A 55,895-nucleotide genomic window follows, 5' to 3' on the forward strand; every position below is an offset into this window, starting at 1 on the left:
AAGCGGCACACTCGCGGTTGTCGATGTCGCCGAACTGAATCCGCGGCTCGACATCGACAACCGCACCGCCCGCACCGCCGCCCGGCTGCTCCACCGGATCGTCACCCGGCACGTCGGGTGCGAATCGTCGCGGACTCAGAAGTAGCGGATCCAGACATAGATCCAGGCGATGAAGCTGCTGAGCATCGTGACCAGCATGCCGTACTTGGTGAACTGCCAGAAGGTGATCCGCTGCCCCGCGCGGGCGGCGATCCCGAGGGCGACCACATTGGCGCTGGCCGCCACCGCCGTACCGTTGCCACCGAAGTCGGCGCCCAGGGCGAATGCCCACCACAGTGATTGCCCGGTAGCCGGATCGGGGGCGCCCGCGACGATGTCCTCGACCACCGGCGCCATGGTCGCGGTGTAGGGGATGTTGTCGACGAACGCGCCGAGGATCGCCGAACCGAACACCAGCGCGGTCGCGGCCAGGAAGTAGTTGTCGCCCACCCAGCCGATCGCCGCGTCGCCGATCGCGGCGATCACCCCGGTGTGCACCAGGCCCGCGACCATCACGAACAGGCCCATGAAGAACACCAGTGTCGGCCACTCCACCTCCTGCAGAACGTCGCCGATGTCGAGGCCGGAGACCAGCACCATGACGCCCGCGCCGACCAGCGCGATCACCGACGGCGCGACATGCAGCACGCTGTGCAGGCAGAAGCCGGCGACCACCCCGGTCAGCACCACCATCGAGCGCACGAGCAGTCGCGGATCGCGGATCGCGCGCCGTTCCTGCAGCGCCATCACCGCGTCGACCGAGGTGGGATCGGTGCGCAGCGCCGAGCGGAACAGCACCCGGGTCAGCGCGACGAACAGCACGAAGGTGATCACCACGATCGGCGCCATGTGCACGAGGAAGTCGTTGAAGCTCAACCCCGCCCGGCTGGCGATGATGATGTTGGGCGGATCACCGATCAGTGTCGCCGCACCACCGATATTGGACGCCAGCACCTCGGCGATCAGGAACGGTTGCGCGGCGATGCCGAGGCGCCGGCACACCACCAGTGTCACCGGGGCGACCAGCATGATGATCGTGACGTTGTCGAGAAACGGTGACGCGACCGCGGTGATCAACATCAGCATCACCATCAGGCGATACGGATTGCCCCGCGAGCGCTTGGCCGACCAGATCGCCAGATAGTCGAACAGGCCGGTCTGCTTGATGACACCGACGATGATCATCATCCCGAGCAGCAGGAAGATGACGTTCCAGTCGATGCCCTCGTGGGCGGAATAGAACACTTCGTCGCCGGGAATCAAGCCGAGCACGGCCATCGCCCCCGCGGCGATCAGGACGGTTTTGACCTTGTCGGCTTTCTCCGTGGCGATGAAGAAGAAGGCGACAACGAAGATGATGACGGCAAGCGCTGCGGCCATGCGCGGCGTGCGGTTCAGTCGCCGGGGCCGACGACAGCGAGGCTCGTCAGCAACCGTTCCAGGGTGATCGCGCCGCGCAACGTGCGCGAGCGGTCGACCACGGCGATGAGCGGACTGTGCTTGCGCGCCATCAGGATCGCGATTTCGAGCAGGGTCGCGTCGGGGGCGACGGTGACCGGCTTGCTCGCGCCGTCGGGCAGACAGTCGCCGACGGTCAGACTGCCGGGTTCCTGCCAGAACAGGTCGGCGTGCACCTCGTCGATCGTGCGGACCAGCGTCGGGTCGTCGTGGTAGGAGGCGGGAATCGCCAGGCGCAGCACCTGGGTGCCCGGCAGGACCGCCACCGGCCGGTCCAGCTCGTCGACGACGATCAGACCGGGCAACCGGTTCACGACCATCAGCCGGACCGCGCGGGCGACAGGGTCGCTGGTGCGGACGGTCGGCAGGTTCATCGCGATATCGCGTGCACGCATGGCTTGGCTCCGGGGGGATTCGACGGTGCTCATGGATGTGCCTTCCGTCCGGTCAGCAGGTCCAGGCGTTGTTCGAGGCGGGCGAGCCGGTCGCCGAACGGCCGCGAATGCATCAGCTCGGCGACCTGGTCGGCTTCGTCGGGCTCCAGTTCGATGTCGACCGTGGGTTCGTCGCTGCCCCCCGCGTAGGCGAGCAGGCGTCGCTCGCCCGTCGATGCCGTCAGCAGGGCGAATCGGATGCCGTGGTTGGTGTGGAAGCTGTGCAGCACACCGGCTCCCGGGATCGTCGTCCGGTCGATATCCATGGCCGGCGGTCCTTCCTGGATCGTCGAAAGCGTCTGATCCGAGTCTGGTTCGCGCAGGTGGCGGGCACTATCGGCCGTGACACCCATTTCGGTCGCCGGTTCGCTGCGGTCAGCGGGTGCGGGATGGGTGCGCGACCCCATGGACAGAACGCGCGGCCGTCAGCATGCTGGTGTCATGAACCGTCTCGCAGCGCTGCGAGCAGGACGTGCGCAGCGAATCCGGACGCCGGTGACGGCGTTGTTCTGGCGGATCTGCTTGCTCAATGGCGTGATCTTCACCCTCGGCACGCTGATCCTGGCCCTCTCGCCGGCCACGGTGTCGGCGCGGTTGCGCCTGACCGAGGTGCCGGTGCTGGTGATCGGGCTCGCGGTGATCCTGACGGCGAACGCGGTGGCGCTGCGTACCTCGCTGGCTCCGCTCGACGAGCTGGTCGCCTCCATGCGCCGCGTCGACCCGCCCCGGCGCGCGGTCCGGCTCGAGCGCGGTGCGAGCGGGGACTTCCATCACCTGATCGAGACCTTCAACGCGATGCTCGACCGCCTGGAGGCCGAGCGTTCGGTCGCCGGTGGGACCGCGCTGGCCGCCCAGGAGGGTGAGCGGCGGCGCATCGCCCGTGAACTGCACGACGAGATCGGGCAGAGTCTGACCGTGGCGCTGTTGCGGCTCAAACGGGTCGTCGACCGGGCGCCCACCGACCTGCGCGAAGAAGTCGAAGCGGCGCAGGAGACCGTGCGCGGCTGCCTCGACGAGGTCCGCGGGATTGCCGCGCGGCTGCGGCCCGATGTCCTCGAGGAGCTCGGCCTGCACAGTGCGATCAACGCGCTGTGCCACGAGTTCGCCCGTACCGCAGGCATTTCCGTGCGCCGAGAGGTCGATCCCGCGATCAGCCGGCTCGACCCCGACATCGAACTCGTCTGTTATCGAGTCGCCCAGGAGAGCCTGACCAACGTCTTACGGCACGCGCGCGCCGACGAGGTGACCCTGCAGATCACCCCCCGCGCGGACACCGTCATCCTGCGCGTCACCGACAACGGGTGCGGCGGCGTGGTCGAAGACGGCGCAGGCATTCGCGGGATGCGCGAGCGAGCCACCCTGATCGACGCCGCGCTGACGATCACCTCACCGCGGTCGGGCGGCACCGCGGTCGAGCTGATCATCCCGGTACGTACGCGCGCGGAGGTACCGGCATGAGCGAGCGCCCGATCACATCCACCCTCCGACCGTGCCGAACGGACATCGCATGAGCGCCCCGACCCGGATCCTGCTGGCCGACGACCACGCCCTGGTACGCAGCGGGTTGCGGATGATCCTGGACAACGAACCTGACCTGCTCGTGGTCGCCGAAGCGGCCAACGGACTCGACGCGGTCACCGCCCTCGCCGACGACAGCATCGACCTGGTGATCCTCGACATCGCCATGCCCCGGATGACCGGCATCCAGGCCGCCCGCGAGATCACCAGGAACAACCATCCGGTCCGCATCCTGATGCTGTCGATGTACGACAACGAGCAGTACTTCTTCGAGTCGCTGAAGGCGGGCGCTTCGGGCTACGTGCTGAAGTCGGTGGCTGATCGCGACCTCATCGAGGCGTGCCGGGCCACGATGCGCGGTGAATCCTTCCTCTACCCGGGCGCGGTCACCGCGCTCGTACGCGACTACCTGCAGCTCGCCCGGCAGGGCTCCGCACTGCCGGAAACGATCCTCACCCCGCGCGAGGAGGAGGTGCTCAAACTGATCGCGGAGGGGTATTCGGCGCGCGAGATCGCCGCCGAGCTGGTGATCAGCGCGAAGACCGTCGACCGGCATCGCGCCAATATCCTGCAGAAACTCGGTCTGCGCGATCGGCTCGACCTGACCAGATACGCCATTCGCGCCGGATTGATCGAGCCGTGAGAACCCCCGAATGCCCCCGCTTCGAGCAGGGGCATTCGGCGCGGGGTGTCATTCAGCGTGCGGATCGACCTGCACACGCTGCTTGCGACCGACCACCAGGCGCATGACCGGTTCCACGATGCGGGCGCCGATCGGGCCGATGATCGCCATCAGGAGCACGTACGTGGTGGCGAGGGCGGCGAATTCGTCGGGCACCGCACCCGCGGCCACCGCGAGGCCCGCGATGACGATCGAGAACTCACCGCGCGCGATCAGGGCCGTACCGGCGCGGGCCCGGCCCAGTTGGGACGCGCCCGCGCGTTTGGCCGCCCACCAGCCCGTGGCGATCTTGGTGAGGGTGGTGACCACGGCCAGCAGGACCGCCCAGCCGAGGACCGGCGGGATGGTCGTCGGATCGGTACTCAACCCGAACAGCACGAAGAACATCGCCGCGAACAGATCGCGCAGCGGTTCGAGGATCTTGGTGGCGTCGTGGGCGGTGGAGTCGGAGATCGCGATGCCGAGCAGGAACGCCCCGACCGCCGCCGACACCTGCACCGCCGAGGCGATACCGGCCACCAGCAGGGCCGACCCGAGCAGTTTGAGCAGAAAGATCTCGCGATCCTCGCTCGCCACGATCGCCGAGACGTATTTGCCGTAGCGCAGGGCGACGACGAGCACCAGGGTCACCGCGACCAGCGCGATCCCGACCGTGGTCATCCCCGCCACGAAACCGACACCGGCCAGCACCGCGGTGAGCACCGGCAGATACACCGCCATCGCCAGGTCCTCGAACACCAGGATCGACAGGATCGTCGGCGTCTCCCGGTTACCGAGCCGGCCCAGGTCGTTGAGCACCTTGGCGACGATGCCGGAGGACGAGATGTAGGTGACGCCCGCCATCGCGATCGCGCCCGTCGGCCCGAGTCCGAGCATGAGCGCCACGATGACGCCGGGCGTCGCGTTGAGCACCAGGTCGAGCAGACCCGCGGGCCACGATTTGCGCATACCGGTGACCAATTCACCGGCGGTGTACTCCAAACCGAGCAGCAACAGCAGCAGCACGACGCCGATCTCGCTGGCGATGTGGATGAAGTCCTCGACCTCGTGCAGCTCGATCAGCCCGCCCGTGCCGAAGACCAACCCCCCGAGCAGGTAGAGCGGGATGGGCGAGAGGCCGATGCGGGCCGCGATCCGCCCGAGCACACCCAACCCGAAGAACACAGCCCCCAGCTGGATCAATGCCAGCGCGGTTCCACTGATCTGCACCGGCTCAGCCGTCGGTGAGGATCGAAGCGGCGGCGTCGAGTCCGGCATTCGTGCCGACCACGACGACCATGTCGCCGCCGGCGAACACGAACTCCGGTCCCGGTGAGGCCAGGACTTGACCCGCACGCAGCACCGCCACGATCGAGGCGCGGGTCTTGGTCCGCAGCTCGGTGTCACCCAGGCGGCGTGACGCGTACGGCGAGTTCGGCGGTACCAGCATCGACCGCGTGCTCACCCCATCGAGTTCGCGGTGTTCCTCGCGCAGTTGCGCGACCAACTGCGGTGCGCCGAGCAGGCTCGCCAGCGTGCGGGCCTCGACCGCGGACAGGGGAATCTGGACGGTCGAATCCGGGTCGCCGACCTTGGTGAAGATCAGGTCGGTCTCGCCGTCGCGGTGGTCGACGATGCCGATCCGGCGGTCCACCTTCGACAGTGAAAACTCTTTGCGGACACCGATTCCCGGCAGGGATGTCACTTCTACATTCATGGGATCACCTAACCTCAGCTAGGGATACCTTACCTGCCCTTTACCAACCGCATGGATTTGTCAGCCCGCGTCGAGCAGCCGTCCGGCCGCGTCCAGCCCCTCGTCGGTGCCGACCACGACAACCAGGTCACCGGGAATGAAGGTGAAATCCGTTCCCGGCGAAGGCGTTACCTCACCCGCGCGGACCACCGCGACGACCGAGGCCTTGGTGCGCGTGCGCATCTCGGTGTCGCGCAACGGGCGGCCGTCGAAGGGGCTGCCGCGGTCGATCGCGAACTGCCTGGTCGACAGCTCGCCCGCACTGTGGGTCTCGCGCGTCTTCTGCACCACCTGCGGCGCCCCGAGTAATCCGGCCAGCACACCGATCTCGGTGTCGGACAAGGGAATCGAGGTGGTCGAGTCGTAGTCGCCCGCTCGCGAGACGACCAGCTCGACGGAGCCGTCGCGGTGTTCGATCACGCCGATCCGGCGGCGCGCCTCCGCCAGCGGAAAGTCCTTGCACACGCCGATTCCCGGTAAAGGCGTCACATCGATGTTCACGCCCTCACAGTACGACCAGATCGGAATAACACCAGCCCCTACCCTGCGCACCCGGCCATACCAGCCGAAACACCGACCTCACATGATCACCTCGGTTCGACTACGTCGACGATCCGGCGAACATCGTGATCGACCTGTCCGACAGCCACATCTGGGACGCCTCCACCGTCGCCGCGCTCGACGCCATCACCACCGAGTACGCGAGCAAGGGCAAGACGGTGGAGATCATCGGGCTCAACGCCGCCTCCGAAGCACGCCACGGTCGCCTGTCCGGCCTCGGCGGCGAGCAGATCTAGGACCTTCGCCACCGACGCCTACCATGGCGATCCGGTGGCGAGCACCGCTGTGGCTTGCGTATTCGGGCAAAGTTGTGTGTTGTTGAACAGTGACCAACTCTTCCGGAGACGCGTATCCACTCACGGACACGATGACCACCACGACGGCGGTGCACGACGGCGTCACGGTGCTGACGGTGACCGGCGAGGTCGACCTGGCGACCGCACCCGCGCTCGATGCCACCATCGAGACGATCCTGGCCGAGAAACCGGCGGCGCTGGTGATCGACCTGACCGCGGTCGGGTTCCTGGCGTCGGCGGGCATGGCGACGCTCGTCGCCGCGCATCAGCGGGCAGGCGAGACCACCTCGATCGCGGTCGTCGCCGACGGACCCGCCACCAGTCGTCAGCTGAAGATGACGAGCCTGGACCAGGTGTTCGCCATGCACACCACCCTCGACGCCGCGTTGGCGTCGTTCGCGTCCTGACATAGCAGAACGCGCCGCCGACCGGGAAACTCCGGCAGGCGGCGCGTTTGTCGTCGGTGGGTGTCAGCAGAGCGAGCGCAGCTGCTCGATCAGCTTCACGCGACCGGCGGCGTTCTCCGCGATCGGCGTGACGTTGAGCGTGGTGACACCCGCCTCGGCCATCGCGACGAGCCGCTCCTTGACGAAGCTCTCCGGGCCGATCAGCGAGACGTCGCGCACCAGCTCGTCGGGCACGGCCTTGGCCGCGGCCTGCTTCTCACCGGCCAGGTAGAGCTCCTGGATCCGGTCGGCGGCCTCGCCGTAGCCGTACTTGGTGGCGAGGGTGTGATAGAAGTTCTTGCCCTTGGCACCCATGCCGCCGATGTAGAGCGCCAGGTGCGGCTTCACGAACTCGAGCAGCCCGGTGACGTTCTCGCCGATCGCGAGCGCCGGACCGGCGAAGATGTCGAGCTCGCCCAGCGCCGGGTCGCGCTTGGCCTTGCCCGCGGCGAGCGCGTCGCCCCACACATCGTTGGCCTTCTCGGGCAGGAAGAAGATCGGCTGCCAGCCGTTGGCGACCTCGGCGGCCAGCTCGACGTTCTTCGGGCCGAGGGCGGCCAGGAGCACCGGAATGTGTTCGCGGACAGGATGATTGATCAGCTTGAGTTCTTTGCCGAGACCCGTGCCGCGCTCGGCGGGCAGCGGGATCTGGTAGTACTTGCCCTGGTAGTTGAGCTTCTCGCGGCGCCACACCTTGCGGCAGATCTCGAGGAGTTCGCGGGTGCGACCGATCGGGGCGTCGTAGGGGACGCCGTGGAAGCCCTCGATCACCTGCGGGCCCGAGGCGCCGATGCCGAGGATGAAGCGGCCGTCGGAGACGTAGTCCAGGCCGGCGGCGGTCATCGCGGTGAGGCTGGGGGTCCGGGTGTAGAGCTGCAGGATGCCCGAGGCCAGCTGCACCCGCTCGGTGCGGGCGGCCAGGAAGCCCAGCGCGCTCACCGCGTCGAACGAGTACGCCTCCGGCACGAAGACGATGTCGAGGCCGGCGCGTTCCAGGTCGGCGACCTCGGCCGCCGTCTCCTTGAAACCGTCCGTGTAGTTGATGCTCAATCCGATCCGCATGCTCTCAACATAGCCTCGGGCACAGCGCACACCCCGACCGGTCGGTCCGTCGGCACAGGTGCTGGTCGCGCGGGGTGCGCGGCCGGGCACGCGGTAGCGTTGAGGGGAAGATTCCACGCACTTCTCGCCACATCGAAAGGCCTCCCCGTCGTGTCGCAGCCCACCGTTTCGCCGCAGCAGATCGCCCCCTCCTTCGGTTCGGTGACCTTGGAGCACTATCTGTCGGAGCTGGCCGCGAAGGTGCCCGCACCCGGTGGTGGCGCCGTCGCCGCGCTGCACGCCGCGCAGGCCGCCGCGCTGGTGGCGATGGTGGCGCGCTACACCACGCGCGCCAAGGACGCGCAGAACCGCCCGGTGATCGATCAGATCATCGTGGCCGCCGACGCCGCGCTGGCCAGGGCACTCGACCTCGCCGACGCCGACGCGGCCGCGTTCACCGCCGTGGGTGCGGCCTACAAGCTGCCGAAGGACACCGACGCCGAGATCGCCGCCCGCACCGCGGCGATCAACGCGGCACTGGTCGAGGCCGCCCGCGTGCCCGCCGCCGTGGTCGACGAGGCCGACGAAATCCTCTCGCTGGCCGCCGAACTGCTGCCGATCGGCAATCCGAACGTGGTCACCGACATCGGCGCCGCCGCCGATGCCGCCAGGGCCGCGGCGATGAGCTCGCAGCTCAATATCGAGATCAACGTGGGCTCGCTGCCCGCCGAACTGGGCGACCCGTTCGCGGCCGCGCTGCTCCGCGTTGACACCATCGCGGCCCGCGCCGACGCCCTGCACGGCGACGTGCTGCACGCCGTTCGCAGCTGAGTCAGCGGTCCGCGGTGAGCACGATCTCCCCGCTGCCGCAGCCGGGTCGCGCGGTGGCGCCGGTCTCGAACTGAGAACGTTTCATCCGGGCCTCACCTGCGCGAACGCAAGCCGACACACCGTCTGACCCGTCGGCCGTTACCACTTCGATAGGTCGAGTTGATCATGGCGGCCTAGACTTGGTTTCCGCCTACGAGTGAGTGAAGGGGTGGCGTTTATGAGAAGCGCATTTCGTTTCCTGTTCGTCGCGATCATGGCGGCATTACTGGCCGCGTCCTGGTCGGGAGCCGCGTCCGCCGACCTGATCGGCGACCAGCGCACCCAGTACGGCGGCGGCACCTACGCCGACGCGGACCTGTCGAACCACACGTTCACGGTGACCGCGAACGGACAGACGCGCGTGATGCCCGCCTCGATGGGCAAGCCCGGTTTCGAAACGCCCACCGGCACCTTCAGCGTCCTGGAGAAGGATCGCTCGGTGGTGTTCGATTCGCGGACCATCGGCATCCCGCTCGAGGATCCGGAGGGCTACATCATCGACGGTGAATACGCCGTGCGCCTGACCTGGGGTGGCGTGATGGTGCACTCGGCACCGTGGTCGGTGGACTCGCAGGGCAACGCCAATGTCAGCCACGGCTGCATCAACCTCGCACCCGACGACGCCGCCTGGTACTACGAGAATGTCGGCATCGGCGATCAGGTCTACGTCCACTGGTAAACATTTTCCCTCGTGGCATTCGGCGAACGCGCCGTCAGGGCAGTATCGTGCCCGTAACGAAATCGTTGCGGGACATACCCTGACGGCGACGAGCCTGATGAAGGTGGGGCGATGGATCGACCGGAAGCGCACAGACCGATCGGGGCTCGACAGCACGACCCGGGATCGGCCGGTGCTCCGCTCGCGGCTGTCACCCCGATTCGGCGGTCCCGCGACCTCGCCGCGCCACGGCCACGACGGCTGAACGAGCAGCCGGACAGCGGCGCCCGGCATCGCATCGAAGGCGGACCGACGACGCCCGCCGGTATTCCGGTCGTTTCGGCAGCCGTAATTCGTGCGGCCGAGCGGGCGGAGGCGGCCGATCCCTACGCCACCGATCGACTGCCCGTGGTCGGCGGGAAATTCGATCCCGGTGCGCGCCACCGCGTTCCGGACACCGCGTTCTCGATCGAGGACAACGGGCCCGACACCGATCAACTGCCGATCATCACCTCCCCACCCCCCACCTGGGCGACTCTCGAGCACCCCCGGCCCAGCTTCGACACCCAGCGTTCGCGGCCCGCACCCGAGGACCGTGGTGCGGACACCTCGTCATCGCGCCCCACGCCGGACTTCCGCGGCGCAGACACCTTCCCGCCGCGCCCCGCGCCCGATCATCGTTCCGCGGACGCCTTTTCGGCACACTCCACACCTGACGCGCGCGATGCGGAGAGCGAACCTTCGCGCCCCGCACCCGACTACAACGGTGACGACGAAGTCTTCGCGCGGATGATCGACCGTTCGAAGCGACGGCGTGTGCCCCGGTGGGTCGCACCGCTGGTCGCCTCGGTGGCCGGTGCCGTCCTGCTCGGCGGCACCTATGTCCAATTGCGCGGGCCCGACCCGGCATCCACGTCCGCGAGCACTCCGCTCGTGCCGAGTTCGGCGAGTCCGGTGACGGCCGCGTGCCCGACCGAACAGATCGGCACCATGGCGCGGGGCAACGGGGCAGGCGGCACCGAGTCCGGCATCGCGGCGATCCTGGCCTTCCAGCACGCGTATTACGTTGCGCGATCCGGTGATCAGGCACGGACCCTCGTGGCGTCCGACGCCGCCGCGCCCTCCGCGGCCGCCATCCAGGCCGGGATCGACTCCACGCCGGTGGGAACCACACACTGCGTGGAGATCACGCCGGGCGCCTTCGCCGGTCAGTACCTGGTCAAAATCACCGCGTTCCGGCCGGATTCGGCGCCGAGCACCTACACACCGCAGCTGGTGGGGACGGCGCAGATCGGCAACAAGACGCTGATCACCTCGTTCGGGGCGGCGCCGCGCTAGACCCGAACGAGGGTGTCAGATCGCGAAACGCGCTCAGGCGCGGGCTTTTTCGGCCGCGACGACCACGTGGCGCATGAGCAACGCGGTAGTCACCGGGCCGACACCGCCGGGGACGGGGCTCAGCGCCGCCGCCTTGCCGATGACCGATGCCGCGTCCACATCGCCCACGATCCCACCGTCCGCGGCCTCATTGGTACCGACGTCGATCACCACGGCGCCGTCACCGATGTGCTTGCCGGTGACCAGACCGATCCGGCCCGCCGCGGCGACCACGATATCGGCCGGGGTCGTGACCGCGGCCAGGTCCGCGGTGCGCGAGTGCGCCACGGTGACGGTCGCGTTCTCGGCGAGCAGCAGCTGGGCGAGTGGCTTGCCGACGACATTGGAGCGCCCGACCACCGTGACGAGGCGGCCCTGCAGCGCGATGCCGTGATGCTTGAGCAACTCGACGACGGCTTCGGAAGTGGCGGGAACGAAACCGTCAAGGCCGGAGGCGAGCAAACCGAGCGAGAGCGGGCTGACGCCGTCGACGTCCTTGGTCGCGGCGATCGCGGAACTCACGTCGTCGAGGTTCACGCCCGCGGGCAGCGGAGTCTGCAGCATGATCGCGTCGGTGGCCGCGTCGGCGCTGCGCGCGCTCAGTTCGGCGCGGATCGTCTCGGCGCTCGCGTCGGCACCGAGATCGATGCGCTCGCAGGCGATTCCGAGTCGTTCGGCGGCCTTGCGCAGCGAGTTCACGTACCAGGCGCTGGCCGGGTCGTCGTTGGCGACGATCAGCGCCAGCGTCGGCGCGGTGCCCGCGGCGGTGAGCGCGGCCGCGCGCTGTTTCGAGTCGGCGTTGATGGCGGCGGCGAGTTCCTTGCCGGTCAGCGAAGCGGTATCCACGGTGAGTCACCTTATCCGCCGCGGGCCCGACGGCCTGTCGCCGGGCCGCGACGCGCGCAAGGTGGTCGAGGTCCACCGCGGCCCGAATACGCGGTCGTAGGGTGTCGGCAGCTCTGCTCTGCCAGCACGTACCGAACCGTTCGCGGGAAGGGTTGCGACTGTCGTGAAGATCTCGAGGCACTGGAAACACCTGGCCGCCGCCGTCCTGGCGACCGCCGCGCTGACCGGCACCACCGTCGGCCCAGCCGCCGCCGAAGCGGATGTGGCGGCGCTCTACAACTCGGCGCAGCGGCATTTCACCGACGGTGACGACGCCGCGGGACGGGCCGACCTGCGGGCCCTCATCGCCGCCGACCCGCACGACGCCGATGCGCTCGCGCTGCAGGCGATCTGGTCGCACTACGCGGGCGACCCGGCTGCGGTCGGCGACGCCCTGACCCGGCTCGGCGGGATCGACCCCGGCAAAGCGGCCGGCACCAACCACGTGCTGCACGCGGTGACCGCGGCCGCCGCCACCCTGCCCAACCCACTGCCCGCGCTGGTCGGTCCGCAGACCGGCATCGTGGTCCTCGGCTACGGCCTGTTGCCCGACGGCGCGCTGCGCCCCGAGCTGGAGAATCGTCTCACCGCGGCGTGGTTGCAGGCGATCGCCGCACCCTTCTCCCCGGTGATCGTGACCGGCGGCAATCCGCAGAACGGGATCTCCGAGGCCGAGGCGATGCGGCGCTGGCTGGTCGCGCGAGGGCTGCCGGGCGATCGGATCCATGTCGAGGATCGGGCAGGCTCGACGGTGCAGAACGCGCTGTTCAGCACGCGACTGCTCCGCGATCTCGGTGCGACCAGCGCGGTGGTGGTGACCTCGCCGAACCACATCCGGCGCGCGGTCGCCGACTTCATCGTGGCGGGCACCGCAGTGGTCGGGGCGATGACCTCGCTCGAACAGCTGGTTTCGCAGTTGCCCCCACCCGCGCGCAGTGCCCAGCGCGGGATCTACCTCGACGCGACCCGGACGTTCGAGCTCGATACTTCGCGCTGACGTGGTCGCAGGTGACCCCGCCAGGGTGGACGCGGCGAGATAATTCGGTTGCCCGGCCGGGCACAATCGGCCCATGAGCGTTACCGAAACCGCTGCGGTGGTCACCACGTTGCGACGCGCGGGCTGCGTGTTCGCCGAGGACGAGGCAGCGCTGCTGCTCGAGGCCGCTGCTGAGGACGCCGACCGCCTCAGCGAGCTGGTCGCGCAGCGGGTTTCGGGGACGCCGCTGGAATACCTGCTCGGCTGGGTCGAGTTCCGCGGTGTCCGGGTGGGGGTGCGGCCCGGGGTGTTCGTCCCGCGACAACGGACCGCGTTTCTGGTGGAACAGGCGGTGGCCGGCGTCGCTCCCGGGACGGTACGGGCGTGCGTGGTCGACCTGTGTTGCGGCAGTGGGGCGCTCGGGCTCACGGCGACGACCGAACTGCGCGTCCTCGGGTGCGATGTCGAACTGGTCGCCGCCGATATCGACCCTATCGCGGTCGAGTGCGCGCGGGAGAACCTAGCCGCGCTGAACGCACCGGTCTTCAGCGGCGATCTGTTCGGCGCGCTCCCCCTCGACCTACGCGGGCGCATCGACGTGCTGCTCGCGAACACCCCCTATGTGCCGAGCGCCCGAGTCGCGGATCTACCGCGCGAAGCACGCGAACACGAACCCCTCGTCGCCGTCGACGGTGGCGCGGACGGTCTCGACGTGTTCCGCCGGGTGGCCGAGGGCGCGGCCGAATGGCTGTCGCCGGGCGGCACGGTCCTGGTGGAGACCGGGACCGGCCAGGTCGGCACCGCGTGCGCGGTGCTCGCCGAGTTCGGGCTCACTGCGCGGGTGGAGCATTCCGAGGAGCGCTATGCCACCGTCGTCCTCGGAACCAGGGCAATCGAGTCACCCTGAATGCGCGGCGGAGCCGCCGAATGTCGTGCACCCGCGACGACGTCGTCCTCGCGGGTGCAGGCCGGGCCTACTTGCGTCCGGTGAACTGATCCATCGAGTGGTACACGCCCACCGCGTTCAGGTACAGGTCGCGAACCTTGATCGGCAGCAGGCCGGTCAGTGCGCGGTTCATCCGCGAGGTCCACGGCATCACCACCAGCGCGCCGCCCTGCTTCATCTCCGACCACGAGGTGTCGACGACATCGTGCTGCTCGAGCATCGGGGTGAACAGAATGCCCTTCGCGCCGTCGAACATGCCGGTGTTGATGTAGGTCGGGCAGACCGTGGTGACCTTCACGTGGTCGTGGCCCGCCTGCTCGAGCTCGAGGCGCACCGAGTCCGACCAGCCGAGCGCCGCCCACTTCGACCCCGCGTACACGGCCATGCGCGGGTTGGCGACCAGACCGGCCGAGGACGCGATGTTGAGCACACGCGCCTGGCCGGCACCGGCGACCATGCCGGGCAGGAACTCCAGGGTGACGTACATCGGCGCCAGCGAGTTGATCGCCATCGTCTTGTCGATGTCGGCGCGGTTCTCGGTTTCCCAGAAGTAGGTGTTGCCGCGCACGATGCCCGCGTTGTTGACGAGGATGTCGATGCCGCCGACCTCCTTGCGCACCGCCTCGCCCGCCTCGCGGATCGAATCCTGCGACGACACGTCCACCACGTAGTGATGCACCTTGCCGCCCGCGGCGGTCAGCTGCGCGGCGGTCTCGCGCAGCGCCAGCTCGTTGATGTCCCACAGCACCACCGCGTCGGCGCCCTCGGCGACAGCCTTCTCCGCGAACAGCTTGCCCAGACCCATAGCGGCGCCAGTGATCAGCACCCGCTTGCCAGCGACCGTTTCCAACTTCATGTGCGCTACCTACCCCTGCTCGTGTTCCGCTACTTCTGGCGCGTCTATTTCTGGCGCGTCTATTTCTGGCGCAGCGTCTTCATGACACCGAAAACCAGCGTCATCGTCTTGGCCCACATCTGCTCGGACATGCCGGGCAGCGGCGCGATCGGCAGCAACCGCTGGACCGCGATGGTCTGGGTGTCGATGTACTTCAGCAGCCCTTCGGGACCGTGGCGACGGCCCTGCCCGGAGATGCCGAGACCACCCGACGGCGCGTCGACGCTGCCCCAGGCAGCACTGAAGCCCTCGTTCACGTTGACTGAACCGGCGTTGATCCGGGCGGCGATCTCCTTGCCGCGGTTCACATCCCGGCTCCACACGCTGGCGTTGAGGCCGTAGGCGGTGTCGTTTGCGGCCTCGACGGCGGCGTCGTCGGAGTCGACCTTGTACACCGAGACGACCGGGCCGAAGGTCTCCTCGCGGTAGACCGTCATGCCGGGCGCCACATCCGCGAGCACGGTGGGCTCGTAGAAGTACGGGCCGAGATCGGGACGGGCGCGGCCACCGGCGAGCACCTTGGCCCCCTTGGCGACGGCATCGTCGACGTGCGCGGAGACGGTCTCGAGCTGGCGCGGGAAGGTCAGCGAACCCATGTCGCGGCTGTAGTCGAGCTCGCCGCCGAGCGACATGTTCTTGACATTGCCGACGAACTCCGCGACGAACTGGTCGTAGACCGAGGCGTCGACGTAGATTCGTTCCATCGACTCGCACAGCTGACCGGCCGACGAGAAGCACGCGCGCACAGCCAGTTTGGCGGCCTTGGAGACATCGGCGTCGGCCAGTACGAGCAGCGGGTTCTTGCCGCCGAGCTCGAGCGAGTACCCGATCAGGCGCTCACCGGCCTGCTGGGCGATGGTCCGGCCGGTCGCGCTGGAACCGGTGTAGTCGACGTAGTCGGCGCGCGCGATCACGTCACCACCGATTTCGCGACCGCGGCCGAGCACCGCCTGCCACAGACCGCGCGGCAGCCCGGCCCGCTCGGCGGCGTCGATGGCCCACAGTGCGGTGAGCGCGGTCTGGTTGTCCGGGCGCGCGATGACCGCGTTGCCCGCGATCAGGGCGGGCAGCGCGTCGGAGGCGGCCAGCGCGAGGGGGTAGTTCCACGGCGAGATGACCGCGACGACGCCCTTGGGCCGGTGGTGCACCTCGACCGAGGTGAGCACCGGCAGCACGCCGCGCGGCTTCCGGTCGGCGAGCAGTTTGGGCGCGACGGTGGCGTAGTAGCGCGCGTTCAGCGCGACGTCGGCGATCTCGTCGAAGGCGTGCGGCCGGGACTTGCCGGTCTCGGTCTGCACGATGTCGAGGATGGTGTCCTGCTCGGCGAGCACGATGTCGTGGAAGCGGCGCACGATCTCGGCGCGCTGCTTCACCGGCACCTTGGCCCAGTCGCGCTGCGCGTGCCGGGCCACGGCGAACGCGCGCTCGATGTCGTCGACCGAGGACTGCGGCAGGTCGCCGATCTTGTGCCCGGTGGCCGGGGCGAAGACCTCGACCGACGGCGCGCCACCGGCGACACCGCGTTCGAACAGGGGCTTGACCAGCGCGGTGGGCAGCGCGGTGGGTTCGGCGGTCAGCTCGGGGGCTGTCGTCATTGTCGGCCCTTCTCCTCAACAGATGGGTCACGCGGATCTGGTCGCGCACGTTCAGGTTATTTACTGAACACTAGTGTTAGATTAATGCCAGCGCCCTGGTTCGTGTCAAGCTTTCAGTGCGCGAACAGTGACGGTGAGGGAGGTGCGATGACCGAGGATTCCGCCGCGGTGCGTCGTGGGCGCCCGCCGCAGACCCAGGAGCAGGCCGAGGAGGTCCGCGCCCGGATCGTCTTGGCGACCGCCGCGGTATTCGCGCGCAACGGATCGCGCGGGATGAGCGTGGCCCAGATCATCGAAGAGGCCGGGCTGGCCAGACCCACTTTCTACCGCTATTTCGGCAATGCGTCCGAGCCGCTGCACGCGGTGCTCGACGCGTCGAACGACGGCCTGGTCGGCGGGATCCGCGACGCGCTCATGGGCACCGAGGAACCGGTCCAGCTGGGCATCCGGCTGATCGACGCGTATGTCGACTGGGCGCGCGGGCACGGTCCGATGCTGCGGCCGCTGTTCGCCGAACTGCACGATCCCCGCTCGGTTGTCTCGGCCTACCGCGAACGCGCGCTCGACGACATCCGCGATCTGGTGCGCAAGACGTTCGGCGAACTCGGGCGCCCGGTGCCCGCGCCCCTCGATCTGGACGCGGCGCTGCACGTGTGCGAGTACGTCGTCTACCGGCTCACCGCCGACAGCGAGCCGGGCAGCGATCCCGATCCGGCGCTGGCGTCGGAGGCCAGGGTGACCATGATTCGCGTCCTGCTCGTCACCCTCGGCACTCGCGACGATCTCGCCTACGCGATGGAACTACCCGGCCTGTTCCCCGACCCGTAGCTCCTCGGGTTCGGCGGCGGTCCGACCTGCCGTGAGCAGCGCGATCGAGAGCAGCACCGCACCGGCCGAGCCCGCGACGCCGAGTCGCTCGTCCAGGAACAGCACTGCCAGCAGGGTGCCGGTGAGCGGTTCGAGCAGGGCCAGCAGTGCTCCGGTGCCCGCGCCCGCCTCGGTGAGACCACGGAAATAGAGCGTGTAGGCGATCGCCGTGGGGAACAGCCCGAGGGCGAGAACGCCCAGCACACCGTTCGCGGTGGTGTGGATCGCGGTGGTGGTGAGGGCTGCCGGGACGGCGAGCAGAATCGCGCCCGCGGTGAAACCGAGACCGGTGCTGGTGACGGGATCGAGACCGGGGACCGGGACCGCGACGATCACCGTGAGCACGGCGAAGGCGGTCGCCGCGCCCAGTGCCATGGCTGCGCCGAGCAGAACCGCCGACCCGCTCGCGCCCGGTGTACCGACGAGCAGCGCGAGCCCGGTCAGCGCGAAGGCGATGCCGCGGGCGCGGGTGCGATCGAGTGTTCGCCGGCCGGTGAGGTGTTCGATCACCGCGACGACGACCGGGGACATGCCGATGGTGATCAGCGTCGCCAGGCTCACCGAGGACAGGGCGACCGCGCCGAAATAGCAGCCTTGGAACACCGGCGCCAGCACGGCGACCACGCCGATGCGGTGCCACGCGGGTGCGCCCCGCGGGATCGCCCTTCGGGTGAGAACACACAGTCCCACCAGCAGCAACCCGCCGACGGCCAGGCGTACGGCGGCGACTGCCACCGGGGACAGGTGGGTCGATCGTTGGACGAGGGTGCCGAGTATGCCGCCGGTCCCCCAGAGGATTCCGGCGATGACGAGATCAGCTGTGCCCGCGCGGGCCGACAGCGAAACAGACATGGGTGTGCGCTCCTGCGACAGAAGGTGAGGGGGTCGCGAGAAGCGAGGTGCTGGAGTGGACACAAGTCGACGAGCGGCCTGTTCGGCCGGTACGCGCGCGGTTCAAGCGCGGCGGGGCACCTCGCTCAGGAGGCGGGGGGCGGCGTGGAACGGAAGCACTTGTGCACGGCGCGAGTGTACTCCACACAGAATCTCCACATTTGGCGACGCAACCCTCCACACCCGCTCGCTAGGGTCGCACCATGGAAAACAGTGGGGGCGGGACAGGACCGGCGGCACGCCGGATCCTGGTGGTCGATGACGAGGTGACGATCGCGGAGTCCGTGGCCGCCAGGTTGCGGGCCGAGGGGTTCACCGTCGACCTGGCACACGACGGCCCCGCGGCGGTGGCGGCGGCTCTGGCGGGAGAACCCGATCTGGTGGTTCTCGACGTGATGTTGCCGGGGTTCGACGGCCTGGAGGTGTGCCGCCGGATTCAAGCCGAGCGTCCGGTGCCCGTCCTCATGCTCACCGCGCGCACCGACGAGACCGACCAGCTCGTCGGTCTCGGGGTCGGCGCCGACGACTATCTCACCAAACCGTTCTCGATGCGGGTGCTGGCCGCCAGGGTGCACGCCCTGTTGCGGCGGGTGGATCGGGCCACCGAGCGCGGCGACAACAGCATCGTCGTCGGCGATCTGCGGATAGATCTCGCCGAGCGGCGGGTGTGGCGCGGTGACACCGAAGCACGCCTGACCCCGCTGGAATTCGACTTGCTGACCCGGTTCGCGCAGCGTCCGCGAGCGGTGCTGGCCAGGGAGCGGCTCCTGGAGGACATCTGGGACTGGTCCGATGCGGCCGGGACGCGCGCGGTGGATTCGCATGTGAAAGCGTTGCGGCGCAAGCTCGGTGCCGATCTCATCCGCACCGTACACGGTGTCGGGTATGCCTTGGACGCGCGATGACGGCGCCTGAGCGCGCCGCCGCGTTGATGGACCGGATCGCGGAGGTGCTGCCGCGGCCGCTGGATCGGCTGCGCTCGATCAAGCTCAAGCTGGCCGTGTTGATGTTGTGTTCGGGCGGAGTCGCGTTCGGGTACTTCCGGCTGAAAATCGGCTGGCTGCCGCCGCGCACCACCGTGGCCGCGATCGGGATCGCGCTGCTCACCTCGCAGTTCCTCGCACACGGCATCACCCGGCCACTACGCGAGATGACCTCGGCCGCCCGGCGAATGGCTCAGGGCGACTACCGCTTTCGGGTACGGGCCTCCTCGCGTGACGAAGTGGGTCAGCTGGCGACCGCGTTCAACCAGATGGCCGCCGACCTGGCCGCCGCCGATCGGCAACGTCGCGACCTCATCGCCAATGTCTCCCATGAGCTGCGCACGCCGGTGACCGCGCTGCACGCCGTCCTGGAGAACCTGGTCGACGGCGTGAGCGAACCCGACCCGGCGACGCTGCGCACCGCGCTGGCCCAGACCGAGCGCCTCGGCCTGCTCGTCTCCGAACTCCTTGATCTGTCCAGCATCGAAGCGGGCGCGTTCACCCTGGATCGCGAAAGCCTGCCGCTGGCACCGCTTTTGGCGGCGGTGATCGCCGAAGCCGAGGTGATGACCGCCGCGCTCGGCCGTGGCGTCCGGTTCACGACCGCCATCGAACCCGCCGACGCGATCGTGTTCGCCGACCGGGCCCGCCTGCATCAGGTGCTGTTCAACCTCCTCGACAATGCCGCCAGGCACGGTCCGTCCGGCGGCGAGGTCCGGGTCTCGGCCTCGACCCGCCCCGAGGGCACCGTGCTCGAGATCCAGGACGACGGCCCCGGCATCCCGGAAGCCGAGCGCGCCACCGTCTTCGACCGCTTCACCCGCGGCGGTCGCACCGACGGCGGCGGCACCGGCCTCGGCCTGGCCATCGCCCGCTGGGTGATCGACCTGCACGGCGGCACCATCGCCGTCGCCGACCCCGGCTCCCGCATCCGCGTCGTCCTCCCCACGGACTGACACCTACATCCCGTTCACCCGCCCGGCGCTTCGGTGCCGGGACGCATTCGCACATCTCCAGGAGGGGAAACCCCATGTCCGACAAGCCGATACCCGAGGCACCAGCGGCTGATCACGGCGCTGATCAGACTGAGAAAACCGCCGCCGGGCCCAGTGGCGACACAACCGCGACCGCTTCGCCCAGTGCCGACACGACCGCGACCGCTTCGCCGGGTGCCGCCACGGGCGATCCTGTCACGAGTGGCGAGACCGCGGCTTCCGGCCCGGCGAGCGAGGCGGCCGCGAACATCGCGCCCGACTCCGGCGCCGCGAGTGACCCCAAGGTGGGCGGCGGTGCCTCGACGGCAGTACTCACGAAGACCTCGGAGTCAGCCGAGGGCCCGGAAACCCCACCCGCCGCACCGAACTCCGATGGCTCGGTGCCGTTCGCGACATTGCTCGCCGCGAGTCGTGAGAGCAGCGCTGTTCGGCCGGGGACGGCGGGCTGGCAGGCGGCGGCATGGCCGACGGCGCCGTCGGCGGGTTCCCCGCTGTCCGGGCGTTCCATGCCATTACCTGTGATGCCACCTCCCCTGCCGCCGGTACCCAAGCGCTGGCAGCACGTAGCTCGCCCACCCGGCGTGCTCCCCGCCGCCGCCCTGGCCGGCATCGTCGGCGCCACGGTGATCCCGATCGACCGTCCCGGTATCGGCTGGCTCCTCGCGGGCACCGCCATCACCGGCGCCCTCTGCGTGGTCGACTACCGCGCCCGGTCCCTCAGCACGCGTGAGCAGGGCGCACCAGAATCCGCGCCGACGACCGGAACCGCACCCGCGACCGCTCGGCCCACAACAGCGCCGACCTCCTCCGACGCGAAATCCGCTGAACCACTGTCACATTCGGTGCCTGACAAGCTCGCAGCGCCGAACGCCGACGAGGCCGTCACCGGCAGTTCCGAGGCGGGCCGCACGGCTGACACCGAACCAGCCCGCGAGAACGCGTCTTCGAACGCAGCGACAGCGACCGAGGCCGGCTCCGCCGATGCCCGTTCGGGAGCGGCGGGACAACCACTCGATGTCGAAGCGGCTGATGATTCGGTGTCCGGTGAGCGTACGTCCGAACGCTCCGCGATATCCGGTGCTACCACCCCACCCGCCCGCGCATCGGCCGACATCCTCGCAACGCCGCCGAAGGAGGTTGCCTCCCCCGCTGTTTCGATCCGTGACCGGGTCTGGTGGGCGGCAGCGGCGATGTTGCTGCTCGGGGTCGGGACGGTTCGAGCGGCGGGCTGGCTGTTCGTACTGTGTGTGATCGCGGCGTGTGTCGCGGGTTCGTTGGCGGTGCTGGGGCGGCGGAGCGTGCGTGGCATCGCGCACGACATGTTCGCGGTACCGTTCGCGTCGTTCGGGGCGGTGCCGTGGGCGTTCTCGGGGTTGCGGGAGTCGCGGTCGGCGGGGACTTCCAGTGTGCGGCGCTACGGGGTTTCGGTCGCGGCGACGGCGGCGTTGCTGGTGGTGTTCGTGCCGCTGCTCGGCGGGGCGGACGCGACCTTCGCGGGGCTGTTGAACGGGCTTGTTCCGACCGTCGACGGCCCGGCGGCGTGGCAGTGGACCTTCTTGTTCGTGATCGTCACGGCGGGTGTGCTGGGGGCGCTGTATCTGCTCGCGGGGCCGCCTTCCCGTGCGGCGGATTCGGTTCGGCCGGTGCGGCTGTGGTCGCGCAGTGAGTGGATGTTGCCGGTCGCGGCGTTGACCGTGCTGTTCGCGGTGTTCGTCGGCGCGCAGTTCGTCGCACTGTTCGGTGGCGACGATTACGTGCAGCGCACCGCGGGTCTGACCTATGCCGAGTACGCGCGCAGCGGGTTCTGGCAGTTGTCCGCGGTGAGCATTCTGACACTGGCCGTGATCCTGGCGGTACTGCACTGGTCAGTGCAAGAAACCGCGGCCGATCGCCAGTCGCTGCGCATCCTGCTCAGCGCGGTGAGCGTGCTGGCGCTGGTGATCGTGTGTTCGGCGCTCGGCCGGATGTGGACCTACCAGCAGGCTTACGGGTTCACGGTGCTGCGACTGCTGGTGACGATGTGTGAGCTCTGGGTCGGCCTCGTCTACGTCCTCGTGCTGATCGCCATCGCACGACTACGGTGGACCTGGGTGCCGCGTGCCGCGATCGGAACGGCTCTAGCCACCCTCATCGCCCTCGCCGTGATCAACCCGGAACACCTTGTCGCCGAACGCAATATCGACCGTTGGCACGCCAGCAAGCGCCTCGACGCCGGCTACCTGAGCAGCCTCTCCCCCGACATCCTGCCCGCCCTCGACGGCCTGGGTGATTCGTACCTCCGCGCTGAGATCGAAGACGCCGTCCGCACCGACTTGGACGAGGACCACTGGTGGTCCTGGAACTGGTCACGCAGCTCAGCTCGCTGACCTCGCGAACGCGGTCGCTCACCACGGGCGACCGCGTCAGCGCGGCTCGCTCGACCGCCGAAGATCCGGTGATCGCTCTTCTCGATGATCCCGAACAACTGCGGCACACCTCACTACTCCTGTGGCGCAACGGTTCTGGACAATCCGCTGGCCCGCAGGACGCGGCGTCCGATGGCGGCGCGGATGGAGTCCTCCGTGCCGATGATGCGAACGTGAGTGCGAGCTCGGGTGATGGCGGTGTAGAGGAGTTCCCTGGTGAGCAGGGTGGATTCGGGTTCGGGGAGCACGACCGAGACGGTGTCGTACTGGCTGCCCTGACTACGGTGGATGGTCATGGCGAAAACCGTGACCACAGCGGGGAATTGGGTGGGGTGGACCAGGTAGGGCTCGCTGCCGCGCTGGAGTGCGGCGCGCAGTGAGCCGTCGGGGCGGCGGATGATGACACCGGTGTCACCGTTGTAGATACGGGCTTCGTGGTCGTTGGCGGTGACCAGCAGCGGCTGGCCGGGGTACCAGACCGATTGCGGCCCTTCGGGTCCCGCGCCACCGGCCGCGGCCCACTCGGCTGCCATCCGGTCCCAGCGCTCGACACCGAAGGGACCCTGGCGGTGGGCGCACAGCAGGCGGTGTGATTCCAAGGCGGTCAGTGCGCCGATGGCGTCACCGCCCTCAGCGGCGGCGGTGACGGCGAGAGCGGCGGTGGTCACGTCCGCCCGCACAGCACGGATGTCGTCGGGTCCGCACAACGACACGTCGTCGCCGCCCGCGCGCAGAATCGCCAGCGCCGCATCGGCATCGCCCGCGCGAACGGCGACCGCCAGGTCGGCGATGTGTCCGCCGAATCGCCGCCCCCTGGTCAAACGGACGATCCCGCCCTGCAACCGCCGCTGCTCGAGAGCCGTGAGTGCCTGCGCCGCTCCCGGATTCACCGGCGATCCTTCCGACGTCCCTGGAATCGCAGCTACGCCGGGTACCGAGCCCAGCGAGTCGCCGCCGGGAATGTCCCGGGGGCCACCGCCCGATTCGCCGGCGCCACCGTTGTCGCCCGGTATCTCAGCGCCCGGAGCGTGCGACAGGCTCGCCCGCAACCCATCGAGATCGAGCACCTCGCGAAGTGCGGGATTGGGCGCGCCGCTCACCGGGCCTGCGACGAGGTCGGCGAGCACCGCACCGGCGTCGACCGAGGCGAGCTGGTCGGGGTCGCCGACGAGGACCAGGCGGGTGTCGGGGCGCAGGGCGGAGAAGAGGTGGCTCATCATCGTCAGCGACACCATCGAGGTCTCGTCGACCACGACGACGTCGTAGGGCAGCCGGTTGTGTTCGTGGTGCCGGAATCGGGTGGTGCGGCCACGTTGCCAGCCGAGAAGGCGGTGCAGGGTCGAGGCAGCGAGTTCGGGGAGGCCCAGCACGGCGGCTTGTTCGCGCACAGCTTCCTGCAGGCGCGCGGCCGCTTTGCCGGTGGGCGCGGCGAGGGCGATCCGCAGGGCGGGCAGCTTCGGCGAGGCGCTGCGGTGGGCGGTGAGCAGGGCCAGGATGCGGGCAATGGTGTGGGTTTTGCCCGTGCCGGGTCCACCCGCGACAACGGTCGTCCAGTGCGTCGCGGCGAGCGCGGCGGCCAGGCGTTGCCGGTCGGGGCCGTCACCGAGCGGGTCGGCGAAGAGCCGATCCAGCTGCACGCGAACAAGGTCGGTATCGATGACGGGATGGTCGGTACTGCGTTCGGTGAGTACCCGCCGCAGGATCTGTTCCTGCTGGTAGTACCGGTCGAGGTAGAGCAGCGCGCCGCCCTCGGCATCGGCTTCGACGATCCGCAACGGGCGCAGCGGACCGGACTGCCCACCACAGATCAGCGGGCTTCGACGCAGTCCGATCAGCACCCGATCGGTGTCCGGCCACGGCAGCGTCGCCGGGTCGATTCCCAGTGCGCTGTCACGAGTTTCGTCGGCATCGATGCCGATCTCGCGCATTCGGGCCAGCTCGAGACACACCGATCCCGAGCGCACCGCGCGCACCGCCAGTGCCGCCGCGAACAGCACCTCCTCGCTGTCCTCGCGCCCCATCCGACCCAGCCGCACCGCGACATGCACATCCGCCGCCGACAGCACGCCCGCCTCGTTGAACACCCGCAGCAGCCCGGTCCCCCGCTGCGCCACCTGAATGGACGTCATGATCGGTGCCTCTCGACGGTCGACACCGGTCGCCGGGGCGCCGCCCGGCGATCACCTGCTCCGGCCTTCATCGCTGCCCCGCGAGCAGGTCGGACAGCGCGACAACGAGTTCCGCGGACGGGTGCCAATCGAACACGCCGTGGCCCGGTGGTGTCGACGCCCCGATCATGCCTCGGACGAACAGGTACCGGGCACCACCGAGATGGCGAGCCGGGTCGTAGCCGGGCAGCCGCCAGCGCAGATAACGGTGCAGCGCAACGGCATACAGCAGCGCTTGCAACGGATAGTGCGAGCGGATCATCTCCGCGACCATGTGTTCGCGACGGTAGTGCTCGACGGTGAGGTCGCCGGTGCCGAGCCGGTTGGTCTTGTAGTCGACGATCAGATAGCGGAGCTCGCCCGTCTCGTCGGCTACCCGCAGGACCGCGTCGATGCTGCCGGTGAGATACCCGCGCAGCACCGTATCGGGCAGTGCGGCAACATGATCGGCGTATCCGGCCAGATCGTCGTCGGCGGGCAGGTAGGTGCGCAGCAGCGCGGCGACGGCGTGCATCCCGGCCGCGCGCGGACCGGGGGTGTCACCACCGCCGAGCGGCAGCTCGAATTCCAGTTCGTTGAGCCGGTCACGCGTCGCGACAGCAGCCAGGGAGCCGAAATCGGCGGGGGTGCGCAGCACTTCGAGCAGGGCGGTGGCGAGCACGTCGACATCGAGCTCGGCCATCGTGTGCTCGACCGCTTCGACACACCGTTGATGGACCTCGGCTGCCAGGTCGGGCACCGAGGTGTCGACCGTTTCGAGCACGCCGTGGACCAGCGTGCCGAACTCGGCGCCATAGGGTAGGTCATTCATCAATGACGGCGCGGCAGTGCTGCCGGTCAGCGCGTCGAGCGGCGCCTCGGTCGGCTCGTCGTCCGGGCCCGGGCCGTCCTCGGGTTCGGAGTCACTCACTCCGGGGGCGTCGTGCGCGCCCGCGGTGAGCGCCGAGTAGGACGTGCGCCGCCACAGCTGGTCGAGCGCGCGGCTGAACCCCGCGGCCGCCAGCTCGCCGGTCGGCAACTCGGTGCGCACCCGCCGGGGCGCCACGTCCTCGGGACGGTCGACCATCGTCACCGAGATCACCTCCGCAGCGGCGGCCGCCCATTCGGCGATCCGTTGTGCCGCAGCGGTATCAGCGGGAATCTCCGCGCGGCGCGGTACCTGCGCCGAACCCGGCCGCCTGCCCAGCATCATCCGGTGCAGCGGCGCGGCACCGGTCGTCACCGCGGGCGCCCACCACACGACGGCCTGGCACATCGCCCGGGTCAGCGCCACGTAGAGCAGACGCAGCTCCTCCCCCGATTCCTCGGCCTCACACCGCAATTGGCGCTCACCGTAACCGGGGGCCTCCTTGCCGCCGATATCGAGGACCCTGGTGCCGTTGTCGTCGTGGAACAGCAGCGTCGCGGGATACGGATTCTTGGCGCTGTCCCAGGTGAAAGGCAGGTAGACGATCGGGAATTCGAGGCCCTTGCTGGCGTGCACGGTGGCGATCTGCACCGCCGCCGCGTCCCGGTCGAGCCTGCGGCTTCGTCCGCTGACGCTGCCCGCCTCTGGCTCGCGCACACGGTCGGCGAGCCAGCGGGTGAGCGCGGTCAGACCCAAACCCTCGGCGAGCGCGACTTCGTCGAGCAGCTGCGCGATGTGGCGCAGGTCGGTGAGTTCGCGTTCGCCGTTGTCCACCGCGAGCAGGCGCGGTGCGAGGTCGGTCTCGGTGGCGAGCTTGTCGAACACGGCGGCGAATCCGGCGCGCGCGAACAACCGCGCGGCGTCGCGCAACTGGGTGGAGACCCGGCCGACGAGATCCGCGCCACCGGAGTCGATCTCGGCAGCGCTCACGCCCAGGATCGGTGTGCACGCGGCCAGCCGCACCCGGTCTCCACGATGCGGTTGTTCCAGTGCCCGCAACACCCACAGCCAGTCGGTGGCGGCGACGGTCGCGAAGACGCTGGTACCACCGGCCAGCACGGAGGCGACCCCGACGCGGTCCAAAGCCGTTCGCACCACATCGATCTGGGAGCGAGTGCGCACCAGCACCGCGATGTCGCCGGGTCCGATCGGCCTGCGCGCCCGGCCGTCGCCGACCTCGCGCAGCGAATGATCCCCGCCACGTAGGGGTTTGGCGTCGATGCTGGTGCCGGATTCGAGCAGGGTGACGATATCGGCGGCCAGGTCGTCGGCCACCTTGGCCCGCTGTCTGCCCACCGACGGGAACCCCGACCGATTGCGCGGACCGGCCCCCGTCCGCGGCAGCACCCGCAGGCGCAGCGGACTGATCACGTCCGGGTCGCCGTGCAGACTGGTCGCGGGCCGCGTCGGCGTGACCGGGTAGACGCTGATCTCGGGGTGACCCAATTCCGCACCGCCACAGAGGTGGTCGACGGCGCGCAGCAACCCGGCGTCGCTGCGCCAGTTGCGGGTAAGCTCGCTGCGTCGATCCGCCAGAGCCACGGCATCGAGATAACTGAGCACTTCGGCACCGCGGAAGGCGTAGATGGCCTGTTTCGGGTCACCGACCAGCACGAGGGTGGCGTGCTGATGGAACGCCCGGCGCAGGATGTCCCACTGCAGCGGATCGGTGTCCTGGAACTCGTCGACCAGCGCGACCCGGTATCGCTGCCGGATCCGGGCGCAGGCCCTCGGTCCGTGTTCCGGGTCGGCCAGCACGTCGTGCAGCAGAACCAGCAGATCGTCGAAATCACGCAGTCCCGCACGGCGCTTACGACGTTCGGTCTCCGCGCGCACGGCGCTCGCGAAAGCGACTCGCTCGCCCGCGGCGCCCTCGGTGCGCGGCGCGAGCTCGGCGTGCCGGTCGTGGACCGCCGCCAGCGCCAGGGTGTGCGCATCGCGCACGGTGAACGGGGCGCGATCGCGGGCGTAGCGGGCCAGATACAGATCGTCGGCGACGGTGGCGACGAGCTCGTCCACCGATTCGACCAGCCGGGCGCCCGGATCGTGTTCGCCGGCCAACCCGAGTTCGTCGAGCATCCGCTGACAGAACGAGTGGGTGGTGGCGATGGTCCCCGCGTCGAAATCAGCCAGGGCGGTGAGCAATCGGCCCCTGCGCAGGCGCACGGTCGCGGGATCGGTGTCGGCCATCGCCCGGACGAGTTCGTCCTGATGGTGGCGCGCGGCATCGGGCTCGGCGAGCGCGGTCGCCACCGTGACGAAACGGTCCCTGGTGCGCTCGCGCAGTTCCTGGGTGGCGGCGCGGCTGAAGGTGACCAGCAGCAATTCGGTGATCGCGATGCCCGCCTCGGCGACGTAGCGCACCGCGAGCCCGACGATCGCGTGCGTTTTGCCGGTGCCCGCGCTGGCCTCGAGCACCGTGGTGCCCTGCGGCAGCGGGCCGGTGGCATCGAAGGCGGTCGGCGCCGAGACGGTCCCGGTCACGGCTGTCCCTGGCTTTCGGCGGCGAGTAGCGGCGCCCACCAGCGGCGGGCGAGGGCACCGAAGTGGGTGGTCTCCGGCTCGCCCGGTCGGTTCGATTCGCCTGCGAGGCAGTCGAATCGGGGGGCGCGACCCCACACATAGCGCAGGTAGCGGTCGGTGTGGTCGCCGAACTTGTCGGGGCCGTTGGGGCCGCCGTCGAAGGCGTGTTCGGCGGCGAGCAGCGCGTCGGCGACGCTGTCACCGCGGAAGCGCCGCTCGGCGTAGGCGGCGGTGGCGGCGGGCGCGCAGGGCAGTGGTTCGCACAGCCCTTCGTCGCGCAGCCGGACCAGGTCACGCAGGATCGCCAGTGCGGCGGGCGCTTCGGGTGCCGTGATCACCGATCTGGCCACCGGCCGGCTGCGGAACTGACCGCGTCCGGTACTGATCGCCTGCCACGAGCGGTCTTCGGTGGCGGCGAGGGCGAGCAGCGAGACCCAGGACGCGAGACGGTGTTTGGGCGCGAGCCGGGAATATGTCGTGCGCACCAGCGTCTCACCACGAACCTCGGGCACGGTGCCCGCGAGGGTGCGGCCGTTGCCGAGGTCGACGGCGATGTCGACGGCGCGCGGGGGCGCCTCGTAGTCGGGTAGCGCGGTGCGGACCAGGGTGTCGACCGTGCCTTCCACCTCGTCGAGCACCTTGGTCCCGAAACCGAAGGGGGGCAACGTGCCTCGACGCCACTCGGCGGCGCGCAAGCCCGCGGGGTCGGCGCCGGTGAGACGGGCGCTCAGCATTCGCTCGCCGAGATCCCACTTCGCCAGACCGTCGAGTTCGATCGGGAGCTGATCGGCGATGTCCTCGGATTCCTCCGGTACCCGCAGGCCGAGTCGCTGCCACAGGAACGCGCGCACCGGGTGTTCGGCGAACGAGATCAGTTCGGCCAGTGCGATATCCGCGACAGGAACGGGCGGCAGCGGCGCGCAGAGCAGCGGGGGGCGCGGCCGGGACGGGCGGGCGGCGGCGCGCGCACCGGCCAGGGCGACCGTGTCGAAGCTGCGTGGGTTCTCGGGGGCGAAGTTGCGGCGGTCGAAGGCCTGCAGCGGGTGACGCAGATGGACGGCGGCCATGGCGGCGGGTCCGACATGGGTGGCGAGCACGTCGAGCAGCTCGGCGACCGGGACGGCGGGCGGGCGGGCGGCGCCGGTGACCGGGTCGGCGCCGGTGTGCAGGACCAGCAGCCGGTCACCGGCCGCCATGACGGCATCGAGCAGGAGTTGACGATCCTCGCTGCGCGCATCGCGTTCGCCGACCAGCGGGTGGCGAGCCAGCAGATCGTCGCCGTCGACGCTGCCGGGACGGGGGAAGACGTCGTCGTCGAGGCCTAGCAGCACCACCACACGGTGGGGCACCGAACGCATCGGCACGAGGGTGCACACGGTGAGCTCGCCGGTGCGGAAGTTCGCGCGGCCGGGGCCGCCCGCCAGCCGACTGGTCAGCAGGACCGACACGTCGGCCAGCCGCAACGGGGTCGCACCCGCGTGCTCGGTGGCGGCGACGATCTCGCGGCGCGCTTCGGTGCGGATCCACGACTGCGCGGCGGGCACGTCGGTGAGCAGGTCGACGGCCCGCAGCAGCACGGTGGTCCAGTCGGCGGCGGGTCGCGGGCCACGCAGGTCGCGCAGGCAGACCGCGAGCCGGTCGATGAACTCGGCGAAGCGGCCCGCGAGGTCGACGTCGTTGGAGTCGACATCGTCGAGGGGTAACGCCAGATCGAGCCAGTCGTCGCCCGATTCGTCGGCGGTGACGCCGAGCAGGATGCGGTCCACCGCGGCGTTGAGGGTGTTCTGCGCGAAATCGGCGAGCCCGAACGCCTCACGTTGCCGCTGCCCGATCCCCCATCGCGCGCCGGACTCGGCCGCCCACTCGCGCAGTCGTTCGATGTCGTCGTCGTCGAAACCGCAACGGCGGCGCACTGTTTCGCTCGCCGCCAGGTCGAGCACCTGCGTCACCGTGACGCGACCGTCGGCCAGTTCGAGTAGCTCGATCACCACCGCGAGCATCGGGTTGGTCACCGCCCGCCCGCGATCGGCGAGCCGCACCCGCAACTGATGCGCCGGGTGTTCGCCCTCGGTCGGCAGATCCACCCCCGACCCGCGCTGGCCGAACGCCGCCCGCACCAGCGGCGCGAACGCCTCCACGTCCGGGCACATGATCAGCACGTCGCGCGGCTCGAGCGTGGGATCCGCCGCGAACGTGGTCAACAGCAGATCCCGCAGTACCTCCACCTGCCGCGCCGGGCCGTGACACGCGTGCACTTCGACAGTTCCGTCCGGCGCCGCACCGATCTCGGGGACACGGTCCGCACGGACGGCGGCCTGTAGTGCGCCGAGCAGGGTGTTCGCGGCGGGCTCGCCGGCGAGGTGAATGTCGCTGTCCAACACCGGGTTCAGGCGCAGTTCCAACTCCCGCACATCGCGGGCGAGCCCCGAGAGCAGCGGGTGCGAAACCTGATCCGCGGTGTGATCGTCCGCGCGTGGACGAACGGCCGCTTCGTTCGCCTGGCCATCGGCACTGACGGCGTCGCTCCGCTTCGTGCCGGCGAGTGCCGACGCGTCGCTGGTCGCCTCGACGTCGGCGGCCACCAGAGCATCACCGAGCACGGCCCACATCGCCGGGCTCGGGTGCGCCAACCAGAGGTGGACGTCGCGGTGCGCGGCGAGAGCGGTGATGACGGCCAACTGGTCGGCGGGCAGGCGGGTGAGGCCGAACAGGGAGAGCCGGTCGGGCAGGTCTATCGAGGCGGGTTCGGCGCGGAGGTGGGCGCAGGCGTCGGCGAGTCGTTCGGCGGGACTCGGGGCATCCACGGCGGTGCGCAGCGCGCGCCACAACCGCGGTTGCCACGCGAGGTCGTCGGGCACCGGTCCACCGGCACCGTCGGTGTCCGCACCCGCTGCCCAATCGAGCAGTACTCGCGGACGTTGCGCGGCGTAGGAGTCGAAGAGCGCGGCGAGGTGGGCGGCCGTGGAGTAGCGCCTGCCGAGGCGGTGGTCCGTGCCGGGGAGACCGAGATGCCGCGCCAGGACGGCTGCCCACGGCTGGTCGGCGATCTCGTCGATCACCCGCAGCAGCGTCCACACCAGTCGTTGACCGGTCCACGGATCGTCAGCGGGCGCGACCCCGCTCGCACCGGCCAACACGTCGGCCACCAGCGCGGCGGGCGCCGGGAACGCGATATTCGCGGCTACCCCGTCGCCGACCGGCCCACGACCGATCCCCGCCACGCCGGAACGAGAAGGTGCGGCACTGTCGTCGCCTAGATCCTCGGCCACCCCGGCCCCGGCGCCCACGACCCCCAGCACGCCGGACAACCGCTGCGCCAACCAGCGCTCCACCCCTTTGGCCGGAACCGCGACCACTTCCGTGACGAACGGATCGGCGGGTATGTGCCCCAGCAAACGCCCGAGTCCGTCGGCCAGCGCGTCGGCGCGTTCGGCGCGATGGAGGTGCAACGGCATCCGTTGTTTATACGCTCAGCGACCGACCCGCAATCGCGCGGCCCCGCCGTCACCACTGGACCGGGCTAGTGAAATACGCCACACCGCAACGCGTCCCGGCCACGCCTGCGGCACCCTCGACGCCGGGCGTGGGATCGTTGCGATTCGGGTGGGACAGTACGGCCGCGGGCGAAAGGCTGGTTTCGTTTCATGATCGCGCAGGTGTTTCCCCTGGTTCCCGGTGGCGGCTTCGTCGTCCGCCGAGCAGGCGCGCGCTGGGAGCTGATCAATTCCCGGCGCTACGGGCCTGATCAGGTGCTGCATTCGTGGCCGCTGGACCGGCACGGCGAAGCGTTCGAGCACTGCCATCGTCTCAACGGCTGCACCATCGCCACCCCGCACGCCGCGCATCACTGAGCGCAATTCGGCTGCGCCGCAACAACCCTGCGCGAGAACAATCCGGCGTCACACAGCGCTGTCGCGCGGTGCCGGATTTACGGCGAATTAGTGCATTGCGGCGTTCGGTGTGCGAATGTGGTCCATCGTGCGTGACCGTTCCCCCTCCACCCGTGTCGTTTCCCGAGTCGCAGCTACTGCCTGCCTGCTCGCCGCCGCGGCCGCCCTCACTCCGGGCGTCCCTGTTCTCAACGGTCCGGCCCATGCCGCGCCGCCCGCGTTGACCCAGGTCTCGGTGCCCGGTTTCGACGCCGACATGAGCTCCCGGATCGCCAAGGTCGACGCCTATCTCGCCGGCCGCCCCGGTGTCCTCGGCTACGTGGTGCGTGATCGCAAGACCGGCGGCATCTATGCCAACGAGCACGCCGAGAACCAGGTCTGGACCGCGTCCACGATCAAGCTGGCCATCGCCGCCGACCTGCTCAACCGGGCCCGCGTCGGCGCCATCGCGCTGTCCCCCGACGACCGCTTCAATATCGAAGCGATGCTGGCCACCTCCAATGATCACGCCACCGACGTGCTGTGGCACAAGTACATCGGCTTCGACCGGATGGCCTACAACAACGCGTTCCGCGCCTACGGCATGGTCAGTCTGATCCCGCAGCCCACCACGAGCGCGCTGTTCCCGGACTGGTCGTTCCAGAAATGCACCGCCGCCGATCTGGACCGGCTGATGAACACCATCCTCGACACCATGCACCCCGACGATCTCGGCTACCTGCTCGACCGGATGCGCTCGGTCGACTCCAACCAGCACTGGGGTGTGTGGGGCGCGGGTTCGTCGATGCGGCCGGGTCTGAAAAACGGCTGGTCGGCCGAAGCAGACGGCTGGGTGGTGAACTCGGTCGGCGTCGCGGGGGCCGACGAGCGGTACACGCTGTCGATCATGAACGCGCTCGGCGGCGCGGGCGGCTACACCGAAGGTGCCGAAACCGACACCCGGGTCGCCCAGCTACTTCTCGCAGGTCGCTGAGCCTGCGCTGCGGCGTATTGTCGATCTTGTCGTTCGATGAGACACCGCATCACACGCCGCGATCGGGTTCTTGTTGCGACGTCACCACCGGAGCCGACTACGGTTAACCCTGTCACCACCACCACCGCGGGGCCCACCCCAGTCTGTCGAGGAGCGCGACGATGAGCACTGAGTCTGTCGGGAAGCGGCACCACGTAGTGGTGATCGGTTCCGGGTTCGGCGGTTTGTTCGGTACCCGGCATCTGCGCAGAGCCGATGTCGACGTCACGCTCATCTCCAAGACGTCGACCCACCTGTTCCAGCCGCTGCTCTACCAAGTCGCCACGGGCATCCTCTCGACCGGCGAGATCGCCCCGGCCACGCGCCTGGTGCTGCGGAAGCAGAAGAACGCGCAGGTGCTGCTCGGCGACGTGGTCGATGTAGACCTGGCGAACAAGAAGGTCACCTCGCGACTACTCAACCGCGACACCGAGACCGACTACGACAGCCTGATCGTCGCCACCGGCGCCCAGCAGTCCTATTTCGGCAACGACCACTTCGCCACCTACGCGCCCGGCATGAAGACCATCGACGACGCCCTCGAATTGCGCGCGCGCATCCTCGGCTCCTTCGAACAGGCGGAGCTGGCGACCACCCAGGAAGAGCGCGACCGGCTCATGACGTTCATCGTCGTCGGCGCCGGCCCGACCGGGGTGGAGCTGGCCGGTCAGATCGCCGAACTCGCCGACCGCACCCTGGATGGCACCTTCCGCACCATCGATCCCCGCGACGCGCGCGTCATCCTGCTGGAAGGCGCGGGCGCGGTACTCGGCCCGATGGGACCCAAACTGGGTGCCAAGGCGGCCAAGCGGCTGGAGAAGATGGGCGTGGAGATCCAGCTCAACGCGATGGTGACCGATGTCGACGCGCACGGCGTCATCGTCAAGGACGCCGACGGCACCACCCGCCGGATCGAAGCCGTGTGCAAGGTGTGGTCGGCGGGCGTGCAGGCCAGCCCACTGGGCAAGATGATCGCCGAGCGGTCCGAGGGCACCGAGGTCGATCGGGCGGGGCGCGTGATCGTGGAGCCCGACCTGACCGTCAAGGGTCATCCGAATGTGTTCGTGGTCGGCGACCTGATGTCGGTGCCGGGTGTGCCGGGTCAGGCCCAGGGCGCCATCCAGGGTTCGACCTACGCGGCCAAGGCGATCAAGGCCGGGCTGCGCGGTCAGACCCCCGACCAGCGCGCGCCGTTCAAATACTTCAACAAGGGCTCGATGGCCACGATCTCGCGGTTCGACGCGGTGTGCCAGATCGGCAAGCTCGAGTTCAGCGGGTTCCTGGCCTGGCTCGCCTGGCTGGCACTGCACCTGTACTACCTCGTCGGTTACCGCAGCCGCATCGTGACGGTGATCGGCTGGTTCGTGTCCTTCCTCGGCCGTAATCGCGGTCAGATGGCGGCGACCGAGCAGTGGATCTTCGCGCGGCTCGCGATCGAGGAGGTCAACGCCGATCAGGCCGAAGCCAGGGAACTCGCGGCCGACGTGGGCGCGCCGGCGGGCACCGCGGGGCAGCGCAAGATCGGCTGACACAGACACGTGAGGCCGGGTGGTTCCGTCGAACCACCCGGCCTTCGTCGTTCCGATCACCTTTCCGCACACCGGTATTGCGGGTTGCCGTCGTTTCGGACCCATCCGAGTCGCGCACCGGTCCGAATGTCGGAGGTCATATGTGTGACCAATCCCCAGGATGAAAGGTGATCTATGGCGACGGGGAAACACAGGGCGCCGAACCTGCAGCGACAGAAGGTAGGTTCGGTCGTCGCAGCCGGAGCGGTCCCCCTGGTCATGGCCCTGATCGGCACGGGCACCGCGAATGCCGATCCCGCGCAGGCGGCGGTGACCCAGCCCGAACACCAGACCGGACCGGAGTTCGACGCGGTGGCGCCCAACGCCACTCCGTATGTGGGCCAGCCGATGCCCGCGAACACCCGCAGCTCGCTGCAGTGGTCGCGGACGGGGCCGGAAACGGATTACCTGTCTCCGGTGGGACCGCTGCACGCGCCGACCGCGGTCGCGCCGGTGCCGCCGATCCTGCCCCCGCCGGGGCAGTTCCGCTTCGGTGACCAGCAGGTTCCGGTGCCGGACTTCGTGCCGGTCGACACCTCGATCCAGATCAACGACGCCGCGGCCACTACCGAGGCCAACCTGGCGACGTTCCTCGACTCGGTCGGGCTCGAGCGCAGCCGTTCGGACCGGATCGCCTCCGAGACACTCGGTTCGGCGGCCAGAGGCGCCGCGGTCGGTTCCACCGTGGCGATCCCGTTCGCCATGATGGCCAGCACGGGCGGTGCCGTGGCCGGGCTCGTCGCCGGTATCCCGTTCGTGCCGATCGGCTTGGTCGCGGGCCCGATCCTGGGTGGCATGGCCGCGTACATGGCTGTGTCGATCCCCATCACGGTCGTCGGCGCCGGGATCGGCGCGGCGGTCGGCGCGGCGGATGCTTTCCTCGCGCCGCCTCGTGGGATGGTGCCCGAGGCCGCTGATCCGGCAGCCGAGCTCGTCAACGCTTGATCGAATTCCCCGCGGTGGGAGTCGGGCTTTCCTCGCCCGGCTCCCACCGCCATTTCCTCAGTTATCCGTGGGCAATCGCGAGCGCGCGGAGTCGGCTACTCGTTCGGGTGGCGAGCGAGCCACCCGCGGCCAGCGGCAGCCGAACCTCGTCGACGCTGCCCGACCAGGCCGGACGGTCGTCCGGATAGACCAGTTCGCTGTCGAGCGCACGCGGAGTCGTGAGCCGATCGTCGGTCGGCGAATCCGCTCCGAGCTGCAGCCGGTGCCGGAGCAGTGGAACCTCGCCGAGGTCGGCGAGCAGGTCACCACGCCACCCGCCACCGTCCTCGCCGCTTCGTCCGAGTTGCACCCGCTCACGCAACCGCAGCCGCGCATCTGGTGCCACCCGCACCGTGGTCACGGTGTGATGGTGTGCGCCACCCGCCACGATCGTGGGTTCCGGATCGAAATCCAGTTCGCCACCTTCGCCGATCTCGAAGCGCCAGTGCGCGTTCGACAACAGCGTGGCCGCACCCGGCAGGGCGATCGTGGCCGCCACCGAACGCACCACCAGCCGCGCGCCGGGGTGGACGACGATGGTGATATCGAGTTCGTCCCCACCGAGCGGGGTCGCCGCGGTGCCGATCAGGTGCACGGTATCGATGCCGGTGTGGCGCCCGGCCAGGCCGCCGACCGCGTCGATGCGGGGCAGTCTGCCCGGTGCGGCGACGATGCTCAGTTCAGTGCGCAACGCCGGTGGCCGCGTCCTGTTCGGCGACGACCCGCAGCTGCTCGCGCACCCAGGCCAGGACCGGGGTGGCCGCCGGGTCGTCGGTCAGCGAGACCAGTGCGGTGGGACGGCCGTCGCGGACCTTGGCGGCGTCGCGCTCCATCACGCCCAGATCGGCGCCGACCAGCGGGGCCAGGTCGGTCTTGTTCACCACGAGCAGGTCGGAGAACGTGACGCCGGGGCCGCCCTTGCGCGGCACCTTGTCGCCGCCTGCCACGTCGACGACGAAGATCTGCACGTCGATCAGGCCCGAGGAGAACGTGGCCGTGAGGTTGTCGCCCCCGGATTCCACCAGGATCAGATCCAGCGGCGGGTTGGCCGCGACGAGGTCATCGATGGCGTCGAGGTTGGCGGTGATGTCGTCGCGGATGGCGGTGTGCGGGCAACCACCGGTCTGCACGGCGGTGATCCGCTCGTCGGGCAGGACCGCGTGGCGGCGCAGGAAGTCCGCGTCCTCGGTGGTGTAGATGTCGTTGGTCAGCACCGCGAGGGACAGCTCGTCGCGCAGTTGCCTGCACAGGGCGGCGACCAGCGCGGTCTTGCCGGAGCCGACTGGACCACCGATGCCGATGCGCAGCGCCTCGCCCGCGGCGCGGTCGCGCTTGGGCCGGTCGTGGCTGTGGTCGTGCGGTTCGCCATCGATCAGATGGGGCGGCATGGGGGCTCCTTCTTCTCAGGATCTTCGGGTCAGGACGCGAACAACGGCATGTCGCGGTGGAGGTGACGTTCGGCGAGCGCGTCCTGCAGCGGATCGGACAACGCGGCAAATCCGGTAGCGGCCTCGGCGGCGATCCGATCGCACAGCGGCGCGAGGCGCATGGTGCTCGCGGCGATGGCGGCGGGATCGAGGGCGAGCAGTCGCTGCGCGGCGGTGGCGGCGCCGGTGAGTGTCGTATAGACGACGACACCCGCCAGCTGTTCCGTGCTCACGCCACTGGCGGCACCGACCATGCCGAACACCGTAGACAGATGGGGACGCGCCCCCGCCGGAGCCCAATCATGGTGCGGCCACAGCTGTTTGGCCAGCCGCAGCAGACCACGGCCTTGCGCACGCGAAGCCGTCCGCGCCGCGGGTGACGGTGTCCTGGCATCGGTTTCGAGTTCGGCGCGTTCGGGAGTCAGCGTCGCGCCGCACACCGCGGCGGCGAGGGACGCGGTCACCAGTCCTGAGGTGGCGACCCGGCGCCGCAGATACACCTCGACGCTGGCGTTGTCGCGCAGCAATCCCGACGACACCGCTTCCTCGACGCCACCGGAATGCACGTGCCCACCGATGGGCAGGCGCGAGTCGGCCAGGGCGAGCAATGTCGCCAGTCCCGTCGCACCCTCGTTTCGCATCCGACGATCCTATGCAACCGACCTGGACGTCCGCCCGGTGAGGGCGACCACCATCGCAGACCGTGGCGGCCATCACGTCGCCGGACGGTCGCACACGGCCGACGGTCCGCAAGCCACCGTGGGCAGGGCGTTCTCGATCAGCTCCAGTCGGCGTCGATCCGCGGCCAGCCCGCCGGGTGGCGTAGCGCACACCCGGCGGACGTCGCTCAGGGGCTGGTGCGAGCCGAACGCCAAGCCAGGGCCGCCATCGCGATCAGCAGCAGCGCGCCGACCGTGGTCGCGAGATGCATACCGCTGACGAAGGACTCGCGGGCCGCATGGATCAAGGCGTCGTCGCCTGCGGACTGCAGCAGGGTGTCGCCAAGGGTCTCGCCGAAGTTGCCGCCGGAGCGGAACACCAGCGCGGCCACCGAGCCGAGCAGGGCGAGGCCGAGCGCGTTGCCGAGTTCGAAACTGGTTTCGGAGATCCCGACCGCCGAGCCCGCCCGCTCGACGGGCACCGCCGACACCGCGACGTCGGACACCAGGGTGAACGAGAAGCCGTACCCGACACCGGCGATCACCGAGCCGGCCACGTACCAGCCGAGGCCGCCGTCGACACCCACACCGAGCAGCATCAGATTGCCGATGGCCGACAGCATCAGCGCGAGCGTGAACGTCGCCCGCACACCCAATCGCAGCCCGAGTCGCGCGCCGCTCATCGAGCAGACGAACACCGCGACCGCCATCGGAATGCCGAGCAGCGCGGCGGCCAGCGGGTCACGGCCGGTGACCGATTGCAGGTAGATGCTGGTCAGGTAGCTCAGCGCGGCAAGCGACATCATCCCGGCCATGCTCGCCCCGATCGCCACCCGGAACAGCGGCCGGGTGAACAGCGACAGGTCGAGCAGCGGTTCCGTCAGATGACGTTGCCTGCGCACGAACAGCACGAGCAGCACGACGCCGATCATGGCGATCACCAGCGACACCGCGTCCAGCCCTTCGGCCGCGATGTGTTTGATGCCGTAGATCAACGGCAGGATGCCGCCGATCGAGAGCGCGACGCTGGGCAGATCGATCGGGCCGAGGGCAGCGGAGCGATGTTCGGGCAGCAGCATCGGCCCGAAGATCAGCAGAATCGCCAGCACCGGGATATTGATCAGGAACACCGAGCCCCACCAGAAGTGGTGCAGCAGGAAGCCGCCGATGATCGGCCCGACTGCCGAACCACCGGCGAAGAACGCGGTCCAGATGCCGATCGCAGTGGCCCGCTGCCGGGCGTCGGGGAACAGGGTCGAGATCAGCGCCAGGCTCGACGGCAGCAGCGTCGCGCCGCCGATGCCCATCAGGACGCGGGCCGCGATGAGGATCGGCGCGCTGGGCGCGAACGCGGCGAGCACCGACGCGATGCCGAAGATGGCGGCGCCGACGAGCAGGATGTTGCGTCGACCGATCCGGTCGCCGAGATTGCCCATGGTGATGAGCAGGCCCGCCAGCATGAACCCGTAGATATCGAGGATCCAGAGTTGTTGCGAGGCAGTGGGATCCAGGTCGGCCGTCAGCGTCGGCATGGCAAGGAAGAGCACTGAGATGTCCATCGACACCAAGAGCACCGGCAGCAGCAGCACGCCCAGTCCGAGCCATGCGCGGCGTCCACCGGCGACTGCGGTGGGCACCGCCGGTTCCAGCTTCGTCATTCCGACATCCTTCCGAGGTTCGCGTACACCGTACGCAGAGACTGGGTACAGTGTACGCATGAAGGTTGTGTTACGAAAGCGAGTCATGGGATGACCGAGACGAAGCTCACCCGCACCGCGATCGTCGACGCCGCGATCACCCTCGCGGACGCCGACGGACTCGACGCGGTGTCGATGCGTCGCATCGCCGACCGCCTCGATGTGGGCACCATGTCGCTGTATCGGCACGTGGCGAACAAGGACGAGCTCATCGCGATCATGACCGACGAGATCGCCGCCCGGCACCCCTACCCCGATCCAGCCGGTCAGGGGTGGACCTGGCGCGACCGGGTGCGCATCGCCGCGGAGATCGATTGGCAGCTCTACCAGCAGCATCCCTGGGTGCTGCTCACCTTCGCGGTTCCCCGCTACAGCTTCGGCCCGCAGGGTCTGACGAGCCTGGCCTGGCTGGTCGAGGGTCTGCGCGAACTCGGCGTGACGGCCCGCGAGGCCACCACGATGGGTTTCTCGGTCTGGAACTACATCTCCGGCGCCAGCTTGCCGGTGGTCGGCGGTGCGTTGCTGGCCGAGAAGCGCACCGCCACCGACGACACGAACGGGCTGCGCGATCTCCTCGAGGGCAAGCCCTCCTTCCCCGTCCCCCCGGCGCTGGCCGACCTCGAAGGCGCGGGCGTCAGCGACCTCACCTCCGAGGATCTCCTGTTCCTCGGCCTCGAGGCACTGTGCGACGGATTCGCCGCGCGGGCCGCCCGCCGAACCGTGGATTCCGCACCTCGACCGACGGCGACCAAGCGATAGGCCCCGGGGTCCACCTACTGTTTCGACCAGGCTCCACCGAATCGGCGTTGACCTCGGCACCGCGCCGGGTGGCTATGCCGAACTCGCGGTCGCCGAAGCCGCCACCGCCCACCCGTGCCCTCGAATCCCGTGCCACCACAGGCAAAGTCGTGCTGGTCGCCTAGTTCGCTCGAGATCATCAGGCCCTGATGGTCGACATTCGCGGGCTGACTCCGCCCTCAGCGCCTGGTGATCAATCGACCAGATTCCTGACGGCTGGGCGAGTCGCCCAATATCGGGCGACACGGCGCGGGTCGGTGGTGAAGACTGGGCTCATGACCGACGCGCAGCCGCCCGCCGATCGTCGCCTCGCCGCTCAGGCACTGGCCGCGAACGATCCGACCGGGTGGTTCGAACCGCTCTATGCCGAGGCCGCAGCGGGGACCTCGGTGGTTCCCTGGGATCGCGATGTTCCCAATCCCCTGCTGGTGGACTGGCTCCGATCGGCCTCCCTACCCCAGGGAACGCGGGGCATGGTGATCGGTTGCGGCTACGGCACGGACGCCGAATTCGTCGCCTCCCAAGGTATCCGGACCACCGCCTTCGATGTATCGCCCACCGCGATCCGCGGCGCCCGTGCCCGTTTTCCGCAGTCGCCCGTCACCTACAAGGTCGCCGATCTCCTGAATCCGCCATCGTCCTGGCTCGGGGCCTTCGACGTGGTCATCGAGTCGATCACCGTCCAATCCCTCCCCCCGGACGTCCGCACCGCCGCCATCACCAATATCCGAAATCTCCTGGCCCCCGACGCAACCCTGCTCGTCATCGCCGACATCAGCCGAACCCCCGCCACCACCGGCCCACCCTGGCCCCTCACCCGCGCCGATATCGACTCCTTCACCACCCCCGACCTGACCCAGATCCGCGTAGAAGTCCTTCCCCGCCCCGACTCTTCCGGGCTGCACCGCTGGCGAGCCGAATTCCACCGCCCGCCGGACCGACAGGCCGGCTAGCACCAGGCCGGAACGCTCCGGCACCACGCGGAATCGGCACGTTATGCGCCGGACGGCCTGCGCTCTTCGGCCGGCCGCCGCCAGGCCGGGATGGTCAGGTACGTCGCCGCGCGGAGCAACCACTCCACCGGGCCGTAGCGGTGACCACGCAACCACCAGGCGCTGAGCGCGAGTTGGGCGGCGAAGGTGAGCAGGGCGATCGCGATGACGGCGAGCGGCGGGACGGTATCGGCGAGAGCGAGGCCGTAGCCGGAGTAGACGAGCATCAGAACGATCGACTGGCCGATGTAGTTGGTGGCGGCCATGCGGCCCGCGGGGGCGAGCAAGGCGGTGGCGCGGCCGAGGCGGACGGATTGCGCGGCCAGCAGGATCGCGGCGACGTAGGCGAACGTCATGGCCGGGTTCACCAGAGTCTGCAGACCGTGGACCACCGAGGGCGCATGCCACCACTTCATCGACTCGGCGAAGGTCATTGCCGAGATCGGTAGTCCGAGACCGAAGCCGAGCACCAGCGCACGCGATGACCAGCGGCGCAGAAGATCTGGGTCGGCGAACAGGTTTCGTTTGCCCGCCGCCATCCCGATCAGGAACATGGCCAGGCTCGGTACCCCCTGGGCGAACCAGATCAGCAGGAGGAAGACCGGCGCGAGGGCGGTCTGGGCGGCGAATGTCGAGGCGAAACCGCCGGTGTAGTCGGCCGACACGGCGGGCAGATCGACGAACTCCCCGAAGACGAGGACCCCGCTGTAGCCCGGCAGGAAACTCCACGCCGACCAGATCGTGTACAGCACGATCGCGGTGATCACCGCGGTACGCGGCCGCAGCTTGCGCAGGGCGATGAGAATCAGGCACAGGAACGCGTAGAGGGTGAGGATGTCGCCGATCCACAGCAGGTAGACGTGCACGAGCCCGATTGCCATCAGCGCGGCACACCGTCGCAGCAGTCGTCGCGTCGGCGACACCCCGGCTCGCTGCGCCGCCGCGATCTGCAGGGTGAACGAGTACCCGAACAGGAACGCGAACAGCAGGTAGAAGCGCCCGGTGAACAACGCGTCGACCGTGGCACGCACCACCAGGTCGACGGTGCCGTCGAAGCGCAGCACCGGGTGATCGCGCGTGCCGACGACCGACCACAGCGAGGTCGCCACGATCACATTGGTGATCAGAATCCCGAACAGGGCGAACCCGCGCAGGATATCGACCTCGGCGATTCGCGATCCGGATCGCACTGCGGCCGAACGTGTTCCGAGTGCGTCTGCCATGTACTGAGCGTACGCACGCCGACAGTCACATTCGTCCCTCGTGGGAGCTACTTCCTGCGCCCCGACGGAGCTACCCTCAGTCACTCCTGCGGCGTATTGACACGCACGCCGCACCGTGGGCCGTCGACGGGCGAGCGGCCACCTGAGCGACCGGTGACCGCCACGGTGCCACAATGGAGCACGATCACGCTCGGCAGTCACTCGCAACCACCACGGAGGCGGACATGCAGGCAGTTGTCATCGACGAATTCGGCGAGCCGAAGGACGTGCTCACCGCGCAGCAGGTGCCCACCCCCGAACCGGGGCCCGGTGAGGTACGAATCGCGACGTCGCTGTCGCCGATCCACAACCACGATCTGGCGATCATCCGCGGTGTGTACGGCTATCGGCCGCCGCTGCCCGCGATCCCGGGGACCGAGGCCGCCGGTGTCGTCGACGCGGTCGGTCCCGGTGTCGACGCACTCCAGGTCGGACAGCGGGTGGCGATCGCCGGCGTGCGCGGGGCCTGGGCGGACTCCTTCGTCGCCCGAGCCGAGCAAGCGGTACCGATGCCGGATTCCGTCTCCGACGAGACCGCGTGCCAGTTGCTCGCCATGCCGCTGAGCGCCCTGATGCTGCTCGACGATATGCGGGTGCACGCGGGTCAGTGGATCGTGGTGAATGCCGCCAACGGCGCGGTCGGTCGCCTGCTCAACCTGTTCGCGAAGGAACGCGGTGTGCGGGTACTCAGCCTGGTCCGCGGCCAGTCCTCGGTGCGGGCGCTCGAAGAACTCGGGTACGGTCCCGTCCTCGACACCGAATCGGTGGGCTGGCTCGCCCAGGGCGCCGACAGCACCGGCGGCGAGCCGATCGTGCGCGCCGTCGACCAGGTCAGCGGGCCCGCGGCGGGCGAGCTGATGGCCTTGCTCGCCCCGCGCGGTGAACTGATCTCCTTCGGCGCGCTGTCGGGCAAACCGCTGATCATCGACACGGGCGCCGTGATCTTCAAACAGGCTGTGGTGAAGGGGTTCTGGGGCCAGCAGCGCAGTTCCGAGATCGACCGCGCCGATTACCTCCGATTGATCACCGAACTGGTCACCCTCGCCGCCGCCGGCACCGTTCGACTCGACGTCCAGGCCGATCTGCCGCTGGCGCAGGCCGCCGAGGCCGCTGTGGTGTCCGAAACTCCCGGCCGCAACGGCAAAGTGGTCCTGCACGCCGGAACCCGCTGAGCTCCCGGCCGGGCGTCGGCACCTCGCGGCGCCCAGCCCAGCTTCTTTCCAGACCCCGAACAGCAAGCGAAATTTCCGCGTTCGGGGTAGTCACGCGCGGCGCCGGCGGGCAGGATTCGCCGCAGGAGGAGCAGCGACGCCTCCACCGCTGCCGAGCAGAGGACTGAGCCGATGACCGCACAGGCCCCCAATCCCGACTTCGCCCAACTGGTTCCCGCGGCGGTGCTGTCCATGCCCGCCGCCGCCCACCTGGGGTTCCATTTCACTCGGGTCGAGCCCGGCGATGTCGAGATCGTGCAACCGCACCGCCGCGAACTCACCCAGCACGACGGCTATTTCCAGGGCGGAGTCCTCGGCTCGCTCGCCGATTTCGCCGCCGGTTCGGCCGCGGGCACGCTGCTGCCCCCGGGCTGGGTGAACATGACCATCGATTACACCGTCAAGATCCTGGCCCCCGCCAAGGGCGCGACGGTGGTCGCCCGCGGCCGGGTGATCAAGCCCGGTTCGCTGCTCACGATCGCCGCCGCCGACGTGTTCTCGGTGGAGGACGACGACGAAACCCTGTGCGCCACAGCACTGGTGACGATGCGCAATGTTCGCCTCTCGGCATCCTGACCCCCGGGAACAAGCCATGCCGATCATCCATGTAGACGGCGTTCCGATCGCCTGCACCGACACCGGCACCCCCGCGGGCAAACCCGATGCGGCCACTGTGGTCTTCGGTCACGGATTGTTGTTCGGCGGCTGGATGTTTCGGGCCCAGCTCGAATCCCTGCAACGCGATTACCGCTGCGTCACCCTCGACTGGCGCGGTCAGGGCGATACCCCGCCCACCGCCGGCGGCTACGACATGGACACCCTCACCGCCGACGCGGTCGGGGTGATCCGCGCTCTCGATGTCGGCCCCGTGCACTGGGTCGGCCTGTCCATGGGCGGGTTCGTCGGTCAACGACTCGGTGCCAGGCACGGCGACCTGCTGCGGTCGCTCACCCTGCTCGACACCAGTGCGCGAGCCGAAGATCCCACCAAGATCGGCGAGTACCACCGTCTCGCGTGGGCGCTGCGCTGGTTCGGCATTCGCCCCATCGCGGGCCGGGTGGCCACGCACCTGTTCGGCCCGGCGTTCCTGGCTTCCGATACCGGGGCGGAGACGGTCCGCGAGTGGTCGCGTCGCCTGGCGCGGGTCGATCGCGTCGGCATGCGCGACGCCGTCCACGGTGTCACCGGACGTGCGGCGGTCGACGACGAACTGCGGTCGGTCACCGTGCCCACTCAGGTCGTCGTCGGCGCCGACGACGCGGCCACCCCGCTCCCGCACGCTCGCCACCTCGCCTCGCTCATCCCCCACGCCCAGCTCCACACGATCCCGGCGTGCGGCCACACGAGTTCCCTCGAACAGCCACAGGTCGTCACCGCCCTCCTGCACGGTTTCCTCGAATCGGCCGAGTACGTCGGCTGAGTCACGTAACTCCGCGACGACGGGGAGCACGCTGACCTACACCCGAAGGAGATCGGCGCCCGGCGGGTCGGCCGAGCCTCAGTCGGCGCACGCCGCAGGGCCCGACAGCCTGCGAACAACGCCTGCGGCGGTTCGATCAGCCACTGCCGACGGTGCATGTGCGGCCCAGTAGGGCCGAGATGATTGGACCGATCGACGTTCACTATCGCAACGGCGGATAGGCCGTGGCCGGCTCGACACTGGGGGCATGGCACGACTGCAGATCGAAGCGGTGTCGAAGAAGTTCGATGCCGAGTACGCGGTGCGCGAGGTGAGTCTCGACATCGCCGATGGTGAGTTCATGGTGTTGCTCGGGCCGAGCGGGTGTGGCAAGTCCACGCTGCTGCGCATGATCGCCGGGTTGGAGGAGCCGAGTGCGGGACGGATTCTGGTGGGCGGCGTCGATGTGACGGATGCGGCGCCGCAGCGGCGGGATCTGGCGATGGTGTTCCAGAGCTACGCGCTGTATCCGCATCTGTCGGTGGCCAAGAACATCGGGTTTCCGTTGCGGGCCCGGCGTCGGCCGCGGGCGGAGATCGCGCAGCGAGTGGCCGAGGTGTCGGCGACCCTGGAGATCTCGGCACTGCTGCAGCGGCGACCGGTCGCGCTGTCCGGCGGGCAGCGCCAGCGAGTCGCGTTGGCGCGGGCCATGGTTCGCGATCCCGGCGCGTTCCTGATGGACGAACCACTGTCGAACCTCGACGCGAAACTGCGCAGTGCGACCCGCGCGGAACTGATCTCGCTGCACCAGCGGCTCGGCGCGACGTTCCTCTACGTCACCCACGATCAGGTCGAGGCGATGACGATGGCCACCCGCATCGCGCTGCTCAACGAGGGCCGCGTCGAACAGTGCGGGACCCCGGAGGAACTCTACGACCGCCCGCACTCGACCTTCGTCGCCGGCTTTCTCGGCTCGCCTCCGATGAACCTGTTTCCCGCCGTCGTCACCTCGGGCGACGGCCACCTGAAGGTGATGGCCGACGGCATCGACGCCGCGCTGGACATCGCCGAGGATTCCGGCGACGCCACCGCTGTCGTCGCCGGAATCCGCCCCGAACGCCTGCGCATCGACGACACCTCGACCGATGTCCGCGGCCGGGTGCGGATGGTCGAGAACCTCGGCAGCGAAGAACTCGTGCACCTCGAGTCCGGTCTCTGTGTGCGCGCGGCCCGACCCGCCGGTGTCGCGGTGGGCGAGGACATCGCCTGCCGCGTCGACCCCGCCGACATCCACCTGTTCGACCCCGACACGGGTCTGCGCCTGACCTGGCAAGCACCCCAGCGAAATTCGGCCCCCGTCGTTGATGCGGCCGCGGTTTCCGTCCCCTGATTTCGGCACACCCCGATGAGGAGAACCACCATGAAACGCACACTGCCCGCACTGGGCGTGGCGCTCACCACCGCCATGGCGCTCACCGGCTGCGGCCTCGGCACCACCGGGTCCACCGACAGCACGACTACGGCGCAGATCCCCGAACTCACTGCCGACCAACAGGTTTCGATCGTCTTCGAGTCCTACAGCTACGGCGTGGCAGGCGCCTGGACCGACACCTTCAACGCCCTGATCGCCGACTTCAGCGCCAAGCACCCCAATATCAAGGTCACCGCGCAGAAGCCGCAGGGCAACAGCCCCAACCCGGCCACCGACACCGTCTCCAGCATCCAGAATCAGATGGTGGCGGGTTCCCCGCCCGATGTCGCCCAGCTCGGTTTCTCCGACCTGGACTTCACCATCCATCAGCTCAAGGCCAAGCCCCTCGATCAGCTGGTCGGCGCACCGGCGGTGCAGCAGAACTTCGACGGCGCCCGGCACGCCTACGCCCCGCGCGCCCGCACCCTCGACGACTGGGACGGGCACACCTACGGCGTTCCGTTCGTCTTCTCCACGCCCGTCCTGTATCTGAACGCCTCGCTGTTCACCGAGGCCGGACTCGATCCCGCCAAGCCGCCGACCACCTGGGACGAGGTCACCACCGCCGCGAAGACGATCGCCGACCGCACCGGCAAGGGCGGCGTCTACATCGACTGCCTGACCAAGACCGCCAAGGACTGGTGCTTCCAGTCTCTGGTGCGCTCCAACGGCGGCCGCGTGATCTCCGAAGACCGCAACTCCCTCACCTACGCCGACGCGCCCGCCGTCGAGGTCACCAAGATGGCGCAGAACCTGGTGACCAACGGCAGCATGCCCAAGCTCAACCAGAAGCAGGGCTACGAGGCGTTCGGCCGTGGCGAGATCGGCATGATGCTCGAAACCAGTGCGCTGCAAAGCGTTTTCACCACCGGCTCCAAGGGCAAGTGGGACCTGCGGTCGGCGCCGATGCCCGGCTTCGGCAGCAAGCCGGCCATCCCGACGAATTCCGGTGCGGGCCTGCACATCCTGTCCAACGATCCCGCCAAGCAGCGCGCCGCCTGGGAACTGATCAAGCACCTCACCAGCGAGGACTCCTACAAGAAGATCGCGCAGAACATCGGCTACCTGCCGCTGCGGACCGGCCTGCTCGAGGAAGCGGGCGGCCTGAAGGACTGGGCCGACCAGAACCCGCTGCTGCGCCCGAATGTCGCGCAGCTGGCGAACATGGAGCCGTGGGTGTCCATGCCGGGCAACAACTATCTGCAGATGCGTGACGGCATGATGGACGCCGTCGAAGCCGTCGTGTTCCAAGGCGCCGACCCGCAGTCCACGCTCACCGCCGCCCGCGCCGCGGGCACCGAACTGATGCCGAAATCATGAGCGAACTGACGATCGTCCAGATCACCGACACCCACCTGCGGCCGGAGGGCGAATTGCTCCACGGCGTCGACACCGCCGCCAATCTGACCGCGGTGCTCGAACGACTGCGGGAATTCGGGCAGCGCGTCGACGTGCTGATCTTCTCCGGTGACCTCAGCGACAACGGTTCACCCGAGGCGTACCGGCGCTTGCGGGCCGCCGTCGAGCCCGTCGCGGCCGACCTCGGCGCCGAAATCGTCTACGCGATGGGCAATCACGACGAACGCACGGCCTTCGGCATCGAACTGCTCGGCCGCGACACGGTGGACCCGGATCTGCCGCACGACCACCGTGTCGATGTCGCGGGGTTGCGCATCATCGTGCTGGACAGCACGACTCCGCACCAGCACGACGGCAGGCTCGAGCCGGAGCAACTGGCCTGGCTGGCCGAGGAACTGCGCACCCCCGCCCCGCGCGGCACCCTGCTGGTGGTGCACCACCCGCCGCTGCGTTCCCCACTCGCCACCCTCGACTTCCTCAGGTTGAAGGACGCCGAACAGCTGGCCGAGGTCGTGGCGGGCACCGATGTCCGGATGATCCTCTGCGGGCACAACCACCTCACCGGCGCGGCGGCCCTGGCCGGGATTCCGGTGTGGATCGGGCCCGCGATGGCCTACCGGGTGGACGCGATGGCGCCGGCGGGCAGGCACCGCGGGTTCGCCGGCTTCGGCTACAGCCGCATCGACGTGCTCGAGTCGACGGTGCTGGCCACCGCGATCGACGCCGCACCGGCTCACCCCGTCTACGACCGGCCGGAGTCGGAGATGCTCGAGCAGATCGCCGCGATCGTCGCCGCCCGGGCGGCGGTGAAGTAGATGTTCGTCATCGATGCACCGGCCGCGCCGATACCGCCAGTCGCGGCGAAGCCGGTGCGCCTGCGCTTCACCCGCCGCCGGGTGGCGCGGTTCGTCGCGCCGTACCTCTACCTGAGTCCGGCCCTATTCCTGCTGGTCGTGTGGACCTATCAACCGCTGGTGCAGGCCTTGCAGCTGTCGACGTACTCGTGGAACCTGCTGCCGACCGCGCCGATGACACCGGTCGGCACCGCGAATTACGAACGGCTGGTCGATCTTCCGGCGTTCTGGGGCGCGCTCGGTCGCACCGGGACACTGATTCTCGGCCTGTTGCCGTTCACGGTGGTGCTGCCGGTCGCGATCGCGATGGCGAGCAGGCGGGTCACCGGGCGGGCGCGCACGATCTATCAGGCGCTGGTGTTCGCGCCGTTCCTCGTCGCGCCGGTCGCGGCAGCCGCGGTGTGGCGCTGGCTGCTGCATCCGGGCACCGGTTTCCTCGCCCAGGTGAGCGGCTCCGACCGCAACTGGGTGTACGAGACCGAGACCGCGCAGGCGGTGATCATCGCGATCACCGCCTGGCACCTGATCGGCTTCGCGGTCCTCGTGGTGTGGGCTGGCCTGGCCGGAATCAGCGGCGATTACGACGAAGCGGCCAGGGTCGACGGTGCTTCCGCCGGTCAGATCCGGCGCTGGATCACGCTGCCACTGCTCTCGCCCACGGTGTTGTTCCTGGTCCTCACGACCGTATTGCTCAGTCCCACCCTGACTTTCCCGCTCATCGACTCGATGACCCAGGGCGGTCCCGCGCAGGCGACCACCAATATCTACTACCTGCTCTGGGACTACGCCTTCCACAGTTTCGACGCCGGTCTGAGCGCCGCGGCGGGCGTGCTGCTGTTCGTCGGCTTCGGCCTGGTGGCCGCGCTGCTGGTCTGGATCTCGGAAAAGGTTGCCGTCCATGATGATTGAACGACTGCGTGGGGTGGGCAGCCATCTGCTGCTCGCGGCCACGGCGCTGGTGTGCGTGTTCCCGATCTACTGGCTGTTCGCGACGTCGTTGCGCAGACCCGAGGACGTCACCTCGCTCTCGCCGATCCCGTGGCCGCTGTCGACGGCCAATTACCTCGACGCGGCGCAGAAGGTCGACATCGCTGGTCTGATCGCGAATACGTTCTTCGTCGCGGTGCTCTCGGCGGCCGGGCAGCTACTCATCGCGTTGCTGGCCTCCTACGCGTTCGCCATCTACACCTTCCCGCTGCAGCGGCTGCTGTATCTGGCGTTCGTCGGGGTGTGGCTGGTGCCGTTCCAGGTGACGATGCTGCCCAATTACATCCTGCTCAACGAGCTCGGCCTGATCAACACCCTGATCGGCGTCGTGCTGCCCACGCTGTGCTCGGCGCTGGCGGTGCTGCTGTTGCGCCAGCACATGTCGGCGTTCCCCAAAGAGCTCATCGCGGCCGCGAAGATCGACGGACGCTCGTCGTGGTCGATCCTGTGGACCGTGGTGGTGCCGAACCTGCGGCCCGCCCTTGCCGCGCTCGGCATCCTGCTGTTCATCAACGCGTGGAACGAGTACTTCTGGCCCGCAGTGGTTCTGCGCCAGTCCAATGCGGTTCTCCAGCTCGGGCTGCGCAGTTTCATGGGCACCGAGGGCGATCAGTGGGGGCCGATGATGGCGCTGGCCGGGCTGGCCTGCTTGCCGGTGCTGCTGCTGTACCTGGTGCTGCAGCGCCACATCGTCAACGCGTTCGTGCGGTCGGGACTGAAATGAACGACGACTTCAGGCCGTCAACAGCGGGTCGTCGGCCAGGGCAGGTGCCGAGGACGCGAGGCAATCGAGAAACATCGCCACCGCCGGATTCTGTTCGTCGGCCCGCCACACCACGTGCAGATCCAGGGTCGGGACCGGATCGACCAGCTTCACTGCCACCGGGTCGGTGTCGGAGGACCCCATCCCCGCCGACACCGCCCGCGGTAGCGAGGCGAACCCGACCAGTGGGCGCATCGAGACAATGTGGGCGGTGGCGCCCGGGTCGTCGGCGATCTGGGTGATGTTCAACGAGATTCGTGTCTGCGCGGCCGAGCGCAGGATCGTGTCGTACATCGCCGGGCACTGATCGCGGGCGAACAGCACGCAGTCCTGATCGCGCAGTTCGGCGAACGGCACGTGCGAACGGTGGGCCCAGCGGTGCTGCCTGCCGACCACCGCGACCAGCGGAATCCGGTGCAGCAGACGGCGATACCGGAAATCGGCGGTACTGGGGTGGCCGTAGACCATGGCCAGGTCGAGGGATCCGTCGGCCAAGGCGGCCAGCTGCGGCCCGGTGCGCTTCTCCCACAGTGACACCGAGATGCCGGGGTGGCGGTCGGTCAGCTGGGCCAGCGCGTCGGGCAGGATGTGCTTGCTGGCGGGCAGGTTGTAGCCGATGTTCAGGCTGCCCGCGCGACCGGCGGCGGTCGCCTTCGCAGCCTCCGCCGCCCGGTCCAGCTGGGCGATGATCTGGCGGGCCTGGAGTTCGAACTCCCGGCCCGCCGGTGTCAGGCGCACCTCGTGCGAGTTACGCGCGACCAGCTGCACGTCGAGGGACTTCTCCAGCTTCTGCAACTGGGCACTCAGGCTCGGCTGGGTCAGGTGCAGGCGCTGTGCCGCGCGTCCGAAATGCAGCTCCTCGGCGAGCGTGACGAACGAGACGAGATGGCGGAATTCCATGATGGCGGCTCCCTGAAGTCGAACACTCCCACGCTAGCCGCAGCGAATAGCCCCGGGATGAATCCCCGGCGCCCGGCAACCGCCATCCGCGTTGCCGGGCGGTGAAGATCAGGAATTCGGACCGTTCACCACCGCGTAGGCGAATCCGTCCCAGCCTTTGGCGCCGACGGTCTGGATGACGGTGGCGTCGAGGCTCGGTTCGGCGGCGAGCAGTTCGATCAGGTCGCGGCTGGCTCTAGCGTTCGGGTCCTCGGTCTGCTCGTCGGCCACCGCGCCCGCGCGCACCACATTGTCGACGATGATCACCGAACCGGGGTGGGTCAGGCGCAGCGCCCACTGTACGTAGTTGGAGTTGTTCACCTTGTCGGCGTCGATGAAGACCAGGTCGAACGGTTCGGTCAGGTCCTCGGCGACACCGGGCAGGGTGTCAAGGGCCGCGCCGACGAGGATCTCGACCCGCTCCCCCACCCCCGCACGGTCCAGATTCTCCCGGGCGACCCTGGCGTGACGGGCTTCGAATTCGAGGGTGACGACGAGGCCGCCGTCGCCGACCGCGCGCGCCAGCCACTCGGTGCTGTAGCCACCGAGAGTGCCGATCTCGAGTACCCGGCGCGCTTTCGCGGTGCGGGCCAGCAGGTTCAGCAGTTTGCCCTGCGGCGGGGAGACGTCGATGGCGGGCAGCCCCGCGTCGGCGTTGGCGGTGAGTGCGGGCACCCCTTCCTCGCCCACGAGGGTGGTGACGAGGTAATTGTCGACATCGGCCCAATCGTTGGTCGTCATAGTCGCAGTCTGCCACCGAGCACCGGCTCGCGCGTCGAGCCGAGCCGCTACTTCGCGGTCTCGACCTCGGTGACGCCCTGGATGATCTTCACCGCGCTCTGGGCCAGTGCCTTCGTGTCGATCAACGCCTGCGACAGTTTCACCAGCATCTGCGAGACCGTCATCGTGGCCAGCGAGATGTCGAACAGCGCCCGGGCGATGAGCGCCGGAGTGGCCGTACCCGCGGAGACGATCAGCAGGGCGGTCATCTCGGCGAGCATGCCCGCGAGGTTGCTGAGGATCTCGACAACGATCTCGCGCACCGTCTCCACGATGCCCTTCATCGACGTGTTGCACTCCGCCAGCACTTCGGCGACGGCGGCCTTTTCCGCGATCTTGCCCGTCAGATCTGTCGCGGTGGCCACGTAGGCCTCGGCGGCGGCGCCTGCCCATTCACCGATGCCGCTGTCGAGTGCGGCTGCCCACTGTTGCGCCGTCTCCGTCAGATGCTCGGCGATCTCCGTCCACGAATCCGAGTACGCCTGAACCATATCCGGGCTTCCGGTGATCGATTCCAGCGATTTGCGCACCGGTTCGACGTGTTCGAGCATCCAGCTCATCAGCTGCGCACCGATGAAGTTGAACGGATCGAACTTCGCCAGCGTCGAGGTGCCCTTGATCGCCTTGGCGAACATCGACCCCGCCGACGCCCAATCACCCGCGGTACCAGCCGCTGTGGAGATGGCACCGACCTTGGTCATGATCGATCCGTCGCCGGTCATCGCGTTGTAGAGGCCGAGGCCGTTCTCCCAGGTGTCGCCCTGGAGGGTGCCTTTCATGATTCCGGCGTCGGGCTCGTCCCCACCCTTCGGGACGCCCACATTGCTGAACAGGAAATTGCTTTCCTGGTAGTAGGTGTCCCGGTAGTCGACGCCGTCCTGGAGCAGGTCGTTCTGCGGCGCTTCGGCGTCGTCGAAAGTGCTCACCGCGCCGGGGAAGACCGTGTGCTCGTTGAGGAACTCGCCCGCCGCGTTGGGTCCGTCGGCCATGATCAGACGTTCCTTTCGATCTCGGCGGCCTTGCCTGTGAGATCGCCCGCACGGGTGGTGTCACACAATTCGAAAGTGTCGGCGGCGGTGCGCAGCTTGCCCGGCATCGCCGCGGCCAGGGTGTCGAGCTGGGCCAGTGTCGCGGTGATCTCGTCGTGGAGCGAGTTGAGGGTGCTCACCGCGTACGGCTTGATGAGCAGGCCGTACCCGTCGTCGGCGTGCGCGAGGTAGTTCGCCGCTTCGAGCGCCTTCCCCACCCCGCTGGACACGACATCCACCGAGCAGGCCTGCGACCTGATCGCATCCAGATCCACATTCACCAGACTGGTCACCCGAAATCCCTCCTCCGGCGAACTCGGTCGAGTCCGCAGCTCTCGATCTAGTTGGACGCGCCCCGGCCCCGTTCGGTTCCCTCGAATGTGTGCCGGGTTGGTGCGGTGACTACTGCAACCAGGATTTGCGCTGGTAGAACATGTCTTCGTCGGACGGCTCCGCGGGAGCGACAACCCGGTCACGGTCGGGTTTGCGGGTCGCGGGAACGCCGGGTTCGGCCTGCCACGGTGTCGCGGGGGCGGCGAGCCGCGCCGGCGGCGGGACGGGTGCCGACGCGGGCGGGACGAGGTCGGGGAACCGGTCGCGGTACTGGTCGACGATGGCTTCCCCGGCGTCGTCGGTGCCGACCGTGTCATGGACCAAGCCGGTGACCTGGTCACGCAAGCGCGCCTTGGCCCGGTGCGTGCAGGCCATGAGCTCGGTCGCCACGACAGTGGGATCCATGCCGCGCACCGCGGCGGTCAGGGTGATCGCGGTGGTCGAGCCGTTCGCGTCCACCGTGACGCTGATCCGGCCGTCGGCCGAGGTGGCGGTGACGCTCACCGCGGCCATGTTGGTGTGCAGCTCCTGGTAGCGCTGCGCTTTCTGCTCCAGGTCCGCCGCCCAGCGCGAGAGCTCCGCGGCGGCGTTGTTCAGGTCGTCCATGCTGTGTTCCCCTCCCGCCGGGTACCCGGCGCGCTGCGGCGGAAGGCGTGCCGGAACCCGCCCCGCTCGGATCGCGACGAGCCTAATCGAGGCGGACGCGACGGCGTTCATCAGCCCGCGCACGGTCGCAGCGAACGCGCGGCTACCCCTTGCTCACCCGGCGGCGTGCATCATGGCCTCCCACACCGCCGGGTGCGGCGGGTCAGAACAGGAAGTAGCGCTGTGCCATCGGGAGTTCGGTCGCCGGTTCTTCCGCCCAGACCTCGCCGTCGATGCGGACGGTGAAGGTGTCGGGGTCCACTTCGATGCGGGGCATGGCGTCGTTGTGGGGCATGTCGGCCTTGGTGACGCGGCGAGCGTTCTTGACCGGCACCAGCTTTCGGCGCACGTTCAAGCGGTTCGCGAGACCGTCGTCGATGGCCTGTTCGGAGACGAAGTGCAAGGAGGTGGCGGCGGCGGCGGGAGCCGCGGCGCCGAACATGGGGCGCGGGAGCACGGGCTGCGGCGTGGGGATGGAGGCGTTGGCGTCGCCCATCGCGGCCCAGGCGATCATGCCGCCCTTGAGAACCGCGTGCGGGCGGACGCCGAAGAACGCCGGCTCCCACAGCACCAGGTCGGCGAGTTTGCCGACTTCGATCGAACCGATCTCGTCGTCGAGTCCGTGCGAAACCGCCGGGCAGATCGTGTATTTGGCGATGTAGCGCTGCACGCGGGCGTTGTCGGCCGCGCCGTCGCCGGGCAGGGCACCGCGGCGGCGTTTCATCACGTGGGCGGTCTGCCAGGTGCGCATCACCACTTCACCGATGCGGCCCATCGCCTGGGAGTCCGAGCCGATCATGGAGATCGCGCCGAGGTCGTGCAGCAGATCTTCGGCCGCGATGGTGGAGGGTCGGATCCGCGATTCGGCGAAGGCGAGGTCCTCGGGGATCGACGGGCTCAGGTGGTGGCACACCATCAGCATGTCGAGGTGCTCGTCGAGGGTGTTGACGGTGTGCGGCCGGGTGGGGTTGGTGGAACTGGGCAAGACGTTGAGATGGGAAGCGACAGTGATGATGTCGGGCGCGTGGCCGCCGCCCGCACCCTCGGTGTGATACGCGTGGATGCCGCGACCCGCGATGGCGGCGAGGGTGTCCTCGACGAAACCGGCCTCGTTCAGTGTGTCCGAATGCAGGGCCACCTGCACGCCCGCCGCGTCGGCGACGGTGAGACAGGCATCGATCGCGGCCGGGGTGGAGCCCCAGTCCTCGTGCAGCTTGAAACCCGATGCGCCGCCGCGCAATTGCTCCCACATCGATTCCTGGCTGACCGTGTTGCCCTTGCCGAGCAGCACGATGTTCATCGGCCAGTGGTCGAGGGATTCCAGCATCCGCGCCAGATGCCAGGAGCCCGGTGTGACGGTGGTGGCCTTGGACCCCTCGGCGGGGCCGGTGCCGCCGCCGATGAGGGTGGTGATGCCGCCGCCGAGCGCCTCGTCCATCAGCTGCGGGCAGATGAAGTGGACGTGGCAGTCGATCGCGCCCGCGGTGAGAATGCGGCCGTTGCCCGCGATGATCTCGGTCGACGGGCCGACCACCAGGTCCCGGTGCACCCCCGACATCGTGTCGGGGTTGCCTGCCTTGCCGATGCCGCAGATGCGGCCGTCGCGGATACCGACGTCGGCCTTGATGATGCCCCAGTGGTCGATGATGACCACACCGGTGATGACGGTGTCGGGGGCGCCGTCGG

At 69.1% G+C, this 55,895-nt stretch carries 52 protein-coding genes and 2 pseudogenes (2 of these 54 cut by a window edge); 28 read left to right on the forward strand and 26 right to left on the reverse strand.

All coding sequences use genetic code 11. The annotated features are described in order from the left end of the window. On the forward strand, positions 1-145 hold the 3' portion of the coding sequence (hutG, locus tag ACWZHB_RS15390; protein ID WP_427908623.1) for a formimidoylglutamase. The gene continues 797 nt to the left of window position 1, outside the view; the window shows 145 of its 942 coding nt (coding positions 798-942); its start codon lies beyond the left edge, outside the window; its stop codon occupies positions 143-145. Here hutG and ACWZHB_RS15395 read toward each other — a convergent pair. From ACWZHB_RS15395 to ACWZHB_RS15405, 3 genes are read right to left on the reverse strand one after another with little or no spacing between them, the layout of a single operon-like run. Beyond that, positions 136-1,419: an ArsB/NhaD family transporter gene (locus ACWZHB_RS15395; RefSeq protein ID WP_427908624.1), complete on the reverse strand. Its 1,284-nt coding sequence runs from the start codon at positions 1,417-1,419 to the stop codon at positions 136-138. The two genes, hutG and ACWZHB_RS15395, sit on opposite strands and share 10 nt — an antisense overlap. Positions 1,420-1,433: 14 nt before the next feature. Continuing rightward, a complete protein-coding gene (locus ACWZHB_RS15400; protein ID WP_427908625.1) occupies positions 1,434-1,892 on the reverse strand; it encodes a CBS domain-containing protein in 459 nt (152 codons plus the stop codon). A 29-nt stretch (positions 1,893-1,921) separates the two neighbouring features. Further along, on the reverse strand, positions 1,922-2,197 hold the full coding sequence (locus tag ACWZHB_RS15405; RefSeq protein WP_427908626.1) for a hypothetical protein: 276 nt from the start codon (positions 2,195-2,197) through the stop codon (positions 1,922-1,924). Positions 2,198-2,372: 175 nt separating this feature from the next. On the opposite strand from ACWZHB_RS15405, the gene ACWZHB_RS15410 reads away from it, so the two are divergent. After that, the gene (locus ACWZHB_RS15410) at positions 2,373-3,389 is read left to right on the forward strand and encodes a sensor histidine kinase (protein WP_427908627.1); all 1,017 of its coding nucleotides are present in this window, start codon (positions 2,373-2,375) and stop codon (positions 3,387-3,389) included. A 49-nt stretch (positions 3,390-3,438) separates the two neighbouring features. Then, entirely contained in the window at positions 3,439-4,092 is a 654-nt protein-coding gene (locus ACWZHB_RS15415; RefSeq protein ID WP_301901138.1) for a response regulator, read from the forward strand. A 48-nt stretch (positions 4,093-4,140) separates the two neighbouring features. Here the strand turns inward: ACWZHB_RS15415 and ACWZHB_RS15420 are convergent, their stop codons facing one another. Genes ACWZHB_RS15420 through ACWZHB_RS15430 form a run of 3 tightly spaced genes read right to left on the reverse strand, consistent with a single transcriptional unit; the run spans position 4,141 to position 6,367 of the window. Further along, positions 4,141-5,334, reverse strand: a complete 1,194-nt coding sequence (locus ACWZHB_RS15420) for a cation:proton antiporter (RefSeq protein ID WP_427909176.1) — start codon at positions 5,332-5,334, stop codon at positions 4,141-4,143. Between the two features lie 10 nt (positions 5,335-5,344). Beyond that, positions 5,345-5,827, reverse strand: a complete 483-nt coding sequence (locus tag ACWZHB_RS15425; RefSeq protein ID WP_427908628.1) for a cation:proton antiporter regulatory subunit — start codon at positions 5,825-5,827, stop codon at positions 5,345-5,347. Positions 5,828-5,887: 60 nt separating this feature from the next. Further along, positions 5,888-6,367 carry a cation:proton antiporter regulatory subunit gene (locus ACWZHB_RS15430; protein WP_427908629.1) on the reverse strand — a complete coding sequence of 160 codons (480 nt, stop codon included), beginning with the start codon at positions 6,365-6,367 and terminating at the stop codon, positions 5,888-5,890. Positions 6,368-6,459: 92 nt separating this feature from the next. Between ACWZHB_RS15430 and ACWZHB_RS15435 the strand changes: the two are divergent. Together ACWZHB_RS15435 and ACWZHB_RS15440 are read left to right on the forward strand one after the other, a co-directional pair. Continuing rightward, positions 6,460-6,663 (forward strand): annotated as a pseudogene (locus ACWZHB_RS15435) (STAS domain-containing protein); the annotation flags it as partial. 131 nt (positions 6,664-6,794) lie between these two features. Further along, positions 6,795-7,130 carry an STAS domain-containing protein gene (locus tag ACWZHB_RS15440; protein ID WP_427908630.1) on the forward strand — a complete coding sequence of 112 codons (336 nt, stop codon included), beginning with the start codon at positions 6,795-6,797 and terminating at the stop codon, positions 7,128-7,130. A 63-nt stretch (positions 7,131-7,193) separates the two neighbouring features. On the opposite strand, the gene ACWZHB_RS15445 is transcribed toward ACWZHB_RS15440, so the two are convergent. Beyond that, positions 7,194-8,231, reverse strand: a complete 1,038-nt coding sequence (locus tag ACWZHB_RS15445; protein ID WP_427908631.1) for an LLM class F420-dependent oxidoreductase — start codon at positions 8,229-8,231, stop codon at positions 7,194-7,196. 150 nt (positions 8,232-8,381) lie between these two features. Between ACWZHB_RS15445 and ACWZHB_RS15450 the strand changes: the two genes are divergently transcribed. From ACWZHB_RS15450 to ACWZHB_RS15460, 3 genes and pseudogenes are all read left to right on the forward strand, one after another. Next, complete coding sequence (locus ACWZHB_RS15450; protein WP_427908632.1) at positions 8,382-9,041, forward strand: cyclodeaminase/cyclohydrolase family protein; 660 nt, start codon at positions 8,382-8,384, stop codon at positions 9,039-9,041. Positions 9,042-9,369: 328 nt separating this feature from the next. Then, positions 9,370-9,759: pseudogene (locus tag ACWZHB_RS15455) on the forward strand (L,D-transpeptidase); the annotation flags it as partial. A 111-nt stretch (positions 9,760-9,870) separates the two neighbouring features. Beyond that, a complete protein-coding gene (locus ACWZHB_RS15460) occupies positions 9,871-11,076 on the forward strand; it encodes a hypothetical protein (protein WP_427908633.1) in 1,206 nt (401 codons plus the stop codon). A 33-nt stretch (positions 11,077-11,109) separates the two neighbouring features. Here the strand turns inward: ACWZHB_RS15460 and ACWZHB_RS15465 are convergent, their stop codons facing one another. Continuing rightward, positions 11,110-11,961, reverse strand: a complete 852-nt coding sequence (locus tag ACWZHB_RS15465) for a bifunctional 5,10-methylenetetrahydrofolate dehydrogenase/5,10-methenyltetrahydrofolate cyclohydrolase (RefSeq protein WP_427908634.1) — start codon at positions 11,959-11,961, stop codon at positions 11,110-11,112. A 163-nt stretch (positions 11,962-12,124) separates the two neighbouring features. Here ACWZHB_RS15465 and ACWZHB_RS15470 point away from each other — a divergent pair, with 163 nt between their 5' ends. Both ACWZHB_RS15470 and ACWZHB_RS15475 read left to right on the forward strand, forming a co-directional pair. Then, complete coding sequence (locus tag ACWZHB_RS15470; protein WP_427908635.1) at positions 12,125-12,997, forward strand: YdcF family protein; 873 nt, start codon at positions 12,125-12,127, stop codon at positions 12,995-12,997. Positions 12,998-13,070: 73 nt separating this feature from the next. Continuing rightward, a complete protein-coding gene (locus ACWZHB_RS15475; RefSeq protein WP_427908636.1) occupies positions 13,071-13,883 on the forward strand; it encodes a putative protein N(5)-glutamine methyltransferase in 813 nt (270 codons plus the stop codon). A 67-nt stretch (positions 13,884-13,950) separates the two neighbouring features. Here the strand turns inward: ACWZHB_RS15475 and ACWZHB_RS15480 are convergent, their stop codons facing one another. After that, positions 13,951-14,778 carry an SDR family NAD(P)-dependent oxidoreductase gene (locus tag ACWZHB_RS15480; protein WP_427908637.1) on the reverse strand — a complete coding sequence of 276 codons (828 nt, stop codon included), beginning with the start codon at positions 14,776-14,778 and terminating at the stop codon, positions 13,951-13,953. A 59-nt stretch (positions 14,779-14,837) separates the two neighbouring features. Next, positions 14,838-16,412: a succinic semialdehyde dehydrogenase gene (locus tag ACWZHB_RS15485; protein WP_427908638.1), complete on the reverse strand. Its 1,575-nt coding sequence runs from the start codon at positions 16,410-16,412 to the stop codon at positions 14,838-14,840. 147 nt (positions 16,413-16,559) lie between these two features. Between ACWZHB_RS15485 and ACWZHB_RS15490 the strand changes: the two genes are divergently transcribed. Continuing rightward, positions 16,560-17,240, forward strand: coding sequence for a TetR/AcrR family transcriptional regulator (locus ACWZHB_RS15490; protein ID WP_427908639.1), 681 nt, complete (start codon positions 16,560-16,562; stop codon positions 17,238-17,240). Here ACWZHB_RS15490 and ACWZHB_RS15495 read toward each other — a convergent pair. Further along, entirely contained in the window at positions 17,214-18,131 is a 918-nt protein-coding gene (locus tag ACWZHB_RS15495; protein WP_427908640.1) for a DMT family transporter, read from the reverse strand. The two genes, ACWZHB_RS15490 and ACWZHB_RS15495, sit on opposite strands and share 27 nt — an antisense overlap. A gap of 242 nt (positions 18,132-18,373) precedes the next feature. Between ACWZHB_RS15495 and ACWZHB_RS15500 the strand changes: the two genes are divergently transcribed. Together ACWZHB_RS15500 and ACWZHB_RS15505 are read left to right on the forward strand one after the other, a co-directional pair. Next, positions 18,374-19,075: a response regulator gene (locus tag ACWZHB_RS15500; protein ID WP_427908641.1), complete on the forward strand. Its 702-nt coding sequence runs from the start codon at positions 18,374-18,376 to the stop codon at positions 19,073-19,075. A gap of 26 nt (positions 19,076-19,101) precedes the next feature. Further along, complete coding sequence (locus tag ACWZHB_RS15505; RefSeq protein WP_427909177.1) at positions 19,102-20,109, forward strand: HAMP domain-containing sensor histidine kinase; 1,008 nt, start codon at positions 19,102-19,104, stop codon at positions 20,107-20,109. 124 nt (positions 20,110-20,233) lie between these two features. On the opposite strand, the gene ACWZHB_RS15510 is transcribed toward ACWZHB_RS15505, so the two are convergent. Further along, positions 20,234-20,656, reverse strand: coding sequence for a hypothetical protein (locus ACWZHB_RS15510; protein ID WP_427908642.1), 423 nt, complete (start codon positions 20,654-20,656; stop codon positions 20,234-20,236). Between the two features lie 13 nt (positions 20,657-20,669). Between ACWZHB_RS15510 and ACWZHB_RS15515 the strand changes: the two genes are divergently transcribed. After that, positions 20,670-22,514: a DUF4153 domain-containing protein gene (locus ACWZHB_RS15515; protein ID WP_427908643.1), complete on the forward strand. Its 1,845-nt coding sequence runs from the start codon at positions 20,670-20,672 to the stop codon at positions 22,512-22,514. 113 nt (positions 22,515-22,627) lie between these two features. Here the strand turns inward: ACWZHB_RS15515 and ACWZHB_RS15520 are convergent, their stop codons facing one another. The 3 genes from ACWZHB_RS15520 to recC form a co-directional block, all read right to left on the reverse strand. Next, positions 22,628-24,682 (reverse strand): AAA family ATPase, encoded by a 2,055-nt coding sequence (locus ACWZHB_RS15520; RefSeq protein ID WP_427908644.1) that lies wholly within the window; start codon positions 24,680-24,682, stop codon positions 22,628-22,630. Between the two features lie 67 nt (positions 24,683-24,749). Then, positions 24,750-28,112, reverse strand: coding sequence for a UvrD-helicase domain-containing protein (locus ACWZHB_RS15525; protein ID WP_427908645.1), 3,363 nt, complete (start codon positions 28,110-28,112; stop codon positions 24,750-24,752). Beyond that, positions 28,109-31,606, reverse strand: coding sequence for an exodeoxyribonuclease V subunit gamma (gene recC / locus ACWZHB_RS15530; protein ID WP_427908646.1), 3,498 nt, complete (start codon positions 31,604-31,606; stop codon positions 28,109-28,111). Before recC ends, ACWZHB_RS15525 begins: the two co-directional genes overlap by 4 nt. A 189-nt stretch (positions 31,607-31,795) precedes the next feature. Here recC and ACWZHB_RS15535 point away from each other — a divergent pair, with 189 nt between their 5' ends. From ACWZHB_RS15535 to ACWZHB_RS15550, 4 genes are all read left to right on the forward strand, one after another. Then, a complete protein-coding gene (locus ACWZHB_RS15535; protein ID WP_427908647.1) occupies positions 31,796-32,002 on the forward strand; it encodes a hypothetical protein in 207 nt (68 codons plus the stop codon). A gap of 115 nt (positions 32,003-32,117) precedes the next feature. Further along, positions 32,118-33,014 carry a serine hydrolase gene (locus tag ACWZHB_RS15540; protein ID WP_427908648.1) on the forward strand — a complete coding sequence of 299 codons (897 nt, stop codon included), beginning with the start codon at positions 32,118-32,120 and terminating at the stop codon, positions 33,012-33,014. Positions 33,015-33,175: 161 nt separating this feature from the next. Beyond that, positions 33,176-34,582: an NAD(P)/FAD-dependent oxidoreductase gene (locus tag ACWZHB_RS15545; protein WP_427908649.1), complete on the forward strand. Its 1,407-nt coding sequence runs from the start codon at positions 33,176-33,178 to the stop codon at positions 34,580-34,582. Between the two features lie 174 nt (positions 34,583-34,756). Continuing rightward, positions 34,757-35,566: a hypothetical protein gene (locus ACWZHB_RS15550; RefSeq protein WP_427908650.1), complete on the forward strand. Its 810-nt coding sequence runs from the start codon at positions 34,757-34,759 to the stop codon at positions 35,564-35,566. 61 nt (positions 35,567-35,627) lie between these two features. Here ACWZHB_RS15550 and ACWZHB_RS15555 read toward each other — a convergent pair whose 3' ends face one another. The 4 genes from ACWZHB_RS15555 to ACWZHB_RS15570 form a co-directional block, all read right to left on the reverse strand. After that, positions 35,628-36,296 carry an urease accessory protein UreD gene (locus ACWZHB_RS15555; RefSeq protein ID WP_427908651.1) on the reverse strand — a complete coding sequence of 223 codons (669 nt, stop codon included), beginning with the start codon at positions 36,294-36,296 and terminating at the stop codon, positions 35,628-35,630. Continuing rightward, positions 36,286-36,993 (reverse strand): urease accessory protein UreG, encoded by a 708-nt coding sequence (gene ureG, locus ACWZHB_RS15560; RefSeq protein WP_101467244.1) that lies wholly within the window; start codon positions 36,991-36,993, stop codon positions 36,286-36,288. The genes ACWZHB_RS15555 and ureG overlap by 11 nt, the downstream gene beginning before the upstream one ends. 29 nt (positions 36,994-37,022) lie before the next feature. Further along, positions 37,023-37,673, reverse strand: a complete 651-nt coding sequence (locus ACWZHB_RS15565) for an urease accessory protein UreF (RefSeq protein WP_427908652.1) — start codon at positions 37,671-37,673, stop codon at positions 37,023-37,025. A 206-nt stretch (positions 37,674-37,879) separates the two neighbouring features. Continuing rightward, on the reverse strand, positions 37,880-39,349 hold the full coding sequence (locus tag ACWZHB_RS15570; protein ID WP_427908653.1) for an MFS transporter: 1,470 nt from the start codon (positions 39,347-39,349) through the stop codon (positions 37,880-37,882). Between the two features lie 90 nt (positions 39,350-39,439). Between ACWZHB_RS15570 and ACWZHB_RS15575 the strand changes: the two genes are divergently transcribed. Both ACWZHB_RS15575 and ACWZHB_RS15580 read left to right on the forward strand, forming a co-directional pair. Then, positions 39,440-40,147, forward strand: coding sequence for a TetR/AcrR family transcriptional regulator (locus tag ACWZHB_RS15575; RefSeq protein WP_427908654.1), 708 nt, complete (start codon positions 39,440-39,442; stop codon positions 40,145-40,147). Positions 40,148-40,461: 314 nt separating this feature from the next. After that, complete coding sequence (locus ACWZHB_RS15580; protein ID WP_427908655.1) at positions 40,462-41,139, forward strand: class I SAM-dependent methyltransferase; 678 nt, start codon at positions 40,462-40,464, stop codon at positions 41,137-41,139. Positions 41,140-41,180: 41 nt separating this feature from the next. On the opposite strand, the gene ACWZHB_RS15585 is transcribed toward ACWZHB_RS15580, so the two are convergent. Beyond that, positions 41,181-42,401 (reverse strand): DUF418 domain-containing protein, encoded by a 1,221-nt coding sequence (locus ACWZHB_RS15585; RefSeq protein WP_427908656.1) that lies wholly within the window; start codon positions 42,399-42,401, stop codon positions 41,181-41,183. Positions 42,402-42,625: 224 nt separating this feature from the next. Here ACWZHB_RS15585 and ACWZHB_RS15590 point away from each other — a divergent pair, with 224 nt between their 5' ends. The 8 genes from ACWZHB_RS15590 (at position 42,626) to ACWZHB_RS15625 (ending at position 50,445) form a co-directional block, all read left to right on the forward strand. Next, positions 42,626-43,612, forward strand: a complete 987-nt coding sequence (locus ACWZHB_RS15590; RefSeq protein WP_427908657.1) for a zinc-binding dehydrogenase — start codon at positions 42,626-42,628, stop codon at positions 43,610-43,612. A gap of 171 nt (positions 43,613-43,783) precedes the next feature. Next, positions 43,784-44,227: a PaaI family thioesterase gene (locus tag ACWZHB_RS15595; protein ID WP_427908658.1), complete on the forward strand. Its 444-nt coding sequence runs from the start codon at positions 43,784-43,786 to the stop codon at positions 44,225-44,227. Positions 44,228-44,243: 16 nt separating this feature from the next. Further along, complete coding sequence (locus tag ACWZHB_RS15600) at positions 44,244-45,071, forward strand: alpha/beta fold hydrolase (protein ID WP_427908659.1); 828 nt, start codon at positions 44,244-44,246, stop codon at positions 45,069-45,071. A 247-nt stretch (positions 45,072-45,318) separates the two neighbouring features. Further along, on the forward strand, positions 45,319-46,440 hold the full coding sequence (locus ACWZHB_RS15605; RefSeq protein ID WP_427908660.1) for an ABC transporter ATP-binding protein: 1,122 nt from the start codon (positions 45,319-45,321) through the stop codon (positions 46,438-46,440). 30 nt (positions 46,441-46,470) lie between these two features. Beyond that, the gene (locus ACWZHB_RS15610; RefSeq protein ID WP_427908661.1) at positions 46,471-47,841 is read left to right on the forward strand and encodes an ABC transporter substrate-binding protein; all 1,371 of its coding nucleotides are present in this window, start codon (positions 46,471-46,473) and stop codon (positions 47,839-47,841) included. Further along, on the forward strand, positions 47,838-48,695 hold the full coding sequence (locus ACWZHB_RS15615) for a metallophosphoesterase (RefSeq protein ID WP_427908662.1): 858 nt from the start codon (positions 47,838-47,840) through the stop codon (positions 48,693-48,695). The genes ACWZHB_RS15610 and ACWZHB_RS15615 overlap by 4 nt, the downstream gene beginning before the upstream one ends. After that, positions 48,696-49,643 (forward strand): carbohydrate ABC transporter permease, encoded by a 948-nt coding sequence (locus ACWZHB_RS15620; protein ID WP_427908663.1) that lies wholly within the window; start codon positions 48,696-48,698, stop codon positions 49,641-49,643. After that, a complete protein-coding gene (locus ACWZHB_RS15625) occupies positions 49,633-50,445 on the forward strand; it encodes a carbohydrate ABC transporter permease (RefSeq protein ID WP_427908664.1) in 813 nt (270 codons plus the stop codon). Before ACWZHB_RS15620 ends, ACWZHB_RS15625 begins: the two co-directional genes overlap by 11 nt. A gap of 9 nt (positions 50,446-50,454) precedes the next feature. On the opposite strand, the gene ACWZHB_RS15630 is transcribed toward ACWZHB_RS15625, so the two are convergent. The 6 genes from ACWZHB_RS15630 to ACWZHB_RS15655 form a co-directional block, all read right to left on the reverse strand. Next, on the reverse strand, positions 50,455-51,384 hold the full coding sequence (locus tag ACWZHB_RS15630; RefSeq protein WP_427908665.1) for a LysR family transcriptional regulator: 930 nt from the start codon (positions 51,382-51,384) through the stop codon (positions 50,455-50,457). 108 nt (positions 51,385-51,492) lie between these two features. Then, entirely contained in the window at positions 51,493-52,164 is a 672-nt protein-coding gene (locus tag ACWZHB_RS15635; protein ID WP_427908666.1) for an O-methyltransferase, read from the reverse strand. A 47-nt stretch (positions 52,165-52,211) separates the two neighbouring features. Then, a complete protein-coding gene (locus tag ACWZHB_RS15640; protein ID WP_427908667.1) occupies positions 52,212-53,192 on the reverse strand; it encodes a hypothetical protein in 981 nt (326 codons plus the stop codon). A gap of 2 nt (positions 53,193-53,194) precedes the next feature. Next, positions 53,195-53,524, reverse strand: a complete 330-nt coding sequence (locus ACWZHB_RS15645; protein WP_427908668.1) for a type VII secretion target — start codon at positions 53,522-53,524, stop codon at positions 53,195-53,197. Positions 53,525-53,633: 109 nt separating this feature from the next. Next, positions 53,634-54,170, reverse strand: coding sequence for a YbaB/EbfC family nucleoid-associated protein (locus tag ACWZHB_RS15650; RefSeq protein ID WP_427908669.1), 537 nt, complete (start codon positions 54,168-54,170; stop codon positions 53,634-53,636). 202 nt (positions 54,171-54,372) lie between these two features. Further along, on the reverse strand, positions 54,373-55,895 hold the 3' portion of the coding sequence (locus ACWZHB_RS15655; RefSeq protein ID WP_266290181.1) for an urease subunit alpha. The gene runs 199 nt beyond the window's last position; 1,523 of the gene's 1,722 nt are visible here — the last part of the coding sequence; its start codon lies off the right edge, out of view — the gene reads right to left on this strand; the stop codon is at positions 54,373-54,375.

It is taken from the genome of Nocardia sp. FBN12 (assembly GCF_054031145.1).

Coding starts and splice junctions, on each gene's coding strand:
- ACWZHB_RS15485 (WP_427908638.1), bottom strand. CDS start 16,412: ATGACGACAGCCCCCGAGCTGACCGCCGAACCCACCGCGCTGCCCACC.
- ACWZHB_RS15605 (WP_427908660.1), top strand. CDS start 45,319: ATGGCACGACTGCAGATCGAAGCGGTGTCGAAGAAGTTCGATGCCGAG.
- ACWZHB_RS15445 (WP_427908631.1), bottom strand. CDS start 8,231: ATGCGGATCGGATTGAGCATCAACTACACGGACGGTTTCAAGGAGACG.
- ACWZHB_RS15610 (WP_427908661.1), top strand. CDS start 46,471: ATGAAACGCACACTGCCCGCACTGGGCGTGGCGCTCACCACCGCCATG.
- recC (WP_427908646.1), bottom strand. CDS start 31,606: ATGCCGTTGCACCTCCATCGCGCCGAACGCGCCGACGCGCTGGCCGAC.
- ACWZHB_RS15595 (WP_427908658.1), top strand. CDS start 43,784: ATGACCGCACAGGCCCCCAATCCCGACTTCGCCCAACTGGTTCCCGCG.
- ACWZHB_RS15515 (WP_427908643.1), top strand. CDS start 20,670: ATGCCACCTCCCCTGCCGCCGGTACCCAAGCGCTGGCAGCACGTAGCT.
- ACWZHB_RS15520 (WP_427908644.1), bottom strand. CDS start 24,682: ATGACGTCCATTCAGGTGGCGCAGCGGGGGACCGGGCTGCTGCGGGTG.
- ACWZHB_RS15620 (WP_427908663.1), top strand. CDS start 48,696: ATGTTCGTCATCGATGCACCGGCCGCGCCGATACCGCCAGTCGCGGCG.
- ACWZHB_RS15495 (WP_427908640.1), bottom strand. CDS start 18,131: ATGTCTGTTTCGCTGTCGGCCCGCGCGGGCACAGCTGATCTCGTCATC.
- ACWZHB_RS15510 (WP_427908642.1), bottom strand. CDS start 20,656: ATGGAACGCCCGGACAGCGGGGAACCCGCCGACGGCGCCGTCGGCCAT.
- ACWZHB_RS15400 (WP_427908625.1), bottom strand. CDS start 1,892: ATGCGTGCACGCGATATCGCGATGAACCTGCCGACCGTCCGCACCAGC.
- ACWZHB_RS15425 (WP_427908628.1), bottom strand. CDS start 5,827: ATGAATGTAGAAGTGACATCCCTGCCGGGAATCGGTGTCCGCAAAGAG.
- ACWZHB_RS15440 (WP_427908630.1), top strand. CDS start 6,795: ATGACCACCACGACGGCGGTGCACGACGGCGTCACGGTGCTGACGGTG.
- ACWZHB_RS15640 (WP_427908667.1), bottom strand. CDS start 53,192: ATGGCCGACGGACCCAACGCGGCGGGCGAGTTCCTCAACGAGCACACG.
- ACWZHB_RS15570 (WP_427908653.1), bottom strand. CDS start 39,349: ATGACGAAGCTGGAACCGGCGGTGCCCACCGCAGTCGCCGGTGGACGC.
- ACWZHB_RS15415 (WP_301901138.1), top strand. CDS start 3,439: ATGAGCGCCCCGACCCGGATCCTGCTGGCCGACGACCACGCCCTGGTA.
- ACWZHB_RS15540 (WP_427908648.1), top strand. CDS start 32,118: ATGTGGTCCATCGTGCGTGACCGTTCCCCCTCCACCCGTGTCGTTTCC.
- ACWZHB_RS15460 (WP_427908633.1), top strand. CDS start 9,871: ATGGATCGACCGGAAGCGCACAGACCGATCGGGGCTCGACAGCACGAC.
- ACWZHB_RS15475 (WP_427908636.1), top strand. CDS start 13,071: ATGAGCGTTACCGAAACCGCTGCGGTGGTCACCACGTTGCGACGCGCG.
- ACWZHB_RS15550 (WP_427908650.1), top strand. CDS start 34,757: ATGGCGACGGGGAAACACAGGGCGCCGAACCTGCAGCGACAGAAGGTA.
- ACWZHB_RS15615 (WP_427908662.1), top strand. CDS start 47,838: ATGAGCGAACTGACGATCGTCCAGATCACCGACACCCACCTGCGGCCG.
- ACWZHB_RS15625 (WP_427908664.1), top strand. CDS start 49,633: ATGATGATTGAACGACTGCGTGGGGTGGGCAGCCATCTGCTGCTCGCG.
- ACWZHB_RS15590 (WP_427908657.1), top strand. CDS start 42,626: ATGCAGGCAGTTGTCATCGACGAATTCGGCGAGCCGAAGGACGTGCTC.
- ACWZHB_RS15600 (WP_427908659.1), top strand. CDS start 44,244: ATGCCGATCATCCATGTAGACGGCGTTCCGATCGCCTGCACCGACACC.
- ACWZHB_RS15535 (WP_427908647.1), top strand. CDS start 31,796: ATGATCGCGCAGGTGTTTCCCCTGGTTCCCGGTGGCGGCTTCGTCGTC.
- ACWZHB_RS15500 (WP_427908641.1), top strand. CDS start 18,374: ATGGAAAACAGTGGGGGCGGGACAGGACCGGCGGCACGCCGGATCCTG.
- ACWZHB_RS15545 (WP_427908649.1), top strand. CDS start 33,176: ATGAGCACTGAGTCTGTCGGGAAGCGGCACCACGTAGTGGTGATCGGT.
- ACWZHB_RS15395 (WP_427908624.1), bottom strand. CDS start 1,419: ATGGCCGCAGCGCTTGCCGTCATCATCTTCGTTGTCGCCTTCTTCTTC.
- ACWZHB_RS15480 (WP_427908637.1), bottom strand. CDS start 14,778: ATGAAGTTGGAAACGGTCGCTGGCAAGCGGGTGCTGATCACTGGCGCC.
- ureG (WP_101467244.1), bottom strand. CDS start 36,993: ATGCCGCCCCATCTGATCGATGGCGAACCGCACGACCACAGCCACGAC.
- ACWZHB_RS15635 (WP_427908666.1), bottom strand. CDS start 52,164: ATGACGACCAACGATTGGGCCGATGTCGACAATTACCTCGTCACCACC.
- ACWZHB_RS15585 (WP_427908656.1), bottom strand. CDS start 42,401: ATGGCAGACGCACTCGGAACACGTTCGGCCGCAGTGCGATCCGGATCG.
- ACWZHB_RS15575 (WP_427908654.1), top strand. CDS start 39,440: ATGACCGAGACGAAGCTCACCCGCACCGCGATCGTCGACGCCGCGATC.
- ACWZHB_RS15580 (WP_427908655.1), top strand. CDS start 40,462: ATGACCGACGCGCAGCCGCCCGCCGATCGTCGCCTCGCCGCTCAGGCA.
- ACWZHB_RS15405 (WP_427908626.1), bottom strand. CDS start 2,197: ATGGATATCGACCGGACGACGATCCCGGGAGCCGGTGTGCTGCACAGC.
- ACWZHB_RS15650 (WP_427908669.1), bottom strand. CDS start 54,170: ATGGACGACCTGAACAACGCCGCCGCGGAGCTCTCGCGCTGGGCGGCG.
- ACWZHB_RS15410 (WP_427908627.1), top strand. CDS start 2,373: ATGAACCGTCTCGCAGCGCTGCGAGCAGGACGTGCGCAGCGAATCCGG.
- ACWZHB_RS15490 (WP_427908639.1), top strand. CDS start 16,560: ATGACCGAGGATTCCGCCGCGGTGCGTCGTGGGCGCCCGCCGCAGACC.
- ACWZHB_RS15565 (WP_427908652.1), bottom strand. CDS start 37,673: ATGCGAAACGAGGGTGCGACGGGACTGGCGACATTGCTCGCCCTGGCC.
- ACWZHB_RS15505 (WP_427909177.1), top strand. CDS start 19,102: ATGGACCGGATCGCGGAGGTGCTGCCGCGGCCGCTGGATCGGCTGCGC.
- ACWZHB_RS15630 (WP_427908665.1), bottom strand. CDS start 51,384: ATGGAATTCCGCCATCTCGTCTCGTTCGTCACGCTCGCCGAGGAGCTG.